42 protein-coding genes and 7 pseudogenes are annotated in these 46,659 nt (G+C 70.7%); 31 read left to right on the top strand and 18 right to left on the bottom strand.

The window, feature by feature from the left end; all coding sequences use genetic code 11:
- Positions 1 to 121: 121 nt before the first annotated feature.
- Both AB0F82_RS35360 and AB0F82_RS35355 read left to right on the top strand, forming a co-directional pair.
- Entirely contained in the window at positions 122 to 565 is a 444-nt protein-coding gene (locus tag AB0F82_RS35360; RefSeq protein ID WP_362635136.1) for a DUF2267 domain-containing protein, read from the top strand.
- Positions 566 to 684: 119 nt separating this feature from the next.
- Positions 685 to 1,128 (top strand): STAS domain-containing protein, encoded by a 444-nt coding sequence (locus AB0F82_RS35355; protein ID WP_362635133.1) that lies wholly within the window; start codon positions 685 to 687, stop codon positions 1,126 to 1,128.
- A 244-nt stretch (positions 1,129 to 1,372) separates the two neighbouring features.
- Here the strand turns inward: AB0F82_RS35355 and AB0F82_RS35350 are convergent, their stop codons facing one another.
- The gene (locus AB0F82_RS35350) at positions 1,373 to 2,917 is read right to left on the bottom strand and encodes an FAD-dependent oxidoreductase (protein WP_436842246.1); all 1,545 of its coding nucleotides are present in this window, start codon (positions 2,915 to 2,917) and stop codon (positions 1,373 to 1,375) included.
- 223 nt (positions 2,918 to 3,140) lie between these two features.
- Between AB0F82_RS35350 and AB0F82_RS35345 the strand changes: the two genes are divergently transcribed.
- The 5 genes and pseudogenes from AB0F82_RS35345 to AB0F82_RS35325 all read left to right on the top strand — a co-directional run bounded on the left by AB0F82_RS35345 (position 3,141) and on the right by AB0F82_RS35325 (position 5,918).
- Positions 3,141 to 3,356 carry a hypothetical protein gene (locus tag AB0F82_RS35345; protein WP_362635130.1) on the top strand — a complete coding sequence of 72 codons (216 nt, stop codon included), beginning with the start codon at positions 3,141 to 3,143 and terminating at the stop codon, positions 3,354 to 3,356.
- Positions 3,335 to 3,476, top strand: a pseudogene (locus AB0F82_RS35340) (DUF6766 family protein); the annotation flags it as partial. The gene AB0F82_RS35345 and the pseudogene AB0F82_RS35340, both read left to right, overlap by 22 nt.
- Positions 3,477 to 3,721: 245 nt before the next feature.
- The gene (locus AB0F82_RS35335; protein WP_362635127.1) at positions 3,722 to 4,174 is read left to right on the top strand and encodes a DUF6098 family protein; all 453 of its coding nucleotides are present in this window, start codon (positions 3,722 to 3,724) and stop codon (positions 4,172 to 4,174) included.
- Positions 4,175 to 4,284: 110 nt separating this feature from the next.
- On the top strand, positions 4,285 to 5,328 hold the full coding sequence (locus AB0F82_RS35330) for a YihY/virulence factor BrkB family protein (RefSeq protein ID WP_362635125.1): 1,044 nt from the start codon (positions 4,285 to 4,287) through the stop codon (positions 5,326 to 5,328).
- Between the two features lie 41 nt (positions 5,329 to 5,369).
- A complete protein-coding gene (locus tag AB0F82_RS35325; protein ID WP_362635123.1) occupies positions 5,370 to 5,918 on the top strand; it encodes a phosphatase PAP2 family protein in 549 nt (182 codons plus the stop codon).
- Positions 5,919 to 6,022: 104 nt separating this feature from the next.
- Here AB0F82_RS35325 and AB0F82_RS35320 read toward each other — a convergent pair whose 3' ends face one another.
- Together AB0F82_RS35320 and AB0F82_RS35315 are read right to left on the bottom strand one after the other, a co-directional pair.
- Entirely contained in the window at positions 6,023 to 6,868 is an 846-nt protein-coding gene (locus AB0F82_RS35320; protein WP_362635139.1) for a PaaX family transcriptional regulator C-terminal domain-containing protein, read from the bottom strand.
- A gap of 35 nt (positions 6,869 to 6,903) precedes the next feature.
- Positions 6,904 to 7,539 (bottom strand): GNAT family N-acetyltransferase, encoded by a 636-nt coding sequence (locus tag AB0F82_RS35315; RefSeq protein ID WP_362635122.1) that lies wholly within the window; start codon positions 7,537 to 7,539, stop codon positions 6,904 to 6,906.
- A 109-nt stretch (positions 7,540 to 7,648) separates the two neighbouring features.
- Here AB0F82_RS35315 and AB0F82_RS35310 point away from each other — a divergent pair, with 109 nt between their 5' ends.
- Together AB0F82_RS35310 and AB0F82_RS35305 are read left to right on the top strand one after the other, a co-directional pair.
- Complete coding sequence (locus AB0F82_RS35310) at positions 7,649 to 8,716, top strand: alpha/beta hydrolase family protein (protein ID WP_362635120.1); 1,068 nt, start codon at positions 7,649 to 7,651, stop codon at positions 8,714 to 8,716.
- A 505-nt stretch (positions 8,717 to 9,221) separates the two neighbouring features.
- A pseudogene (locus AB0F82_RS35305) lies at positions 9,222 to 9,347 on the top strand (tRNA (adenosine(37)-N6)-threonylcarbamoyltransferase complex transferase subunit TsaD); the annotation flags it as partial.
- A 52-nt stretch (positions 9,348 to 9,399) separates the two neighbouring features.
- On the opposite strand, the gene AB0F82_RS35300 reads toward AB0F82_RS35305, so the two are convergent.
- On the bottom strand, positions 9,400 to 10,368 hold the full coding sequence (locus AB0F82_RS35300; protein ID WP_362635118.1) for a GlxA family transcriptional regulator: 969 nt from the start codon (positions 10,366 to 10,368) through the stop codon (positions 9,400 to 9,402).
- A gap of 127 nt (positions 10,369 to 10,495) precedes the next feature.
- Here AB0F82_RS35300 and AB0F82_RS35295 point away from each other — a divergent pair, with 127 nt between their 5' ends.
- From AB0F82_RS35295 to AB0F82_RS35280, 4 genes and pseudogenes are all read left to right on the top strand, one after another.
- Positions 10,496 to 10,927: a hypothetical protein gene (locus AB0F82_RS35295; protein WP_362635115.1), complete on the top strand. Its 432-nt coding sequence runs from the start codon at positions 10,496 to 10,498 to the stop codon at positions 10,925 to 10,927.
- Between the two features lie 485 nt (positions 10,928 to 11,412).
- Entirely contained in the window at positions 11,413 to 11,934 is a 522-nt protein-coding gene (locus AB0F82_RS35290) for a DUF4396 domain-containing protein (protein ID WP_362635113.1), read from the top strand.
- Between the two features lie 98 nt (positions 11,935 to 12,032).
- A pseudogene (locus tag AB0F82_RS35285) lies at positions 12,033 to 12,347 on the top strand (four-helix bundle copper-binding protein); the annotation flags it as partial.
- Between the two features lie 800 nt (positions 12,348 to 13,147).
- Positions 13,148 to 13,591 carry an RICIN domain-containing protein gene (locus tag AB0F82_RS35280; protein ID WP_362635110.1) on the top strand — a complete coding sequence of 148 codons (444 nt, stop codon included), beginning with the start codon at positions 13,148 to 13,150 and terminating at the stop codon, positions 13,589 to 13,591.
- Between the two features lie 216 nt (positions 13,592 to 13,807).
- Here AB0F82_RS35280 and AB0F82_RS35275 read toward each other — a convergent pair.
- Positions 13,808 to 14,089 (bottom strand): annotated as a pseudogene (locus AB0F82_RS35275) (telomere-associated protein Tap); the annotation flags it as partial.
- 348 nt (positions 14,090 to 14,437) lie between these two features.
- Positions 14,438 to 15,409: a cation diffusion facilitator family transporter gene (locus tag AB0F82_RS35270; RefSeq protein WP_436842247.1), complete on the bottom strand. Its 972-nt coding sequence runs from the start codon at positions 15,407 to 15,409 to the stop codon at positions 14,438 to 14,440.
- A gap of 236 nt (positions 15,410 to 15,645) precedes the next feature.
- On the opposite strand from AB0F82_RS35270, the gene AB0F82_RS35265 reads away from it, so the two are divergent.
- Positions 15,646 to 16,035, top strand: a complete 390-nt coding sequence (locus AB0F82_RS35265) for an ArsR/SmtB family transcription factor (protein WP_362635105.1) — start codon at positions 15,646 to 15,648, stop codon at positions 16,033 to 16,035.
- Positions 16,036 to 16,059: 24 nt separating this feature from the next.
- On the opposite strand, the gene chrA is transcribed toward AB0F82_RS35265, so the two are convergent.
- Positions 16,060 to 17,469, bottom strand: a complete 1,410-nt coding sequence (gene chrA, locus AB0F82_RS35260) for a chromate efflux transporter (protein ID WP_362635102.1) — start codon at positions 17,467 to 17,469, stop codon at positions 16,060 to 16,062.
- A 212-nt stretch (positions 17,470 to 17,681) separates the two neighbouring features.
- Between chrA and AB0F82_RS35255 the strand changes: the two genes are divergently transcribed.
- Together AB0F82_RS35255 and AB0F82_RS35250 are read left to right on the top strand one after the other, a co-directional pair.
- Complete coding sequence (locus AB0F82_RS35255) at positions 17,682 to 18,173, top strand: Chromate resistance protein ChrB (protein WP_356814819.1); 492 nt, start codon at positions 17,682 to 17,684, stop codon at positions 18,171 to 18,173.
- Positions 18,170 to 18,604, top strand: coding sequence for a chromate resistance protein ChrB domain-containing protein (locus AB0F82_RS35250; protein WP_362635099.1), 435 nt, complete (start codon positions 18,170 to 18,172; stop codon positions 18,602 to 18,604). Before AB0F82_RS35255 ends, AB0F82_RS35250 begins: the two co-directional genes overlap by 4 nt.
- A 695-nt stretch (positions 18,605 to 19,299) precedes the next feature.
- Here AB0F82_RS35250 and AB0F82_RS35245 read toward each other — a convergent pair.
- Positions 19,300 to 19,878, bottom strand: a complete 579-nt coding sequence (locus AB0F82_RS35245; protein WP_362635096.1) for a TetR/AcrR family transcriptional regulator — start codon at positions 19,876 to 19,878, stop codon at positions 19,300 to 19,302.
- Positions 19,879 to 19,969: 91 nt separating this feature from the next.
- Here AB0F82_RS35245 and AB0F82_RS35240 point away from each other — a divergent pair, with 91 nt between their 5' ends.
- Complete coding sequence (locus AB0F82_RS35240; protein ID WP_362635094.1) at positions 19,970 to 20,416, top strand: DUF1772 domain-containing protein; 447 nt, start codon at positions 19,970 to 19,972, stop codon at positions 20,414 to 20,416.
- 91 nt (positions 20,417 to 20,507) lie between these two features.
- Positions 20,508 to 20,877 (top strand): annotated as a pseudogene (locus AB0F82_RS35235) (DUF4267 domain-containing protein); the annotation flags it as partial.
- 396 nt (positions 20,878 to 21,273) lie between these two features.
- Here AB0F82_RS35235 and AB0F82_RS35230 read toward each other — a convergent pair.
- Both AB0F82_RS35230 and AB0F82_RS35225 read right to left on the bottom strand, forming a co-directional pair.
- Positions 21,274 to 22,134 (bottom strand): hypothetical protein, encoded by an 861-nt coding sequence (locus AB0F82_RS35230; RefSeq protein WP_362635092.1) that lies wholly within the window; start codon positions 22,132 to 22,134, stop codon positions 21,274 to 21,276.
- A complete protein-coding gene (locus tag AB0F82_RS35225) occupies positions 22,131 to 22,697 on the bottom strand; it encodes a SigE family RNA polymerase sigma factor (RefSeq protein WP_362635089.1) in 567 nt (188 codons plus the stop codon). Before AB0F82_RS35225 ends, AB0F82_RS35230 begins: the two co-directional genes overlap by 4 nt.
- Before the next feature lie 460 nt (positions 22,698 to 23,157).
- Between AB0F82_RS35225 and AB0F82_RS35220 the strand changes: the two genes are divergently transcribed.
- On the top strand, positions 23,158 to 24,501 hold the full coding sequence (locus tag AB0F82_RS35220; protein WP_362635086.1) for a pectate lyase family protein: 1,344 nt from the start codon (positions 23,158 to 23,160) through the stop codon (positions 24,499 to 24,501).
- A 614-nt stretch (positions 24,502 to 25,115) separates the two neighbouring features.
- The gene (locus AB0F82_RS35215) at positions 25,116 to 25,250 is read left to right on the top strand and encodes a hypothetical protein (protein ID WP_356814810.1); all 135 of its coding nucleotides are present in this window, start codon (positions 25,116 to 25,118) and stop codon (positions 25,248 to 25,250) included.
- A 144-nt stretch (positions 25,251 to 25,394) separates the two neighbouring features.
- Here the strand turns inward: AB0F82_RS35215 and AB0F82_RS35210 are convergent, their stop codons facing one another.
- A complete protein-coding gene (locus tag AB0F82_RS35210; protein ID WP_362635082.1) occupies positions 25,395 to 26,630 on the bottom strand; it encodes a serine hydrolase domain-containing protein in 1,236 nt (411 codons plus the stop codon).
- Between the two features lie 71 nt (positions 26,631 to 26,701).
- Positions 26,702 to 27,598 (bottom strand): alpha/beta hydrolase, encoded by an 897-nt coding sequence (locus AB0F82_RS35205; RefSeq protein ID WP_362635080.1) that lies wholly within the window; start codon positions 27,596 to 27,598, stop codon positions 26,702 to 26,704.
- A gap of 107 nt (positions 27,599 to 27,705) precedes the next feature.
- Between AB0F82_RS35205 and AB0F82_RS35200 the strand changes: the two genes are divergently transcribed.
- The 5 genes and pseudogenes from AB0F82_RS35200 to AB0F82_RS35185 all read left to right on the top strand — a co-directional run bounded on the left by AB0F82_RS35200 (position 27,706) and on the right by AB0F82_RS35185 (position 32,352).
- Positions 27,706 to 28,746 carry a helix-turn-helix domain-containing protein gene (locus AB0F82_RS35200; protein WP_362635078.1) on the top strand — a complete coding sequence of 347 codons (1,041 nt, stop codon included), beginning with the start codon at positions 27,706 to 27,708 and terminating at the stop codon, positions 28,744 to 28,746.
- 57 nt (positions 28,747 to 28,803) lie between these two features.
- A pseudogene (locus tag AB0F82_RS38850) lies at positions 28,804 to 28,926 on the top strand (transposase); the annotation flags it as partial.
- Between the two features lie 261 nt (positions 28,927 to 29,187).
- Positions 29,188 to 29,916, top strand: coding sequence for a GNAT family N-acetyltransferase (locus tag AB0F82_RS35195; protein ID WP_362635075.1), 729 nt, complete (start codon positions 29,188 to 29,190; stop codon positions 29,914 to 29,916).
- Positions 29,917 to 30,514: 598 nt separating this feature from the next.
- A pseudogene (locus tag AB0F82_RS35190) lies at positions 30,515 to 30,670 on the top strand (DUF6766 family protein); the annotation flags it as partial.
- Positions 30,671 to 31,026: 356 nt separating this feature from the next.
- Positions 31,027 to 32,352 carry a serine/threonine-protein kinase gene (locus tag AB0F82_RS35185; RefSeq protein ID WP_362635072.1) on the top strand — a complete coding sequence of 442 codons (1,326 nt, stop codon included), beginning with the start codon at positions 31,027 to 31,029 and terminating at the stop codon, positions 32,350 to 32,352.
- Positions 32,353 to 33,277: 925 nt separating this feature from the next.
- Here the strand turns inward: AB0F82_RS35185 and AB0F82_RS35180 are convergent.
- From AB0F82_RS35180 to AB0F82_RS35170, 3 genes are all read right to left on the bottom strand, one after another.
- The gene (locus AB0F82_RS35180) at positions 33,278 to 33,586 is read right to left on the bottom strand and encodes a hypothetical protein (RefSeq protein ID WP_362635069.1); all 309 of its coding nucleotides are present in this window, start codon (positions 33,584 to 33,586) and stop codon (positions 33,278 to 33,280) included.
- A 494-nt stretch (positions 33,587 to 34,080) separates the two neighbouring features.
- Positions 34,081 to 34,440: a hypothetical protein gene (locus AB0F82_RS35175; RefSeq protein ID WP_362635066.1), complete on the bottom strand. Its 360-nt coding sequence runs from the start codon at positions 34,438 to 34,440 to the stop codon at positions 34,081 to 34,083.
- 214 nt (positions 34,441 to 34,654) lie between these two features.
- Complete coding sequence (locus tag AB0F82_RS35170) at positions 34,655 to 35,296, bottom strand: hypothetical protein (RefSeq protein WP_362635064.1); 642 nt, start codon at positions 35,294 to 35,296, stop codon at positions 34,655 to 34,657.
- A gap of 555 nt (positions 35,297 to 35,851) precedes the next feature.
- On the opposite strand from AB0F82_RS35170, the gene AB0F82_RS35165 reads away from it, so the two are divergent.
- From AB0F82_RS35165 to AB0F82_RS35155, 3 genes are all read left to right on the top strand, one after another.
- A complete protein-coding gene (locus AB0F82_RS35165; RefSeq protein WP_362635062.1) occupies positions 35,852 to 36,307 on the top strand; it encodes a hypothetical protein in 456 nt (151 codons plus the stop codon).
- A gap of 1,041 nt (positions 36,308 to 37,348) precedes the next feature.
- Positions 37,349 to 37,744, top strand: a complete 396-nt coding sequence (locus AB0F82_RS35160) for a MerR family transcriptional regulator (RefSeq protein ID WP_362635060.1) — start codon at positions 37,349 to 37,351, stop codon at positions 37,742 to 37,744.
- 106 nt (positions 37,745 to 37,850) lie between these two features.
- Positions 37,851 to 38,774, top strand: coding sequence for an NADP-dependent oxidoreductase (locus AB0F82_RS35155; RefSeq protein WP_362635057.1), 924 nt, complete (start codon positions 37,851 to 37,853; stop codon positions 38,772 to 38,774).
- Positions 38,775 to 39,852: 1,078 nt separating this feature from the next.
- Here AB0F82_RS35155 and AB0F82_RS35150 read toward each other — a convergent pair.
- From AB0F82_RS35150 to AB0F82_RS35140, 3 genes are all read right to left on the bottom strand, one after another.
- Positions 39,853 to 40,224 carry an STAS domain-containing protein gene (locus AB0F82_RS35150; protein ID WP_362635054.1) on the bottom strand — a complete coding sequence of 124 codons (372 nt, stop codon included), beginning with the start codon at positions 40,222 to 40,224 and terminating at the stop codon, positions 39,853 to 39,855.
- Positions 40,221 to 41,570 (bottom strand): PP2C family protein-serine/threonine phosphatase, encoded by a 1,350-nt coding sequence (locus AB0F82_RS35145; RefSeq protein WP_362635052.1) that lies wholly within the window; start codon positions 41,568 to 41,570, stop codon positions 40,221 to 40,223. Before AB0F82_RS35145 ends, AB0F82_RS35150 begins: the two co-directional genes overlap by 4 nt.
- 461 nt (positions 41,571 to 42,031) lie before the next feature.
- Complete coding sequence (locus tag AB0F82_RS35140) at positions 42,032 to 43,129, bottom strand: alpha/beta hydrolase (protein ID WP_362635050.1); 1,098 nt, start codon at positions 43,127 to 43,129, stop codon at positions 42,032 to 42,034.
- A 767-nt stretch (positions 43,130 to 43,896) separates the two neighbouring features.
- On the opposite strand from AB0F82_RS35140, the gene AB0F82_RS35135 reads away from it, so the two are divergent.
- From AB0F82_RS35135 to AB0F82_RS35125, 3 genes are all read left to right on the top strand, one after another.
- Complete coding sequence (locus AB0F82_RS35135) at positions 43,897 to 44,142, top strand: hypothetical protein (RefSeq protein ID WP_362635047.1); 246 nt, start codon at positions 43,897 to 43,899, stop codon at positions 44,140 to 44,142.
- A gap of 1,107 nt (positions 44,143 to 45,249) precedes the next feature.
- On the top strand, positions 45,250 to 45,978 hold the full coding sequence (locus AB0F82_RS35130; RefSeq protein ID WP_362635045.1) for a peptidylprolyl isomerase: 729 nt from the start codon (positions 45,250 to 45,252) through the stop codon (positions 45,976 to 45,978).
- A 125-nt stretch (positions 45,979 to 46,103) separates the two neighbouring features.
- On the top strand, positions 46,104 to 46,373 hold the full coding sequence (locus tag AB0F82_RS35125; RefSeq protein WP_362635042.1) for a hypothetical protein: 270 nt from the start codon (positions 46,104 to 46,106) through the stop codon (positions 46,371 to 46,373).
- The last annotated feature ends 286 nt before the right edge of the window (positions 46,374 to 46,659 follow it).

Raw genomic sequence — 46,659 nt, 5'->3', positions numbered from 1 at the left:
AGGACCTCACCCGCGAGGTCCTGCTCCAGCTCCCACCCGGCTACGACCTCCTCTTCGGCCACCCCCGGCCCACCTGACGCCGCCCGCCCGAACGGGCCCTGCATGAGAGAGCCGCAGCACCATGTACGACCAGCCTCGACCGAACCAGGCCCCGCCCGCCACGACGTTCGACCGGATGCTGGAACGCGTGCGCTACGAAGGCGCCTACCCCACCCGCGAACGCGCCGAGGAAGCCGTCCGCACCGTCCTGGCCGCCCTCGGCCGGCAGATCACCGGAGACGAACGCGTCGACCTCGCACAGGCCCTGCCCGTCGAGGCCGCCCTCACCCTGACCGCCCAGATCCCCGACACCGAACACCCCACCGGCTGGGGCTTCGTCAAAGACATCGCCGCACGATCCGGCACCACCCCCGCCGTCGCCCGCTGGGACACCGGAGCCGTCCTCGCCGTCGCCGCCCGCCTCGCCGGACCCGACCTCCTCGCCCGCATCCTCCACCAACTCCCCGACGGCTACGCCCTCCTCTTCGGGCAAGCAGACCTGCGCCCGCAGCAGCACGCTGCCTGACCGACCCGAGCGTCCCGGGCTGCCCGGCTCCGGGCACCCCGGGACCGGCGCGGGTCGCTCCCGCCCGAAAATCGGGCGGGAGCGCATCGAACCAGCCGATCATGGCGAGGTGAGACGACATGGACTTCCGCATGCCGATGAGGCGCTACGGGCCGACCGTGCACCTCACCCCTGCCGGTGAGCTCGACCTGCACACCCGATCCGCTCTCGACGAGACGTTGGCCGACCTCGACGACGGCGTCACCGTCGTGGCCTGCGACATGCGGCGCCTGAGCTTCATCGACGTCACCGGCCTGGACGGCCTCCTCGAATTCGCCCGCCGTCTCAACGGACGCGGCATCGCGTTCTTCGCCTACAACTGGCAGCCACAGCCCCGCCGCCTCCTCGACCTCATCGACGGCCTGTACCCGCCCCCCGACATCAACGGGAAACCGCGCTGCACATCCACCAGCCTGCTGCGCCGCAGCAGCCTGCAGGATCGGGCCGCAGCCCGCCGAACCGCCGGGGCACGGGCCGGGGGAAGCCCCGTGGGCCGGACAGCCGCCGCATCACGATCGCGGTAGACCCGCGGCAGCCGTCCGGCACACCTGTGAACGATGCGCTCGGCTCGGTCCTGAGCTGCTGGAGCTGGCCGACGAGTTCCGTCCGGTCTACTGGCGGCCGACGCTACTTCGACGACACTCCCTGGCCAGGAGCTCGGTGGCGGTCGTGACGGCGAGGTTCTGGGCCAGCCTCCGCGAGCTGCCGGGCGACATCATCGCTGGGGCCGAACGCACCACCTCGCCGGGCGTTCGTCCCGGTCGAGGGTCAGAGCCCGTCTGTGTCCTGCTGTTCCAGCGGGTGGAGTGCGGGACCCTGGAGGACCTCGCCGTCGAGGGCGAACCGGGACCCGTGGCAGGGGCACTCCCACGTCCGCTCTGCATTGTTGAAGGCGACGATGCAGCCGAGGTGCGTGCAGACGGCGGAGACCGCGTGCAGTTCGCCCTGCTCGTCGCGGTGGACGGCACAGGGCCTGCCGTGGGCGCGTACTACGGTGCCCTCGCCGGGGCGCAGGGCGGCACACGGGCCGTTCGTGCCGTCTCCCAGGGAGTCGAGGCGGCCTTTCACGAAGTGCTTGCCGGTGTCCCACTGTGCTTTGAGGAATGCGGGGGCGGTCCGGGCGGCCGATCCCAGGCGGCGGGGATCGTAGAACTCGGCCCATGCCGGGCGGGGGGCTGCGGTGATCAAGGAGGCGAGGAGCCGGCCGGCCAGCACGCCTCCGGTCATGCCCCATCCCGCGAACCCGGTGGCGGTGTAGACGTTCTGGTTTCCGGGGCGCATGGGCCCGATCAGGGGGATGGTGTCGGTGGCACTGTTGTCCTGGGCCGCCCACCGATGAGTGGTCTTGAAGCTGGGGAACCGCTGCTCGGCCCAGGACTGGAGACGGGCGTACCGGGCCTCGGTGTCTTCGCCGGCGCCCGGCGTGAAGGCTTCCCCGGTGACGATCAGCAGCCTCTCACCGTCGGGTCCGGGCGCGGTGCGTACGGATCGCTTGCCGTCCTCGCTCGTGATGTACATGCCGGCCGGGTCGAGGCCTGCGGGGATGGGGCCGGCGATGACGAGGTCGCGGTGCTGCGTGAGGCGTGTCGACAGCAGGGCGTGGTCGAAGACGGGGTGGTGCGTTGCGACGACCACGTGCCGGGCAGTGACGGTTTCTCCCGACTCCGTGGTGAGCCGGCAGGGCTCGCCCTCGTCGAGCTCGGTGACACGGGTGCCCTCGTAGATCTGCCCGCCGCGCGCGGTGAGGTCGTCGGCGAGGGCGCGCAGGTACTTCAGAGGGTGGAACTGAGCCTGGCCGTCGACCCTGACGGCACCCGCCACCGGATAGGGCAGGCCGGTAGCGGTGACGAAGTCTGCGCTCAGCCCCGCCTCCCGGGCTGCCTGCGCCTCCGTACGCAGTGCCTGCACTCCCTCGGGGTCCTCGCAATAGGTGAAGGCGGGACGCCGTTCGAGCTCGCAGTCGACATCGAGTTCCGCTGCCACCTCCAGGAGGTGGTGGAGCGCGGCGCTCTGGGAGGTGGCGTAGAGGCCGGCGGCCTCCTCCCCGTGCTGTGAGCGCAGCTGACTGTAGATGCTCGTGTGCAGAGCGGTGACCTTGCCTGTCGTATGACCGGTCACACCGGCCGCGATCCGGCCCGCTTCGAGGACGATGACGTGGCGGCCCGCGCGGGAAAGTTCCCAGGCGGTGCTGAGACCTGCGATACCTGCGCCGATCACGACTACGTCCGCCTGCGCCGGCGCCGCGAGGGACCGAAAGGCGGGCATCTCGACCGTCTGCATCCAGTAGCTGCTCGCATCGGGGAATCGCTTCATGCCCTGCGACTGCCCGCGGAGCAGCCGCGTGATGCACACCGCCGGCTTCCCGCCGTCCTGGCGAGCTTCACCGGCCACAGACCTCTGACGACGCGGTTCTGCCCTCGGATCGGCGAATTGCCGCCGGCCCGGACGACTCCGCCCACGGCCCCCGGCATGCCGGCGAAGTCGCAGATGTACGGGGAGGGCAGGCGAGCTCGCGTCCGGGTGTGGGGCGTTCGCCGTGCGCGTGGACGGCGCCCGGGATGCGGGGCTCCTCTTCGAACGGGCCGTGGCGGAAAGGGATTTCGCGAAGGCGTGCGACCTGCCGGCGCCGGAGACCCGGGCGGCTGTGGAGCAGGACGAGAAGCAGAGCTGCGCGAAGGCATTGGAAACCCATGAGCTCCCGGCGTCGGACGCGGTGGACGGTGTCGAAGTGTCGGCCTGGGCGAGTACCTGATGTCATCGGACTTCGCCGTGGACGTCACCGAGAACTGGCAGTCGGAGTTCCTCCAGTTCTTCCTGTTCATCTTCGGCACCGTGGGGCTGGTCCAGCGCGGCTCTCCTGAGTCCAAACCGGTCGGCACCGACCCACAGCTCCACGGGCGTCGAAGGCTGACATCCGCCCCGCAGCGGGAACGCGCTCGCTTGTACGCGTCGGTGTTGTGCCCGAGGGCGCAGAACTGCTCCGCCCGTCGGCGCCCGCACGCTCCGCCGGGATGGCGCCGCCGTGCGCCTTCCGCCCGCGCCGTGATCCTCAAAGCGGACCAGGCGGTCCGGAAAGGCTCTGCCGCTATCCGGCGCAGAGCTGGGTAGCCGCCGCGTATGGACGGGGTTCGGGACTGGTCGATGGCGGTCATCGGGTCGCTGGACGAACTGACGGCGCTGCTCACCGGCCGACGGGGACTGTATGTGCGCTGGTCGATGGGCCCGCAGCTCGATCTCTCGTGTGAGCCGTCGAGCCGGGACGCGCTCACCGGCATCGAACTGCCGGGCCTGTCGGCGAACCCCATGGACGTCGAGGACTGGTGGGGAGAGCGGCCGCTGCGCACATGGGCCGCGCGACGCCTGTACGACTACTCGCACTTGCCGCGTGTCAAGGACACCCGGGTCAGGCCCTGGCTGCTTGTGGGCACCGAGGCCGGGCGCGGACCCGACAACGAGCCTCTCGTGCGGGACGTGGAGCCCCTCGGGTGGGTCGATCAGAAGGTGATCACGGAGGCGGAGGAGGAGATCCACCAGCAGCAGGGCGTATGGGGGCCGCTCAACCGCAGGTGAGAGGCCGCTTTCGGTCGCCCGGCGCACCGCGGACTGCCCCGCCGGCCACCCGGAACCGGCTGGACCGGCGGTTGGTGCATGAGACGCGCGGGAGAGGAAAGCCGCCGGGTATGACACATACACCGAAACGAGAGCCCGGCGGCACCCCCCGGCCGCGGGGGACGGATCGGACCGAGGGCGCGGGACCGGACGGGCAGGTGGAAGAGCGGGCTCCGGACCGGTTGTCGGACATGCCCAAACACTCGTGGACGGCGACGCTGCGCGGCACGCTGAAGGAGTTCAAGGACGACGAGCTGGCCGACCGGGCCGCCGCCTTGACCTACTACGGGGTGCTTGCCCTCTTCCCGGCTCTGCTGGTGCTGGTATCGCTGCTGGGTATCGCCGGAGAGTCGGCGACCAAGCAGGTGCTGGACAACCTGCAGAAGCTGACGCCCGGCTCCGCACGCGATGTGATCAGCAATGCGGTCCAGCAGCTGCAGGGGAACGCCGGTATCGGCTCGCTCGTGGCGATCGTCGGCCTGGCCGTGGCGATCTGGTCGGCCTCCGGTTACGTCGCCGCGTTCATCCGCACCTCGAACGCCGTCTACGACATGCCCGAGGGCCGGCCGGTGTGGAAGGTCCTGCCGCTACGGCTGGCGCTGACGATCACACTGATGATCCTCGCGGTGGCCAGTGCACTGATCGTGATCTTCACCGGCAGTCTGGCCCGGCAGGCGGGAGCCGCTCTCGGGGTCGGTGACACGGCGATGACGGTGTGGTCGATCGCGAAGTGGCCGGTCCTGGTCCTGCTGGTCACGATCATGATTGCGATCCTGTACTGGGCGGCGCCGAACGCCAAGGGCCGCGGCTTCAAGTGGATCACCCCCGGGAGCTTCCTGGCACTGGTGATCTGGATGATCGCCTCCGCGGGCTTCGCGTTCTACGTGGCGAACTTCGGCTCGTACAACAAGACGTACGGCACCCTCGCCGGAGTGATCGTCTTCTTGATCTGGCTGTGGATCACCAACCTGGCCATCCTCCTCGGCCTGGAGTTCGACGCCGAGATGGTCCGCCAGCGCGCCATCGCCGGCGGCCACCCCGAGGACGAGGAGCCCTACGTCGAGCCCCGGGACACCCGTAAGTGGAGTGACGAGGACCGCCGCCGCCTGGCATGAGCAGGGCATGCGGCGCCGCAGGTGGGGGAAGCCTGGGGAACATGGACATCCTGGCGTCGCTGCGCGGCGCCGATCATCGCCTGACCCAGCGGATGGCCGCATGGGACTCCGCCTGGGCGCGCCGGCTCCTGCCTCCGGTCGAGGAGGCGGTCGAGCACACGAAGCTGTGGTGGGCGGCCGCGGGGGTGATGGCGGCCGGCGGGGGCCGGCGCGGCCGCAAGGCGGCCGCCGCCGGGATCACGGCCATGGCGTTGGCGGAGCTGCTGTCCAACGGAGTGGTGAAACAGCTCATCGAGCGGCGCCGCCCACCCAAGGAGTGGATCCCGCACTCGGACGTCCAGGACCGCCCTGACAGCTCCTCCTTCCCCTCCGGCCACACCGCCGCCGCCGTGGCGTTCACCGCGGCCATCGCGCCCACATGGCCGTGGGCGGGCGCCGCATGCTGCGTACCGACCGTGATGGTGGCGGTCGAGAGGGTGCACAGCGGCGCGCACTACCCCACCGACGTCGCGGCCGGCGCGGCCATCGGGCTGGCCGCGGCCGCGCTCCTGCGGGCAATGCCCCGCCTGCTCCTCCACGGCCTGCGCTGACCCCGGGTGGCCGGGCGGGTGACCGGTCGGTCTCGGAGGCATCGGCGTACCCCCGGCGAATGCACCGGCCGGTGCGAATGGAAGTGCACGCCCTCTGTCCTTCTTCAGCGACGGGCCCGGGCTGCAGCTTCCCGGGTGATGTCGGCGTAGAGGCGGAAGAGGGCTGGGCGGGCCTCGCCGCCTTCTCGTTCGTGCAGGACCGCCCAGCACCGGGCCACGAGCTCCCGGGCCTGGGTGCCGGGCCAGGGCCGGGGCAGGAGCTGAGGCGGCAACAGCGGGTCGGGCTCCATGGCGCGGGTCAGTTCAGCGGCAAGCTCGACCGCGATGGTGAGGAGTGCGGGCGGGGAGAGTGGGGCACGGCCGGTGAGCCGGGCCAGGCGGGGCCGGGTGATGCGGCTGAGACGGTGGTAGCGGTCGGCGATCTCCTGCAGGGGCCACAGGCGGCGGGCGAGTTCGACGGGCTCTCGGGCGTCGCCCTTGCGCAGGTCGGTCGTGGTGAGAAGGGTGAGCGCGCCATGGGCGCCGAGGCGGTGGGCCGCTTCTTCGACGTACGGCTCCCAGGCGTTGGCGCAGACGTACAGTCCGCCCTGGAGCGGGGCGCCGCCGAGGTGGACGAGCGTCTCACGCAGTGCGTCCCGGGCCGTGCGCGCCGATTCGGGCACCGCGAAGGCGGCCAGGTGCCAGACACCGTCCCAGGGCGCGAGCCCGGCGTCCTGCCGGAAAGCGTGCCGGAGGAAGTCCGCACGGGGAGCCAGGGCACGTGTGGTGTCCGCGGTCGCGTGCAACTCCGCCTTGCGGCCGCGGCCCTCGTGGGTGAACCGGCCCTCGGCCACGAGGCGTTTGACGCACAGCCGCACCTGCTGGTCGCTCATGCCCAGGGTGTTGGCGACGGTGTAGAGCTCGTCCGCGCCGACGGTGCCGTCCTCGCGGATCAGCGCGTGGACGAGCATGCGGGTGGGGACCTCGACGGGGTCCGCCTCGGCGCTCACAGTTCTCTCGCCCTTCCCGTTCCCACGGCGCGACGCATGGTGGTCACCGCGCCGAACCCCAGCAGCCCGCGCAGGTACGGCGTGCGTTCGGTCCGCGTGGCCGTGAAGCCGCGTCGCTCGTACAGGGCCCGGGCGCGCGGATTGGTGTCGATCACATCCAGTCTGATCTCCCGGCAGTGCTGCTCCGCCGCGACGGCGGCCACTTCCTCGATGAGCAGACTGCCGACGCCACGCCCGCGCATGCCCGGGTCCACGGCGATGCCGTCCATGACGAGCTGGCCGGGGGCCGCGTGGCGTTCGAACAGGGCGAGCAGCAGAAGTCTGGGCAGCCCCCGCAGGTGTCCGTATGCGCGCAGTACGGCGCAGGCCGACCCCCCGGTGAGGGCACGGCCGCCGAGCTGGTAGCCGGCGAGGCCGACGAGCTGCCCGTCCAGGAGCGCGCACACCGCGCGGTCGGCGTTCAGGTGGGCGGCGATGAAGGGCACCGCCTTGTCCGGCGGATTCAGCGCAGGGCCGAGCTTGCGGCCGAAGGCGTCCCAGTACATCTCGGCCGCCCGCCGCTCGGCGCCGGCCGGAAGGCCCCGCCTGACCACCACCGGTCCGGCGCCGGTGTCCGTCGTGTCCACTCCCATGCCGTGCCCTCCTTCGTCACTGCAACCCGAGCTCAAAACTATCATTCTTCCAACGACCGTGCTTGTGCTGATAGTTTCTTGGCTCATCCGAACAGAGGCGGTCAGTCCCATGCATCCACAGCTCCAGCCCCGACGGCGCGGGCTCCGCACAGCCGTGTGGTCACTGGTCACCACCCTGGTCGTGGCCACCGGTCTCGTCGGTGTGGTGCTGTGGCAGCACTCCTACGCCATGGACGAGCAGCGGGTGTCGATCCGCCACGGCGGCCACACCCTCAACGCAGTACTGGCCACCCCCAAGGACGGCCGCAAGCACCACGGCCTGGTCGTGTACGTCCACGGCGACGGCCCCGTCGACGCCACCCATGACGACGGGTACAAACCCCTGTGGGAAGCGAACGCCAAAGCCGGCTACGCCTCCCTGTCCTGGGACAAGCCCGGCGTCGCGGGCGCGCCGGGGAACTGGCTCGGCCAGTCCATGGACGACCGGGCCGACGAGGTGGCCGCCGCCATCGCCTGGGCGCGCGCCCGCCCCGACATCGACGGCGACCGGATCGGGCTCTGGGGCGCCAGCCAGGCAGGCTGGGTCCTGCCGAAGGTCGCAGCCAAGACGCCCGTGAGCTTCGTCATCGCCGTCTCGCCCGCGATCAACTGGCTCCGGCAGGGCCGCTACCACCTCCTCGCCGAACTGCGCGCCGACGGAGCGTCAGCGAGCCGTACCAGCGCGGCGATCGCCAAGAGCGACACCACCCGACGGCTGCTGGAACGCCACGCGACCTTCGAGGAGTACGTCAGGGCCATGGACGGCGACGCGGACGGCATGACCGCCGATCGCTGGGACTTCATCTCCAAGAACTACACCGCGGACGCCACGCAAGACCTCCGCGCCCTGCGCGGCGTACCGGTGCTGCTGGCCCTCGCGGGTCATGACATGAACGTGGACACCGCCGACACGGAGCGCGTCTACCGCGAGGTGCTGGACCCGGGCGGTGTATTGACCGCCGAGCGCTACCCGGACGCGACCCATTCATTTCTCAAGCAGTCCATCGAGCGGTCGGACCTCAAGATCACGCTCACTGCGCTCTTCACGCCCCGCTCGCTCTTCGCGGACGGATTCCTGGACGGCCAACGACAGTTCCTCAAGGATCTCGGCTCGGGCGGTGTGGTGCGTTCACGGTGAGTGCGCGAGCCGCTGCCGCATCGGATGTGCTCGGAGCCGGGGTGAGGTGAGCTCCAGAGCCCGGTTGTCCTGTCCGGCAGCCATGTGGTCGAGCCATCGTTCATACCAGGCGAGGAAGTCCGGGGCCGAAGAGACGTTCGGGCCCCAGAAGCCGTCGGCGCTGCATGCGTCCCGTGAGAGGGCCGGTGATGCCCATGAGGACGAGGTCGCTGCACCCGCGTTCGATGACGTGCAGGAACAGGTCGCCACGGCGGGTGGGGCGACAGGCCCGGCTGAATCCTCTCGGGCCGGTGCCGGCACCTCTGGAATCCATCGTGAAGAGCGTGCAGTCCTGCAACGGGATCAGCCCGTAGTACGCCGACGCACCACTGCCGCCCATGGTGGTGAGGAAGTCTCGATAACTCCCTCGTCCGCCTACGTCGCCGTCCTCCCACTGCTGCGCCTGACCAGGCAGGTGCGGCCCGGCCGAGGCCGCGGTCTGCGCCTACGGCGCGGGGATCGCTTCGCCGGCGGCGACCTCCTCAGATACGCGCCGGGGCGGTCCGCCCCGGCGCAGCTGGATCTGTCGATCGACCCGTCGGCGCCGCGGGAATTCGCCGCCCTGCACCCACCCGCCGCCCGAGTGGCGTGAACGGCGTCACCGGGCGTACGGCGGCGTGAGGGTGCGGGGCCGCCGAGCCGCGTCACTCCGCCTTCCGCGCTGCGTTCCGGTAGCGCGAGGGCGAGATCCCAAACCGGCGTGTGAACGCCTGCCGCATCGCCTCCGCGCTGCCGAACCCGCATCGGTCCGCCACGGCCTCCAGCGGCAGGGCGGTGGAAGTGAGCAACTGCGCCGCGACCTCCGCCCGGGCGAGACGGACGTAGCGGGCCGGTGCCTGCCCCAGGTGATGCGTGAACAGCCGGGTGAGATGCCGTGGTGTCACCCCTGCCCGCGCGGCGAGCGCCTTCGTACTCAAATCGGCGCCCGGGTGCGCCGCGATGTGCTCCACAATTCCCCTGGTCACCTCGTCACGCGGAACGGGGGCGGACGTGAACAGGCTCATCTGCGCTTGACTGCCGGGCCGTTGCAGGTAGACGACCAGGTCCCGGGCCACCTGTCGGGCCAGGTCCGGTCCGTGGTCCTCCTCGATGAAGGCCAGCGTGAGGTCCAGGGCGCTGGTGACTCCCGCCGCCGTGTAGACGTTGCCGTCGCGAACGTAGATCGGCGCGGGGTCGAACGTGACCTGCGGGTTCTCGTCGGCGAGTGCACGCGCATACCGCCAGTGCGTGGTCGCCCGTCGCCCGTCGAGCAGCCCGGCGGCGGCCAGGACCGCCGCCCCGGTGCACACCGATGCCACGCGGCGGCTCTCCTTCGCCAGCCGGCGCACGTGTGCCACGAGCCGCGAGTCGGCCGCCGCCCGCTCGAAACCGACGCCACCGGAGACGATCAGGGTGTCCAGTGGGCCGACAAGCCGTTCGAGGGCCTCGTCGGCACCCAGCGTGAGCCCCGTACCGCAGACGAGAGGAGTGCCGCCCGGCCCGGCCAGGCGCACCCGGTACGGCACAGTCGGCGTACCGATCCCGTTGGCCATGCCCAACGGCGTCGTCACGCAGGCGATGTCCAGCAATTCGGCTGCCTCGTATCCGACCACCACCATCAGCCGCTCCGCCATGCGGTGACCCTATGCCGGAAGGACGGGTACCCCAAGAAGCCGGACCTCGTTCCTTCCGGCTCTTCCGCGACGTTCGATCTGCCTGGACGGTGGAGCCGTTGGTGCACCCCCCGCCGAGAGGAACGCGATGAACTCCGCACCTGAGAACACCACGGGGACCCTGCCGCGCCGGCTGGTGCACCGCTGGCCCACCGTCGCCGCGGTCGCAGTAGTGATCGCAACCTTCGTGGACGGCGTTCCGCCCCTCGCAATGCTCGCCGCTCTGCTCGCGATCATGCCGGTCTGCTATCTGCTCTTCGGGGCGTTCCGCGGAGAACTGCGCGACCTCCGCATTCTGGCCCTTCAGTTGGCAGGCCTTGTCGGCCTGGCCGCCGTGGCCGCGCTGGCCCTTGCACTGGGAGAGACCGTGGGCCTGCACGTGGTGGCCGCAGGCTGGCTGGCTCACGGCGTCTGGGACATCGCCCACCACCGCACGGGCCGGGTTGTCCCAAGGGCCTGGTCCGAATGGTGCGCGGTCGTCGACGTGGGCGGAGCGCTCGCGATCCTGGCTCTCCTGTGACGGCCGGCGGCCAGTGGAAGAACGCTGTCGATGCCTCCGACCGGCGACGGCTGATCGCAGGCGCTGCCCTGCTGGTCGTGTTCGTCCTCGGTCCGCGAAGTCGCCGCTGATGCCGCTCGTCATCCGGCGCACCCGGTCTCGGCGTCTCCAACCTGGCGATGGCACTGCTGGGAGCGGCCTGGATTGCCATGCGGTACTTCCTCAACCTCTACCTCCCAGCAGGTCCTGGGCCGTGACAGCCCTGGGTGTGGCGGTGGCCTCATCCCGACCCCGATGGCGGCCGTGTCCTTGCGTGGCCTGAGTCGACGCCCCCCTCCCATGCACGCGCTCCTGGGCTGCCCGCACCTGCGTACCGGTCCGTAGGTCACCGCGCGAGCAGGATCCGGGAACACCGCCGCCTCTTGCACATACCCCTGGGGGGTATATGGTGGTGGTGTGAGTCCGCGGGGGCGGGGTCACACTGGACGGGATTGGGGATGACGGTCATGGACCACAGCGCACACCACACCAGCACCGCGCACGACCACGCCGCGCACCAGGCGCACGCCGGTCACGCCGGGCATCAGAGGGGCGGGGTGACGTGGGGGGCCGCGGCGAAGGCGACGCTGCACTGCCTGACCGGCTGTGCGATCGGTGAGATCCTCGGCATGGTCATCGGCACCGCCCTGATGTGGGGCAACGCCCAGACGATGATCCTGGCGATCACCCTGGCGTTCGTCTTCGGCTACTCGTTCACCTTGTTCGCGGTCCGCAAGGCCGGCCTGGACTTCAAGACGGCCGTGAAGGTGGCGCTGGCCGCTGACACCGTCTCGATCGCGGTGATGGAGCTCGTCGACAACGGGATCATCGCCCTGGTCCCCGGGGCGATGGACGCCCACCTGTCGGACGCGCTGTTCTGGACGGCGCTGCTGGGCGGCTTCGCCGTGGCCTTCGTGGTCACGACGCCGGTGAACAAGTGGATGATCGGCCGCGGCAAGGGCCACGCCGTCGTCCACGCCTACCACTGACCGCAGCCGTGCGGCCCCGCGTCCGGAGGTTGGCTGGAGGTACCGGGGGCTTCCATGGCGGCCGCCCCGGATCGCCGGCCCCGCAGGGGTGCGGAGGCATCGAGGAGTGCATCGCCTGCGCACAGGCGTGTACGGCGTGCGCCGACGCCTGCCTGTCCGAAGGCATGGTCGGCGATCTCGCCAAGTGCATCCGCACCGACATGGACTGCGCCGACATCTGCACCGCCACCGCCGCGGTCCTCTCCCGCCACACCGGCTACGACGCCAACATCACCGCCGCGATCCTCAAGGCGTGCTCCATGGTCTGCAAGGCGTGCGGCGACGAATGCGGACGCCACGCGGACATGCACGAGCACTGCCGCCTCTGCGCCGAAGCCTGCCGCTCCTGCGAACAGGCGTGCAACGAACTCCTCGACGCATCGGCTGAGACAGGCCGACCGCGGGTCAGCGCGCCGGCGGGACCTGCCCCCGCCGGCGCCGCCGCCCGTAGCGGGTTGTCCCGTGCGCCTTGAGCGCGGCCGCGTCCGCTGTCAGCCGGACGCGCAGGCCCTCCGTCCCACCGCCCGTGAGCGCCGCCCGGGCAGCCGGCTGCATGCGGCACCGTGCCCTCCGGCCCCGGCAGCGCCAAGGCGATCTCCTCATCGACAGCCTCTACCCACCCGCCGACCGCAACGGCAACCACGACGGCCCCACCCAACTGCTGCGCCGCCCCCTCCAGGGCTCCGTTGATGCCGCCCGTGCGGGCGGAGCAGCAAGAGCCCGACAGGACACTCCGCGCCGGGCCGAGCCCCCGTCCCGTCAGGCGCCGGGCAGCCGACCGGCAGCTGAGGCAACCCCCGCGCCGGACAGGTACGCCGGTGGCGGTCACCGGCACGGTGAGCGCCGCTGCCGACGCACGGTAGGTGTCACCAGCGGCAGCTGCCGACCTGCGTTGTGGCGTTGGTGAGGCGCCGTAGTTGTCACCGGATGGGCACGCTGCTAGTCGCCGGCAACGGGATCTCGCGCAGAGCAACTGCCCCCGGACACACCATGGAAGGCACGGAGGACGCCTCCACCGAGCCGGTCGAACACCGGGACGCATTCGCTGTACTCCTGAAGGGTGACGCAGAGCCTTTCCGACCCTCTGTCGCACGTTGGCAGGGAAGGGATCCGCCTGGCCCAACAGATCAGTGGCGACCCGCACGGGCGCCGCACGTCAGAAGTGGAGTCGGCCATGACACCCGTACCGAACGGCACGTACACGATCACCCGCCCTTCCGAGCAGCTGCTCACGCTGCTGGACGGGGCATCGGAGCCCAAGACCCCCGTTGTCCTGCTGCCTCCCACCGGCAACCCCGGCGAGCAGGAGTGGCAGCTGGAGAGACTCAGCAACGGCAACTACACGATCCGCAATCTCCGCAGTGAAACCTATGTCTCCTACGACGGCGAGCCGGAGACGAACAAGCCGGTCGTCGGATACCCCGAGCCGCGCGAGTGGGCGCTCTACCAGTGCGACCAGCCCCACACCTTCCACGTCGTCGTCCCCGGAGGCCCCGTCGACGGCGAGGAGCTGGCCCTGGACCTCAGCGTGCTGCGGATCTTCCCGCCCCGTATCGCCCTGAGGCCACTCGACGTCAACAACCGACGCCAGGCGTGGACCTTCCAGTTCACGGAGTAGAGACGTGAACCGGGTGCCCGGGCCGGCAGCCGACCCGGGCACCGCCCCGAGAACGCGGCCACTGTCGTGCTTCGGCTCACTGAAGGGGTATGCCTCCTGCTGCGGGCGGACGCTGGCCGCCTGGAACGACACGTCGATGGAGGCGAGGTCGGTGAATTCGGCTTCGAGCTGGTCGGCGCGGGTGCCGCCGTCTTCGAAGTGGATGTCCTGGAGTCAATCGACGGCCCACGCCATCTGCTGGACGCAGTCGACCTTCGCGAGGCCGGGCGTGGTGCCGAGGCGGAAAGCCCGGGGGAGGGGCTTGCCGGAGGTGGTGTAACGGCAGGAAGTCGAGCGGGGAGGGCCCCGGGCTCGGGTAGACGACTCGGACAGAACACCGAGCGGGTATTGCCCGGTGGCCTTCGCGGTGTTGGCCGTCTTGCGGTGCATGGTGACCCGCGCCGTGGAGATGACCGCGGCCCGGATGTCGGGCCGCCAGGTCGGCCGCTCCAGCACCGGCCGCTTCAGCGCGGCTGGATCGCCGCCCGGGTGCCCGGAGGCCGCCTGGCGTGCTGTGCGACGACGGCATGCGGGCCGAAGCGGGGGCCACCGCGCTCGGCACCACCCGCTCCAAGGCCCTGCACCTGCTCGGTGGCCGCGCCGGGCGGACAGGGGCACGCACCACAGCGTCCGCCTTGCCGGTTTTCGGGTTCGCCGGAGCGGATCTCGGTCCGCGGGCTGTGCTGCTGCATGGCGCGGCGGTCGGGTGATGGGCCGCAGAAGGGCGCCTTCGTGCACGAGACCGGGGGAGCCGGCGGCCGGGCCGTTCTGGGCTCTTGGGTGGGGTCAGGGCGGGGTCAGGGTGGGTCAGCCCGCCCCGTGATGCGCGAGCACGGCGTGCTGGCCGGCACTGTGCGTGTGGTCGGTGTGAACGGTCGCGGCGGTCAGCCGGGGCACCGCGTGGATCAGCGCGTGCTCGGCCGCGACCGCGAGCTCGTGGGCCTGCACGACCGTCAGCTGCGGATCGACGACGATGTCGGCCTCCGCGCGCAGGGTGTGTCCGATCCACCGCATCCGCACCTGCCCCAGACCGCGGACGCCGTCCACACTGCGCAGGGCGTGCTCGGCGTTGTCGACGAGGGCGGGGTCGACGGAGTCCATCAGCCGCCGGCAGACCTCCCGGGCCGCGCCGCGCAGCACCGCGAGGATCGCGAGGGTGATGAGCAGGCCGACGAGGGGGTCGGCGTACCTCCAGCCGATGGCAGCGCCACCCGCGCCGAACAGTACGGCGAGCGAGGTGAAGCCGTCGGTGCGGGCGTGCAGTCCGTCGGCGACCAGTGCGGCCGAGCCGATTTTCCGGCCGGTGCGGATCCGGTAGCGGGCCACCCATTCGTTGCCGATGAACCCGACGAGTGCGGCGGCCGCCACCGCCCACAGGTGGGTGATCTCCCGCGGGTTCAGCAGCCGGTCGACGGCCGTGTAGGCGGCCAGGGCGGAGGACGCGGCGATGGTCAGCACGATGGCGACGCCGGCGAGGTCCTCGGCGCGGCCGTAGCCGTAGGTGTAGCGGCGGTTCGCCGCCCGCCGTCCCAGTACGAACGCGATGCCCAGCGGGACGGCGGTCAGCGCGTCGGCCGCGTTGTGGACGGTGTCGCCCAGCAGCGCCACGGATCCCGACAGGGCGACCACCGCCGCCTGGACGACGGTGGTCAGACCCAGGATGCCCAGTGACAGCCACAGGGTGCGCATGCCCTCCTTCGAGGTCTCCATCGCGGAGTCGACCTTGTCGCCCGCCTCGTGGCTGTGCGGGGCCACCAGATGCGCGACGTGATGACGCAGATGACGCAGACGCGACCACCGCGAACCCGCACCGCCATGGCCATGGCCATGGCCGTCGTGATGCCCGTCGGCAGGGCCGTGGTTGTGATCGTGTTCGTGGTGGGTGCTCACGGCAAAAGCGCCTTCCAGGAGACGAAGGGAGGGCCGGGCCCAGGACCTTGGCGGCTCTGTGCGACACCACCACCATACAAGAACACCTGAACAGGTCTTCATGTGTTGCCGGTAGGATGGGCGCCATGGGCCACGAAACCGACGGCGGACACCGCGCCACCACCCGCGAACGCCTCGACGCCGTGGGGACCGCCGACGTCGCAGCCACCCTCCAGGCCCTGGCCACCCCCTCCCGGCTGCGTATCCTCGCCCGCCTCCAGGAAGGCCCGTGCGCGGTGGCCGTACTCGCCGAAGCCGTCGAGATGGAACCCTCCGCCTGCTCCCACCAGCTGCGCCTCCTGCGCAACCTCGGCCTGGTCGCCGGAGAGCGCCAGGGGCGCTCGATCATCTACGCCCTCTACGACCACCACGTCGCCCAGCTCCTGGACCAAGCCCTCTTCCACGTCGAGCACCTGCGCATGGGCCTGCGCGACACCCCACCCGCCGCCGCGGCCCCCGCCGACGCCGCCCTGTAGCGGATCCTCGGCCGGCCCGACGGCTCAGACGCCGGGAAGGCCTACCACGGCTGCGCCCAGTCCGAGGGCCGCGCAGACGCCGAGGGTGCGCAGGACGCTCCAGCGGAGCTTGAAGATCAGCAGCGCCGCGATCACGGCGGTCGCGAGGGCGGCAGGGCGCAGTGTGGCCAGGTCGGGCAGGGTGATGTGCGCAGGGCCGAAGCTCTTGTCGGCCACGTCTGTGAAGAGGGTGTGTTCGGCGAAGTACAGGGCGAGGTTGGCGATGACGCCGACGACGGCGGCGGTGATGCCGGTCAGGGCGGCGGAGATCCTGCGGTTGCCGCGAAGGCGCTCGATGTAGGGGGCGCCGAGGAAGATGAACAGGAAACACGGCACGAAGGTGACCCAGGTGGTGAGCAGGGCGCCGAGCAGGGCCGCGGCCCACGGGTCGAGGCTGCCGGGGTCGCGGTAGGCGCCGAGGAACGCGACGAACTGCACCACCATGATCAGCGGACCCGGCGTCGTCTCGGCCAGAGCGAGGCCGCTGACCATCTCCTTGGCGCTGAGCCAGCCGTAGGTCTGCACGGCCTGCTGCGCGACGAAGGCCAGGACGGCGTAGGCGCCGCCGAAGGTCACCAGCGCGGTGCCGGAGAAGAACAGGCCTTGGGTGGTGAACACGCTGTCGGCGCCGGTCAGGAGAGCGACGGCGGCCACCGGGACGGCCCACAGCAGCAGGCCCGCGGTGAGGATGCGCCAGGTGCGCCGACGGCCGGCCTGCTCGTGGTGCAGGGCGTCATCGGGGATCAGCGGCGGCGGCCCGTCACCGGACCCGTGCCCGGCCGCGGGCTTCAGGGCGCCGGGCCTGAAGTGGCCGATGAGCCATCCGGCGAGAGCGGCGGCGGCGATCACGGCGGGGAACGGCACCGAGAACAACGCCAGCGCCGCGAAGGAGACGGCGGCGAGGGCGACCAGGAGTGGGTGGGTCAGGGAGCGCTTGGCAACCCGGGAGACGGCCTGGACGACGATGGCGGCCACCGCGGGCGCCAGGCCGGCGAACACGCCGGTGACGGCTGCCGTCGAGCCGAAGGAGACGTAGAGCGCGGACAGCGCGAGCAGCGCGAGGACCCCGGGCAGGACGAAGAGGGTGCCGGCGATCAGCCCGCCGCGGGTGCCGTTGAGAAGCCACCCGGTGTAGATCGCCAGCTGCTGGGCCTCCGGTCCCGGCAGGAGCATGCAGTAGCTCAGGGCGTGGTTGAACCGCTGCTGGCCGATCCAGCGCTTGTCCTCCACCAGGGCACGCTGCATCACCGCGATCTGCCCCGCCGGACCGCCGAACGTCTGCCAGGAGATCGCGAACCATGCGCGGATCGCCTGCCGCAGCGCAATGACATCGCCACCCGCCAGGGCTTGATCGGCTTTGTCCGGGGTGCTCGGGGGCTGGTCGGTGGCGGTCACCGGCACGGTCTCCGTCCTGATGGAGCCGCACGAGACGGCCGGGGGTCCGGACGGCCCGGGCGTGCGCGACCGCGCATCCCCACCCGCCCCTGCTGTGCAACCATGGTTACATCAGTCCTCGGGTCGTCGGAAGGGAGATCTCGGGGGATGGACATGAACAGCTCGTTGCAGCCTCTGGACGCGGCCGGAACAGACCCCTCAGGGCACCCGGCGTGAGCAGCCCGGGCATTGAGCAGCAATGGGTGCTGCTCTCCTACCGTCTGCCCCGCGAGCCCTCCACCCCGCGGATCACCGTGTGGCGCAAGCTCAAGCGCCTGGGCGTCGCGCAGATCAGCGACGGCCTCATCGCGCTGCCCGCCGACGCCCGCACCCAGGAGCAGCTGGAGTGGATCGCCGAGGAGGTCACCGACTTCGGCGGCCACGCCACGGTGTGGATCGCCCACCCGGCCGCCGCCGGCCACGAACAGCAGCTCGTCCACGCCATGACCCAGGCCCGGGCCACCGAGTACCAGCAGGTCCTCGCCCGGGCCGAGGCCGCCCACGACACCGGCGACGCCGAACGGCTGCGCACGCTGACCAGACTCCGCGCCGAACTCCGGCGCATCCAGCGCCGCGACTACTACCCCCCACCCGACCGGCTCGCCGCCGAAGCCGCCGTCAACGCCCTGCACCCCGCCAACGCCACCGAGGAGAGCACCCCATGAAGTGGGCCACCCGCGCCGGCATCCACATCGACCGCGCCGCCTGCGCCTGGCTGATCGGCCGCTTCATCGACCCCGCAGCCGAGTTCGTCTTCGTCACCGACCCCGCCCAGGTCCCGAAGGACGCCACCCCCTTCGACATGCGCGGCGCCGAACTCGGCCACCACCACGGCGACTGCAGCTTCGAGACCATCCTGCGCGTCCACCGCCTCACCGACGACCCTGCCCTGCGACGCATCGCGCAGATCGTCCACGAAGCCGACATCGACGACGAACGCTTCCACGCCCCCGAGGCCCCCGGCCTCGACGTCGTCCTGCGGGGCCTGTCCATGAGCGGCGACGACACCCGCACCATGGCCGTCGCCAACCCCCTCTTCGACGGCCTCCACGAGTACTACCGGCGGGCCGACGCCCTGGGCCGCGAACCCGCCTGACGCCCCCGAAGCCCGCCTCGGCCCCTGCCCGCTCCCGGCCGTACGCGAGACCAGCCCCGCACCGGGAACGACACCTTCACACCCCGTCCTGTGACAGATCGACCTGATGGCCCCCCATCCCGCGCGCGGACGGCCCTGGATCTGCCGAGGGGGCGTCGCAGGCCGTGCACGGCGCCTCCTCACCGCCCCCTGGGGAGCGCCATGTCCCGTGCCCAAGCCCGCCCCGCCGTGCTCGCCGCCGCGCTGATCGCGGTCCTCGCGGCCTCGGCCGCACCACGTCGGCGCATGTGGAGGTCGAGGGGGGCGATGCCCGCGCTCTGGCCCGCAACGTCCCCTGGCCTTCGTCGCGGAGTCCGAGTCCGCCTCGGCCGGCATCACGAAGCGACGACGGCCGCGCCGACCGCTGGATCGAACCGGAGGAGTCCACCGGCGGCGGACACGGCGCCTCGGCTCCCGTCCTCACTCTGCAGCCGGCCGCGCCCGGAGCCGCGCCGGTCACCCCCAGCTCCAACCCCGCGGCCGAACCCGCCACCGCGGCCATCGCGACCATGGCTTCCCACACGGCCTCCTCGTCGCGGTCCGGCACGGGGGTCTCCTCGTGCTGACGACTATGGGGGCTTGAGGAGAAGGGGGCAGCGTCCCACCGCTGCCCCCTCCGGAGCGAGGTGGGCCGACGCGGCCGGCGCGATGGTGTGTCAGGCCACGGAGAGCCGGTCCACCAGCAGTTCCACCCTCTGCTCGGTGTCCTGCGGCGGCAGTCGTCCGGCTCGGGTCAGGGTGGCCAGCCCGTGCAGGGCCGCCCAGAACGTCTCGGTGAACAGCCCCGGGGCGACGCCGTCCCCGGCGACCTCGCCCAGGCACTCCAGCAGCGCGGCGAAAGCGTCCTTGAGAGGTTCCGGGGTGTCCTCCTGCGCGTACGCCAGGCCACCGTCGAGCTGGAAGATGGCGTCGTAGACCGCCGGGTTGCGTGCGGCGAAGTCGAGGTAGGCGCGGGCGAGGGCGGACACCCGCTCGCGCGGGCCGCCTGCGGCGGCGGTCGCGGCACGCACCGCCGCGGCCAGCTCGGCGGCGCCCTCCAGGGCGACGGCGCCGATGATCTCCCGTTTGCCGCGGAAGTGGCTGTAGAGGACGGGCTGGCTGTATTCGATGCGCTCGGCGAGCCGGCGGGTGGTGACCGCGTCCCAGCCCTGCTGCTCGGCGAGTTCGCGGGCCGTCGCCACGATGAGGCGCTCGCGCTTCGCCCGTTCGCGCTCCTTGCGTTCCTGTACCGACATGATTCGATCCTAGCACCGCTAGACAATCAAGCGGCAGCAGTACTAGCGTTGGCCCATCAGCTAGCAACGCTAGATACGAGAGAGGGTCGTCATGCTCAACGCACTCGAGGTCATCACCACCGTGGTCGTCGGCGTGATGGTGGGGGTGGAGTTCTCCGTCGCCTTCGTCATCAACCCGATCCTCGGCGCCCTCCCGGAGGACAGCGGCCAACTCGGCCGCGCCCACGGGGGCCGGATGCTCGGCGCCGTGATGCCCGTCTGGTACATCACCTCGCTCGTCCTCGTCGCGGTCTGGGCCATCGCCGGACGGCACCACCACCCCACCGGCCTCGTCGTCACCGCCGGCGCACTGCTGCTCCTCAGCGTGGTCATGTCGATTCTGCTGCTCGTCCCGATCAACAACCGGACCAAGACGTGGACCCCCGAGAACCGGCCCGCCGACTGGAAGGAGCAGATGAACCGCTGGGACCGCTTCCACTACGTCCGCGTCGCCGTCATCATCGCCGCCTTCGCCCTGCTCGTCACAGCCCTCGCCTGAGCCCGCATGCCGGCCCCGCGCCGGGGCGCACGATCCCCGCTCCCCGCCCGGCAGCGGACCCCCCGAACTCCCGACATCCGGGAACCTCTTCATCCTCTGGTTCGGGACGGAATTCATCCTGAGCCCGGAGACGACGACACCGGGCTTCGGCCCGCCGAGCCGGCCGTCCGGCGACGGCGGCGGCTTCCTGATCACCAAGGGAATCCGCGACGTCGTCCTGGCCCTGGTCCTCGGCATCCTGCTGGTGACGGGCCACCGCCGGGCCTGGGCCGGGAGCCGCTGGTGGAGGCCTCGCCGCCTACGGCGACATGACCACCGTGCTGGCACACCACGGCTCCGTGGCCACCGCGCTCGGCGTCCCCGGCCTGACCGCGACGCCGATGGTGCTCAACGGCCTGCTGATCATGCGAGAGACCCGCAAGACCGGGGCCGCTCCGGCAACGCCCGCCCCACAGCCCGCCCAACGCCACCCCGGCGCGTGTCGGTATTCGCCTGCCAGTGCCCGCCGGGAGGGCGAGCCGCACGACCTCCTTCCAGGGGAGGGCGGCGGCCCGGTCTCGATTCTCCAGGACGGCGCAGCGCGCCCCTGCGGCGTTTCTGCCCGGCGACATGGCCAGGCCCGACCCTGGCCGCCCGGCCCACTCATGCTCGCCCAGGTAGCCGCACCCAGGCGGAACTCGCGGTCCGCCGCCCGGCCTTCGGTTCATGAGTTGCGTACAGCAGATCGATTCGCCCGAAGAAGAGGCTCTCCCGCCCCGGCCGCGCACCTGACCCTCGACCTCCGCCGGCACTTCCGGAGCAAGGCCGACCGGGATCCGGCGCAGTGGCTGCCGCCGGTCGCGGACGCGTTGTGCCGGTCAGTCGTCGTGCCGGGCGAAGTCGCCCGACACGGCGAGCGGTTCGCTCCGCGTCCGGGCAGTGGCCGCGTAGCGGTCGTCCCGGGCGTCCCGACCGCCCCGGGCGTGGTGGTACTGCCCGGCGAACATCCACTGGCCGGCCGGCACCGTACGACCCTGCTTGAGCACCCAGGTGTGGACGAGGTAACCGTCCTTCTCGGCGACCGTCAGCGTGAAGTCGGCCTCGGGCAGCGACCGCCACGCACCGGCGGAGGTGACCCCGCCGGTCTGGGCGATCCGCAACTCGACGGTCAGCGCGGTCAGTACCTCGCGCGTCTTGAGGGTGACGTTGCTCTGCGCCCAGAAGTCGTTGCTGTGCGGGTCCACCGAGCCGTCCGACCACAGCGGCCCGTCCTGCTCGCCGGCGGCGGGCGCGCCGGCATCGGGCGTACGCGGCGGGGAGACGCTCGGCTCGCGGGGCTCGCGGGAGGCGCTCGGTGTCGGACCCGCGGGCGCCGGGTCCGAGGGGGTCGGGTCCACCGGCGAGGGAGTCCGGCGCGTCGCGTCCGTCGACGGGGCGGGCGTGGAGGTGGGGGCGGGCGTCGGCGGGACCGCGACCGTCTGCTGCGCAGGCTCGTCGTTCACCACGGAGGCCACGCCGTAGCCGCCGGCGGCGAGGATCCCCGCGACCGCCGCGGTGACGCCCGCCACGCGCACCCAGCCGAACCGGGGAGGGCGGGCCGTACGGGAGCGGGGCAGGTCCTCCTGCGCCATGCCGCGTTCGAGCCGGGCCAGGATCCGCGCGCGGTCGGGCCGGTGCGCCCCGGCCGCCTCGTGCAGCCGGGTGCGCAGCTCGTCGTGCACGTCCCGCCGCATGCTCATCGGTTCCTTCCTCCGGCATTCCCGGTACGCGCCATCGCCGCGTGCACCTTACGCGGAGCGTCCTGCGTGCCGAGCAGCCGCTGCAGCTCGGCCATCCCCTTCGACGTCTGGCTCTTCACCGTACCGACCGACACGCCCAGGGCCATCGCGGTGTCCTTCTCGGACAGGTCGAACGCATGGCGCAGCACGACACACGCCCGCTTCCGGAACGGCAGCCTGCGCAGCGCCCCTTGTACGTCGACCACCCCGGCCACGTCCGGATTCTCTGTCTTCTCCTCCCGCTGCGCCCAGAACAGCGCGATACGCCGCCGCTCGCGCACCGCTCTGCGTATCCGCGTCCGGGCCAGATTGGCGACCACGCCCCGCGCGTACGCCACCGGCTGCTCGCTCGCCCGCACCCGGTCCCAGCGGTGCCACAGCGCGAGCAGCGCATCCGCGGCCAGGTCGTCGGCGGCATCCGCCTCGCCGGTCAACAGGTGGGCGAGCCGGGCCAATTCGGCGTGGTGCCGCTCGAAGAAGGCATGGAACTCCACGGAGGCGGCGTCATCGACGACTGCGGCCACGGGCGATGCCTCCTCGCAGCGACCTCGGGGCCCGGAAACCGGGCGCCTGCCTGTCATGTGTGCGACATGTGAATGTCCGGACGGGATTCGCAAGAGTAGCAGTGAGCAAGCGCTTGGTCAGCCACGCCTGTCACTTGACGGCACTCCCGGTCTTGACCGGCGGGGCGCAGGTCCCGGCCCGGACGGGCCGGGGTGCCCGCAGCCGTCAAGGCGATCGGCTGAATCGATGCGCGATCGGACCGGGACCGTGGACGGCGTCTTGGACGCGCATGCAAAGACAGAGGTAGCCACCTCCGACAGCTGTCTGGGGGTGGCGCGATGGGTACCCACGACCTCTTCGCCCGAATGAGGTTCGGTTGCTGACCCGGCCTGCAAAAAAGATCCCCGTACGCGGCAACCTTTCACGGGGCGGCGGCCACTGACAGGGCGTAACCCGTTCCTCCCCCGCAAAGGAAGCCCCGTGGCTGCTCGCTCCCACCGCCGGTCCCTCCGATCCCGTCGTGCCGCCGTCATCTGCACGGCCGTCGTGGCCGCATGCGTCGGCTCTGGTGCTGTCGTGATGAACGCCAACGCCGGGACCGTCGACCTGTACCACCAGACGCTCACCGCGAAGGACGGCTGGGCGGCCTCCGGTACGGGGACCACCGGTGGCACGAAGGCCGACGCCGCCCACACCGTCACCGTCTCCACCCGTGCGCAGCTCGTGAAGGCGCTGGGATCGGCCTCCGACACCACGCCCCGCATCATCAAGATCAACGGCATGATCGACGCCAACACCGACGACAGCGGAAAGAAGCTGACCTGCGCCGACTACGCCCTCGGGACCGGCTACTCCCTGCCGGCCTACCTCAAGGCCTATGACCCGGCCACCTACGGCCGCTCCAAGCTGCCCTCCGGCACCCAGGAGACGGCACGCGCCGCCGCCCAGGCCAAGCAGGGCAAGAACATTGTCTTCAAGGTCCCCGCCAACACGACAATCGTGGGCGTCCCCGGCACGAACGCGGGCCTCACCGGGGCCATGCTCCAGATTCAGAACGTGGACAACGTCATCGTCCGCAACCTGACCTTCGCCGCCACCGAGGACTGCTTCCCGCAGTGGGACCCGACCGACGGCGACGACGGCAACTGGAACTCCAACTACGACTCGGTGTCCCTGCGCGGCGCGACCCACGTGTGGGCGGACCACAACACGTTCACCGACGCGCCGCACTTCGACAGCGCCAACCCGAAGTACTTCGGCCGCGAGTACCAGATCCACGACGGCGCCCTCGACATCACCAAGGGATCCGACCTGGTGACCGTCTCGCGCAACCAGTTCACCAACCACGACAAGACGATGCTGATCGGCAGCAGCGACACCGACAGCGTCGGCAAGCTGCGCGTCTCCATCCACCACAACGTGTGGAAGGGCATCATGCAGCGCGCCCCGCTGGCCCGCATCGGCCAGATCCACATCTACAACAACTACTACGACGTCACACCCCTGAACGGGTACACGCCGCAGTACACCATCAACTCCCGCGCCAAGGCCCAGGTCGTCGCGGAGAACAACTACTGGAAGCTGCCGTCCGGCGCGAAGGCCGCCAAGCTCCTCAGCGGTGACGGCACCGGCTCGGTCAAGGGCTCCGGCAACCTCGTCAACGGCACGGTGACCGACCTCGTCGCCGCCTACAACGCCGCCTCGTCCAAGGACCTGAAGACCACGGTCAACTGGACCCCGACCCTCACGACGGGCCTGGAGGCCTCGGCGAGCAACCTTCCGACGTCGCTGGCGACGACGACGGGGGCGGGCGCGCTCAAGTAGCACCCCAGACACGCGAGGGCCGGGACACCACGAGCCCCCGGCCCTCGCGCCCCGCCCCGCGCGGTCCGCCACCACGGACCTGTGAGGGCCCCGCCGATGCGTTCCCGGGCTCCTCACGGCGTCTGGCGGGCCGGTTCGCTCAGGCCGCACGACCTTGTTCTCGGTAGCCAGAAGCCGGCGAAAACGGGTCCACGAGATCGAGCACCTCATCAGCTTGGCCACCGGAGTTGACGGAGCGCCCGGCCACCTCAATTGCGCCGACGTGATCGAGTCTCTCGCTCGGCCCGCGCCCTCCTCCAGGGCACGGGCCGAGCCCGACGGACGACGCAGCGCCATGCCTGTCCCCGGCGCCGGCCGCTGCGCTGTCCCTTCTTGAGAGCAGCCGCCTCACCCAGCTGGACCTTGCGCATGGCGCGCCGGTCCAGGTATCGCAGCGCAGCCGGACACGCTCACCCAGCTTCGGGAATCCCGGTCTCCCTTCCGTCACACGCCGCCTTCTCGGGCAGCCTTTGGCCGTATACCGCCTTCGGTGGCCCGGATTCCGGCCCTAGCCTCCCTTCCGGGACGGACTCCGAGTCCCGTCCGGCACACGCCAGCCATAGGGGGACAACTCGATGACCGCACTGCGCAGGACCCTGACCGCACTCGCCCTCACCGTCCTGGTCGCCATGGGCTCGGCAGGCACCAGCCACGCCTGCGACGGCACCCCGCCCACCGGCGCCGGCGACTTCTACTGCCAGCCCGCCTGATAAGGCCTCGGGGAACGTCGCGAAAGCCACGTTCGCCATGAGCACCGGGTCCGGCTCGCCGGCGCGGACGAACTCCCGCGCGGCGGGCCCCCTCCGTGGCCTCGAACGCCTCAGCGGCCGCCGCCTCGATCTCGCCCCGGACGGCTACTGCCGCACGGCCTGACCGTCGCCGCACATCGCCTGCCCGTACAGCGTCTCCAGCGCGTCGTCGATGGGGTGGTGCTGCGGCTTCCCCGAGGAGTCGGGCGCGTTCCACCTCTGGAGGTTGACCGCGACCGACATCTGACGCTTGCCGTCGGCTCGGGTCAGGGAGATCGTTCCGGCCCCCCAGACCGTGCCGTCGTGGCCCCAGAAGGTGCCGCAATCCGTGACGTCGACCTTGTGCAGACCGAGGCCGTACTGGATCGTCGATCCGTCCAGGGCGATGACCGGGACCGTGCGCTGCATCTGCTCCAGTGACGACCGGTTCACGATCTCGCCGTCGAGCAGCTTGCGGTAGAAACGGTTGAGATCATCCGTGGTCGACACCAGGGCGGCCCCCGTCCCCGTCCAGGACATGTTGTAGACGCTGTAGTCGCGGGGCGGGTCGAGCAGTCCCCACAGGGCCTCGTACATCCGTGAGTGCGGCCCCCGGATCCGCGTCCCGGTCGGGAACCCTGTGTGCCGCAGGCCCGCCCGCTGGATGACGTTCCGGGTGATGTACTCCTCGGCCGGGGTACCGGTCACGTGCTCCAGGAGCTGGCCGAGGAGGAGGTAGTTGGTATTGGAGTACACACCGGTGGGGCCTCCGGGCTCGCCGGCGGGAGGCGCGTTCAGGCCCAACTCGATCAGCTCGGCCGGGCGGAACTGCCTGAACCGGTTGTCGTCCAGGCTCTGGGGCGAGCCGGTCTGGAGGGACGGGAAGGCGTACCGGATGTAATCGGGGATGCCGCTGGTGTTGTTGAGCAGCATCCGCACCGTGATCCTCCGGCCCCGCTCTCCCGGCACCAGCTGCGGCAGGTAGTCGCCGATCGGCGCATCGAGTTCGATCCGGCCCTGCTCGACCTGCTGCATGACCGCGGCGGCCGTGAAGGTCTTGGTGATGCTGCCGACGCGCTGCCGCATGTCGGGCGTGACGGGACGGCCAGTGGTGACATCGGCGACCCCGGAAGCGCCCCGCCATGTCCGGCCGCCGTCGCGCACCTCGGCGTACACCCCTGGCACACCCGCGCGGTGGACACCGTCCAGAGCGGACTTCAGCTCGGCGGGGCGGAAGGGGGACGACGGGCTCGCGCCGGCCGTCACGGTATGCGTCCCGCCGGGCGCGGGAGCTGCCGCCACCGTGCCCGCGCAGACGCTCAGCGCGGCCACAGTTCCACACATCGCCAGTCGGATCTTCAAGACGGTCGTCCTTTCGTGATCAATGAGTGCAGGCGGCGGGGACGCTCCCCGTGCCTTGCGACGTGCACGGCTCAAGAGGCCAGGGCGCGGCGCAGAGCGGCGCCGAGTTCGGCGTTCTGGCGCTGCGACACCTCGGCGGACAGAAGCGCCTGCGATCCGTGGAAGGTGCCGGGCCACTGGTGGAGCTCGACCGACACGCCCGCCTGCATCAGGCGCAGCGCGTAGGCGATGCCCTCGTCGCGGTTCGGACAGAACTCCGCGGTGGCGATGTAGGCCGGTGGCAGCCCGGACAGATCGGCGGCCCGGGCGGGGGCGGCGTACGGTGTGGCGGGCCGGGAGCCCAGGTAGTGCCGCCACGCTGCGGAAAGCTTGTCGCGGTCGAACCAGGGCGTGTCGGTGAAGTTCCGCGCCGACCACGTCTCCTGCCGGTCGTCGAGCCCCGGCTGGTTGAGCAGTTGGAAGCGGATGGCCGGTCCCTGCTCGTCACGCGCCCGCAACGTCACCGCGGCCGCGAGGTTCGCGCCCACGCTGTGACCGCCGACCGCGATCCGCGCCGGGTCGATACCGAGTTCGCCGGCGTGCTCGGCCGTCCAGGCCAGTGCGGCGTAGGCGTCGTCGAAGGCGGCCGGGAACGGGTCCTCGGGCGCCAGGCGGTAGCCCACCGAGACCACCACCGCCCCGGAAAGGGACGCGACCCGGGCGGCCCACGGATGCTCGGTGTCCAGGTCACCGAAGACTCCGCCGCCGCCGTGCAGCCAGACGACGGCGCCCTGTGCCCGGTGCGGGCGGTAGACCCGGACCGCCACGTCCGGATCGGCGGACACCGTGCGGTCCTCGACCTCCATGTCCGAGGTGTCCGGTGCCGGCGCCGCAGCCGCACGCTCGGCGAAGTCCTTGCGCGCGGTGACCGGTTCGTTCATGTCGAGTTGCGGGAGAAACGGGATGAATGCTTCGAGTTCGGCGTCCATGGCGACCATCCTCACGGTCCTCACCCGGGGGGTCACCCGCCATCCGTCGCGCATCCCGCCCCGATCACGCACCGGTCGGCGCACCCCCGCCCTTCTATCCTTCTGCCATGGAGGCACTGGCGGTTCGGCTGTCGGGACTGGATCCCTATGTCGACGGGGCGATGCGCATCGTCGCGTTCTACGACACCCTGATGCGCCGACGGGTGGATCTCCCGGCGCTCGCCCGGGCCTCGGCGGGACTGGCCGAGTGCGTGGCCGGCATACGGCTCCACGGCGCGGGGCGGGCGACCCGCGTCGCACCCGACGGCAGGCCCGCCTCCGCCCCGCCGGCGCCCGCGTCCACCACGGCGCCGATAACGCTCGACGAGGAGGAGATCGGCAGGGTGTGGCTGGAACGCCCCGGCCGGCCCAACCCGCTCGACGAAGTGCTCCTCGACAGGCTCGCCATCGCCGCGGCGGCCGTCGCCGAGCGGTACGGCCCGGCCCGCACCACCATGGCCGACCCCGCCCTCGTCGAACTGGCGATCAGCTCGGACGGCGACGACGCGGCCCGAGCCCGGGCCCTTCGGCTCCTGGGCTTCGCTGCCGAACTGCCCCTCCACGTCGTCGCCGTGCGTTCGCAGCTGCCGCTCGACCGGATCGGCGGCCTGATCTGCCCGGCCCGTGCCGTGAAGGCAGCGCCGCTCGCCGACGTCGGCGTCATCCTGGCCACCTTCGTGGACCCGGCCCGGTTCCCGGCAGACGTGCGCGCGGGCATCGGCGCCGCCGACAGCCCCGACCGGTCCTGGCGGCAGGCGCGCACCGCCCTCCGCTTCACGACCCCGCGCGAACCCGTCATCCGCCACGCCGACCTGGGCGCGCTGGCGCTCCTGGCCGAGGTGCCCCCGCAGACCGCGCGGGAGAACGCCGACGTGGCCGCCATCGCACGCATCGCCGGCAACTCCGAGGATCTGGAGACGCTGGACACCTACTGCACCACCGGATCGCTGCGCCGGGCCGCCGACGTGCTCCACCTGCACCACAGCAGCATCGCTCGCCGCCTCGAACACATCGCGAAGACCCTGGACATCGAACTCACCGAACCTACGGGCCTGACACGGGCCAGGATCGCGCTCACCGCGTGGCGGCTCCTGGACCCCTGTTTCTGAACCCGGGCGGTTGAGGGGCTGGCGCGCGGCTCTTCGATGAGTTGGTCAGTTGATCGGATGTGTCTGCCCGATTTAGTGATCACTGATGCGGTGCGGGGCCGGATCGAGCCGCTGATGCCGGCCGATCCGGTCCCTGGACGGCGGTGGGCTGATCACCGCCGAAGACTCGAGGCCATCGCGAACCGATCACCGACCACACGGTCCGCACGGGAGCGGCTGGCACCCGCTCCACCTCTTGGGCACCGGGAACGCCGGCCGCCATGACACGCAGCCGCCGCACGGAAATCACGGTCGTCGGAAGACAGGACGTTTCCCTTGCCCGGTGCCACGTATGTCCGTTTCAGACCGCTCGGTGAATGGAGGGCGGCGTCGCCTGACGGGGGGCGGAAGACGGGGGAATGGTTCGCGGTCCACCGGTTGCGGTCATGCTCTAATCGCCGGATGGCGAAGATCGAATCAGAGCTGATACGACGTTGGCTGAACGGCTGGACCGTGGCTCGCGACCTGCCCGAGGCCGAGCCGGTCGAGTCCGCCGGGGACGGCCTGCGGTCCAAGTGCGACCAACCCGGCCGCGAGGTCGAGGTGTTCGCGCTGCGCGCGGACGAGGAGCCCGAGTCCGTGGCACGGCTGGCGGCAGCCGTCGCGGCCGCGAGGCAGACCACCTGGCTCACGGTCCCCACGCTGCGCCCAGGCACCGTCGAAGCCGTCGTCGGCGCCGCCGGACTGGAGTTGCTCCACCGGTCCGAGTGGTTCATGACGACCGATCTGACCGAGCACCCGCAGCACGCGCCCGCCGCGCCGTACGAGCGCGAGGTCCGCACGGAGGGGCCGGTCACGGTCGTCTCCCTCCATGACTCCTCCGGAGAGGTGGCGGCGCGCGGCACCATCGCCGTGGTCGGCTCCGATGCGATCGCCGATCGCATCGAGACGGACGCGGCGCACCGGCGACGCGGCCTGGGCCGCGCCATGATGAGCGCTCTGGCGGAGGCCGCCGTGGCCCAGGGCGCCCGTACCGGTCTCCTCATCGCCAGCGAGGAAGGCCAGCGCCTCTACTCCTTCCTCGGCTGGCGCCACGAAGCCGATGTGCTGATCGCCCGGGGGCCGGTGGCTCCCTCGGTAGGACTGCCGCCACCGGATGGTGGCGGCCTGCCTGCGGCGTCCGGTGCGTGAGGTGTTCGACGAGGGCCAGGTCGCGGGCCGGCTGCCGTGCCGGCCGCGGCGTGGCGGTGGACGACCGCTCGTCGGCGGTCCGCTCAAGGGGCTGGAACGCTGCAGTCGCTGTCCGACACGATTCACGGCCTGGTTGCCAGGCATGCATCCACCACGGTGCGCGCCCTTGACGCTGCCCCGGGTTCGGCCCCGGTGCCGTCTGACGCCCACCCGACCGTGGTGGCCGTGGCGGCCCTGCTCGCGGAGCAGCACGAGGGGGAGGCGACGCTGAACATCCGCCACGAGGAAGGCGACTACGACCCGGAGACCGATGGCGGGTTCCGATGCGGATGCGACACCACCATCCTCGACGCAGATGAGGAGTACAACTTCTCCCTCTCACTCCCACCAGGCATCGGCCGTGCACCAAGGCGACAGCGCCACCCCGCGCCTTGGGCGCGTGTGCGGCACTCCTGGCACTTGGCCCCGGGCCCGTACTCCTCGATGCGGCGCAGCAGGTGGGCGACGTTGTTGTGCAGGAAGGGCCGCACCGGGCCGCCGGCCGCCTGCGCCCCGGCCCACAGCGACATGTGGGCCAGCCTGTCCCGGGTAAACCGGAAGCGCCGACTTCTGGAACCGGTCCCTGCAGGGACTGGCAGTCCGAACTCCTGGCCGTGGCCTCCATGGCCATCCTCTCCGTGTACCTGCGCCAGCGGGGTTCCCGGAGTCCAAGCCTGGCGGAGCCCCGCGCACCTCCACAGGAGTCGAGGGCTGACCTCGGGGGTCAAAGCCGGCCTCCGGGCGGACTCGGCCTAGCGGGTCATGACGGCAGGGCGCCGGCCGTGGTCGGAGGCCAAGGCAAGCAGGTAAACAGGCTTCGCCGAGCGGCGTGCCCACGCGGGCCCGCCGATCTGGCGGTCCTGAGCCACGTCCTGGGGCGGCGGCCGAGAGCGAAGCGCTGCTCTCCGAGGGCTTGACATCTCACGCCCAGTCCACGCCCAGCTCTGCGAGGGCGGTGAACTGCTGGCGGCACTGTGTCCCGTGTACTGAGCAGGGGCTGCCGGAGCCCGGTGAGTAGCGCGACTTCCGAGGGGTAGGCGCGCGGCACTGCCAGCGATTAGAGGAGGACCCATGTCGGCCCTGTCCGTCCCAGAGTACGGAGTACCGCCTCTACGCGACACCGTCCTGGGCGGCCGTTATCGGCTCCAGGGCCCCCTAGGGTCGGGCGGTACGGCGGACGTGTTCCATGGTGTCGACGAGGTGCTGGGCCGTGAGGTGGCCGTCAAGGTATTCCGCGTGGGCACGGATACGGTCACTGCCGACCGCTTCTGCGACGAGGCCCGCACACTGGCCCGTCTTTCCCATCCCGCCCTTGTCACCGTTTATGACGCCGGCCGACACGGCCAAGGCGCTTTCATGGTCACGGAGTTGATCCGCGGCGTCACCTTGCGCACCCGAATGGACGCGGGCCCCCTGGGCCCCGTCCAGGTCATGCGGCTCGGCGCCGACATCTCCTCAGCCCTCGACCACGTGCACGCCCACGGCGTCATCCATCACGACGTGAAACCCTCCAACATCCTCCTCGGCGAAGAGGGCTCGCCCCACCTGGCCGACTTCGGGCTGTCACGGACCGTCCACGAGCGCTCCCACAGCGCGCCCGACACCCTCATCGGCACCGTCGCCTACATGGCCCCGGAACAGTTCCTGGGCGAAGGCGCGAGTACGGCCAGCGACATCTACGCCCTGGGAGTGACTCTCCTGGAGGCTCTCACCGGGCGGCGCGAGTACCAGGGAACTCCTATGGAGATCGGCACCGCCCACCTCCTGCGCCGGCCCCACATACCCGAAGGACTACCGGAAGACCTCGCCCGCCTGCTCGAGAAGATGACCGACCAGGCTCCTGCGGCACGCCCCGACGCCGCCGCAGTCCACCAATGCCTGCAGGACATGGCGCAAGCACCGCGGCCCCGCACCCCAGCCGGCGCCACGCTCAGCGGAACCAGCACACATCGCTCCCACTTCTTGCCCTCTGCCGCTGCTGCCGTGCGAACGCCCGATCCGTGTGGGGCCGCCCGAGGGCGCCGTCCGCTCCGGTGGAGCCTTGCGGCGGCGGGCGTCGCGGGCACCTGCGTGCTGGTGATGGGCGGCATCCAAGCGGGCAATAACCCACCCGTCACCGCTCCTACGCATGAGCAGCCCGCGGCATCGAAGAACACCGAGATGGCAGCCCCGGCAGGATCCTCACCAGCAGGGCCGCCCGCGCCGTCGCTCCCCGCAGCCGCGACGTCCACCCCGCATTCGTCGGCCGCAGCGCCCTCGACTCCACAAGACCTCCAGGCACTCACCAGTACCTCTTCGGCGCGGCAGGTCACAGAACGCCCGTCGAAGGCTCCTGGGGCGGCGAAGGCGGAGGAGATCCCCGGAAAGGCCAAGGGCAAGAAGGGTAAGGGGCGGTGATCGACCGCGGTGATCGACCGCCCTCCGGAGCGCGCCAACACGAGGAAGTGCTCGGCGGCCACGACTGCTCCTGTGAGGCAGGATTCGCTGACAATGCTCAATTCTTTTCTGCGAGACCGCTGCCCGCGAGCGGGGACCGCAACGCCCGGCGAGGTTAAATCCAGAGATAAGAAATGTGGAAATCCGAGGCTAAGACCTGCTGAGGGCTGTCCCGTAATCCCCGGTGGATCAGCGCGCGGCGTCAGACGCGGTGCATCGCAAGGCGGAGGAGCGTGCTGCTACTGGGCGTATCCGGGCGTTCCGACAACGCGGCGAGGTGCCGTGGCTGTCGTCGTGCCCGCCGGGGATCACGGGACAGCCTATGCGTCGGGCGGTGTCCATCGTTTGATGGTGTCGGGCAGCGAGTGCGGTGCAGGCCATGCCTGGATCCGGATCTCCTCCCTGTCTTCGGGCTCATCTTCGCAGTCGGGGTCGGGGCAGGACGCGGCTTCGAGATTCCGCCGAGACGCCCGGATGCGGGTCCATCCGGCGGGCATCTCGAAGCGTGCTGCGTCGGGGCCGTCAGGGTGGTCGAGACTCCTGGCCGTGCTGATGCAGGCGCGGGCTGGCCCCAGGTGGCGCGTCGACTCGGATGCGGTCCGGCGTATGCCGAGCCGGGAAACGGGTGCAGCAACGGCCGCCGGCGCGGCTGTGGCCACGCGGTGGGGAACCGATGGACGGTGATGCCGGGATCAGCCCGGCACGCCGTGAAGGAGGAGCCGCACGATGGAGCAGTCCGAACTGGAGAGCAAGGTTCACAGCCTGGAGACGGCCTTGGCCGTCCAGGAGGCGTCCATGGCCGGGGATCACCCGTTTTGCGGATCTCCACCTTCACGAGGAACCCCGGCCCGCCTTGTAGGCAGGCCCGGCGTCCGTCGGCCGCGGGTCAGGAGTGGTCGTCGTAGTGGTCACGGCTTCCCGACTTGGCCAGCCCGCGGCTGATCATGTAGCCGACGGTGAGGATCACGATGTAGAGCCAGGCCCTGTCGGCGCGGAAGTAGTCGAGGTGGCCCTCTTCGGTGCCCACCAGCATGGAGGCGATCAGGACCGCGATCACGCAGGCGATGTAGACGAAGAACTCTGTCGTCTTCAGGGCCGACTTCGTCTCGGTCGACAGACGGCGTGTTCCGTGTCCGGAAACGTCGGCAGTGGCGGGGCGGCCTGCAGGGGTACCGGCCGGGTTCGCAGTGGTCATGGTAGGTGTCCAATCCGTTGTGCGAAGCACGTCGTGCACTCCACGAGTCGGGATCACGCCAAGATCGACGCCGTCCCACCTGAGCGACTACCCCAAATGCGAAGAGTGAACATCACATAAATACGATCATGGTCCTTGAGGTCATCGCGCCTGTGAAGCTCGGCGGGCGCGCCGAAAGGCCGGGGCGTCGGCCAGCTGGGCAGCCACTCCCGCTGCTCCCTCCAGCCTCCCGTCCGCTCTTGCCCCCTTGCCCGGCCAGCGGGTCTGCCATGGCCAGGAGGTCAGGCACCAGCACCGATCTGATCCGTCGGCTCGGGTTCCCGAGGAGTGGCGGGAGCCCTCAGCCCTCCCAATCTGCTGCGCGCAAAGCCCTAGGCAAGTGTCGTGCTGGTCAGAGGCCGAGAGCAGGGTAGCCAGATCAAGATGGTCGCTAGGGCCCAGGCTGTTGGGGCTGCTGGGCAGGGTGTGGACACGAGATCGCAGGTGCCACTGGCCTACGGGCGATAGATCATCTCCGCCAGGAACGCCACGATCAGGGCCCACACGCCGATTCCGAGCAGCCCGGGAAGGCCCCTTTTCTGTGCCACTTCGTCAATGATTTTCGCGTGATAGATCTGCTGGGCGCGGATGGCGGCCGGGACCTTCCCGGGGTTCATATTGGGGAGGCCGGGAGATTCGCACCCGCCGCTGCCGCTGTTCTTTCCGTCGGCGGCCTTCTTCGCTGCGCCTGCAATCAGGGTGGTGGCGCCGAGGCCGAGCTTCAGCAGAAGGGCCACGCCGATGCAGCTGATCTTGGCGAAGAACGGCGCACTCGCGCGGGCGGCAGCGACCTCGGCGGCGTCGCGGACGTCCACTCAGACCCCCAGCACCCGGGACACCCGCCACCCAGCGGTCGTGCGCGTGAGCTCGACCTGAAGCGTGTCCGTGCGCCGGCTGTTCTCGTCCCCAGCCACGTCCCCTCGGCGGCGGCGAGCCGCCAGACCTGGGCCGCGTTGTCGGAAGCCCTCTTCGAGGTCTAACCCGTCCGCCGCCCGCGGACCATCGATCGACCTCGCAGGCATCGCCCGCTTACCCTCGCACGGCGCAAACGCAGCCACACGCTGACGTGCGTGCTGCCAATCCGCTGACCCGGCCGGAGGCCTCGCGGTGTATCCGCTCGCGCAGTGAGCGGCTGACCTGGGACGGTTCACGGTGCGCCCCGTCCACCCACATTCTGAGGAAGTGCTCCACGAACCGCTGCGCTCCGCCGTCGAGGTCGCCCCGCACGCCCAGGCGCACCGCGGCCTGGTCCGGGCCGAGGGGCACATGCCGGTCCAGGAGGGCGGGCAGGTCCCGGCGGCGGGCCAGCGCGGCGACCTGGTCCGGGTGGATGTCGGGGAACTGCGGGTCCCCGCCGAGGTAGACCAGGAGACCGGCCTTCACGAGGTGGCCGATCCCTGAGGCGGTCACCCTCGGCCGGAGGATCGGGAGCGGCGCCCCCAGGGCCTCCGTCAGCCGGTCCGCCGCCACCCCGGCACCGATCGGGCCCCGCAGCGCCGCCCGCACCGCCTCGGGGTCGGCCTCCACCACCGCGCGCCACCACCGGCCCGGCCCGACATCCGCGCCCGGGACCAGACCCGAACCCGTCGCCCACCGCCACGCCGCGACCGGCATCCGCAGCCGACCCGCCGCTTGCCCCTCGTCGAACACCTCACGCACCGAACGCACCATGAACCCCACTCCAATCCGCACACGAGCAGCCCGACGACCGGGGCTGCGCCCGAAACGTGCCGAAAGATCACATTTGCCGCCAATAGCCCCGTTTCAGGGCGAGTTGGAGGCGCACCGCACAAGTCGCCTACGCGTACGCGAGGACGAGAATCACCCCTGTGGGGGGTGCTGACCTGCTCTGGACAGACGGAAGCGGGGGCCACCATCGCGACTCAACTCATCCCGGTGACACCAGCTACACCGCATCAGACTGTCCCCGCGAGCCGTTCCTCGCTGGCCTGAGCAGACCAGAAACAGAACACGGCCCGGAAGGACACCGGGCTGCGGCTTGCTGGCCAACCACCTTCGTGTCGCAATGCGGAGAGCGAGGCGGGGCTTGCGCTGCTCGACACGGAACGTCGGGCCGACCGCTGCGCCGGAGAGTTTGGCCCTCTGACGAAAGGAGTTCAGGGCGCGATCATCTCGCCTTCTTGTATGATGTGCAATATCACATCACACAAGGCGGGTTGATGGCCCGTCACGCACCGACGAAAACACAAAGGAGAGCACGTCCCCATGAACCGCTTAGCCCTTCTCGCGGTCGGCGTTGCCGGCCTGACCGTTCTGGCCGCCGGCCCGGCCGCCGCGGCCCCCGAGGCCGCCGCCGACCAGACCGTGACCACCTGCGGGAACTCGGGGCTCCAGGCAGGCCTGCTCACCCGGCTGTGCGCGGAGGTCACCGGTAACGTGGTGCAGTTCTATGGCAGGGTCAGCCTCGCCGGGCCGCCCTCTCCCGGCAGCCCGACGCCGGCCACAAAGGAGCTCTCCACCAGGCTGTCCGCCGAGGTCGTGGGCGCCGGCGCCCCGCCCCTCACGCAGGACAAGCCTGTCGTCTTCACCACCACGACGCTCGAGGTGCGCGGCCCGGCGAGCACCGTCCCCTGTGGCACCACGGTCCGCGGCACGTTCGGCGTGGCCTCCTTCCCCTGGACACCCCAGCCGGTCGCGCACGAGGCCACCCTCACCTGCTGACGCCCCGCCACCCGGCGACTCGCCCAAGCGGGTCGCCGACGCGGCCTCCACCCGCGCTGCCGCCACGCAACCGGGGCCCGCTCCACACGGCAACCTGCCCCGCCCGGCTCTCACATGGGCTGCCACTTCTCACCGGACGGCAGCCCTCACCGCAAACGGCCCGCCGACCGGGGGGCGCGCCCCGCACCCACGACACAATTGCGAAGGCCGGCCTGGCGCCGCTGCGGGCGAGCCGCGCAGGTGAGCACAATGCCAGTCTGTAAACCCGGCCCGCACCTCTCCATGCGCACAGGTGGTTTCGCACTTGACCCACGTGCACCGAGGGCATGTACAAGGCGCCCGGCCACAGCGGTGATTCCTCTCCCCTACGGCACCGCTGTGGCCGCCACCCAAAGCCGGCGACCGGCCGACGACCGACCCCTACTTGACTCTGTCGGGGATCTTGGAGTTTCCCGGTGCGGCAGCAAGGCATGCTCGGGTAGTTCCGATGACCGATGCAGCTGTCGAGTCCCCGTTGTCCCTCCACCCGCGTTCCGGTGAGCAAGATCCCCCAGGTGCGGGGCAACGATCGAGTCCTCGGGTCCCCGCTGGATGCCTGTCGATGGGCGGCCGACTTCGTCAGACGCTGTGGCCGGGCTGGCTGCGCCGTTACTTTCTCGCCGGTGAATCGTTTCTCCGATTGTCGCGACGGAATGCATACCGCTCCCCCGCGGTGCCGCGACACCGGCCCGGGCGCCGCCCTTCCCCCCTTGGTTCCCGGGCCCTACCGCTGAGCTGGCCCCAGTCATACGACCGCCTCCGCCCCTGGCTTTGGGCGCGTCACCGCGGTGAACCCGGCGATTGTCGCGACGTGTGCATTGGCCGGGTCGGCGGGGACCAGGAGGGGTCCGCCGGCCGTGATGGTGAGCGCGTCCTGGACGGGGCGGGAGTCGGCGCACCACGGCGTGCGGGGCGCGGGAGGGCAGCGAGCGGCGCCGGCCGGGTGCCGTTACCTGTCCTTGGTCCGAGCCTGGGGCAACACGCGGGCGTAGGCTCTTCAGGATGCGGATAGGCGAGTTGTCAAAGCGCACGGGCGTGAGTCCGCGCTCACTGCGGTACTACGAAGAGCAGGGACTGCTGACCAGCTCACGCTCCGACGCGGGGCAGCGTCACTACTCCGACACTGCGGTCCAGCGCGTGTCGCTCATCCGGCAGTTGTTCGACGCGGGGATGTCCAGCCGGGTGATCGCGACTGTGCTGCCGTGTGTGGACGTCCCGGGTGACCTGGGCGTCGCCGAGGAGACGTTCGCAGCGATGATCCGCCAGCGCGACCGGATCGACGCCGACATCGCGCACCTGATCGAGACCCGGGATGCACTCGACGTACTGATCAGGGCCAACAGTCGGCACCGGGCGGAGCTGTCCACGGGCCCGGAGCCGGCGGCGCAGTCGACCTGATGCTGTGATCTGCATCTCAGCCTGTTGCCCCTGACATCAATGTCAGAGGTGAGGATGGCGACAGCGCCCGGAATCACCGGGCCGGTCGTACGAGAGGCGGCAGAAGATGGGGCAGGCATGGGGTTTCGACAGGTACGGCGGGCCCGAGGTGCAGGAGTTCTTCGATCGTCCCGATCCCGTCCCCGGTCGCGGTGAGGTGCTGATCCGGGTCGATATCGCCGGCGTGAATCCCCTCGACCACCTTCTGCGCTCAGGTCTGGTCGACGGGCTCGACGGCGGGCGTCCGTTTCCCCGCGTGCTCGGCATGGAGGCAGCCGGAACCGTTCTCACCCTGGGCGAGGACGTCAACGGGCTCGAGGTGGGCGACGCGGTCTTCGGCTTCGCACTCACCGGTGGCGGCACCTACGCCGAGACGACGGTGCTGTCCGCGCCGAACACCGCACGCATCCCGGACGGCCTCTCCGCGACCGTGGCGGCAACGCTGCCAGTGGCCGGGACGACCGCGGTGGACGTGCTCGACCAGCTCGGCCTCCCGGCAGGTGCCACGGTCCTGGTCAATGGAGTCGGGGGCGGGGTCGGCCTCGCCGTCGCCCGACTGGCCATCGGACGCGAGCTGCGCGTGATCGGCACCGGGAGTACCGCCAAACGCGAACACGCCGAGGGCTCCGGGGTGCGGTTCATCGACTACACCGCCGAGGATGTCGCCGCCGCGGCACGCGAGCTGGTTCCGGGCGGCTTCGACGCGATAGTCGACCTGGTCGGAGGCACCTCACTGCGGACGGTCGCTCCGCTGGCCCGGAATCCCCTCAACGTCATTGCTGTGGGTGACATGTCTGTGACCGCTCTCGGTGGGCGTTTCGTCGAACGTCGCGTCGACCGGGAGAACCTGGAGCGATCGGCCCAACTGGCCCTCGACGGAGTCCTCGCACCCGTAATCACCGCGGTCCATCCGCTCTCCGATGCGCCGGCCGCCCTCGCCGCCGTCGAGAACGGTCACATCTCGGGCAAGGTCGTCATCAAGGTGGCGTGAGAAGTGCCCGGCCGCCTGACGCCGTCGACCGTCCATTGCGGGCTGACGGGCACCCGTGGCCAGCGCCTCATCAACTGAGCACGCTCACCCAGGCGTGCGCCGACACCTGCCTCCTTTCGACACTGCAGTCGAACGGGGAGAGCCCCACCCCGGACTGCGATGACGGAGTTCGGTGAGCCCATGAGGAACGGCCCTCGTCACGGGCGCTCGACCGTACCGGCCTCCAGGCTCGGGCTTGGACCGCACCGGCCCACGCCAACTGGTCCGCCTCACCTACCAAGACGAGCTGAGCCTCTTGGAGAGAATCGAAAAGAACACGCTCCCCGGCAGCCCCCTGTGGTCGGCCGTCCTCGCCGCTGCCGGTACCGCTGAAGCGCTACGCCTTCACCGAGAGGTCTCACATCTGCTCCAGCGGGACGTCCCTGACGATGACAGCGACCTGGTCATCCAACTCACAGCGGACTGCGCCCTACTCCGCCGTCAGTGACGAGTTCGGGGTCGGTATATCCGGCACAGGGCAGAGCACCATGTCCCTGCTGCGTACCCGACCCCGTAGGCACCGCCCCCGGAGGTCGCTCCGCAGCGTGCTTGAATCACCGGATGATCGACTGGTCCACACTCCACGGCGCCTACGGCCCGGCACACGCGATACCCGGACTGCTGGACCCAGCCATCGGTCGTGACCAGGAGGCCATCGACTGGCTTTGGGGGCGCTTGTGCCACCAGGGGACGATCACCCCGGCGAGCATCGCCGCACTGCCGCAACTGGCGGACATCGCGAAGACCGAGGACGCCGGGGACTGGGCACTCGATCTGGCCGGAGCCATAGCGGGTGGCCTCCTTCAACCTCACGGCGCCGACGAAGAAGTCGCCCGCTGTGCGGCGACCTTGGCCGAGCTTCGCGCCATGGCCGCCACCCGGCTGCGGTCTGACATGGATGGGAAGATCTACCTGAGATCGGGCGCAAACCGGACACGGTCCGGCGGGGGCCGTGGCCTCTCAGAACTACTCACCTGGGCGCGCGCCGAGGCACGCGCCGTCGGAGCGGGGGCGGTGCATCACGGCCTGCCGCCGGAGGTTATGCGGTGGCCGTGTTTTGGCTGGGGGTGTGTGCGATGAGGGCGTGGGCGGCGGTGGGGTGGGCGGGCAGCAGGGCGCTCAGGCCGGTGAGGTTCAGCATCCGTTGAAGGCGGTCGGGGACGGCGGCGAGGACCAGGGTGCCGTCGGCGGCTTTGGCGCAGCGGAAGATGCCGACCAGGGCGTTGAAGCCGGAGGAGTCGCAGAAGGTGACGGCCTGGAGGTCCAGGATCAGGTGGCGGTGGCCTTGCTCGATCAGGGCCAGTGCCTGGGTGCGTAGATGGGGGGCGGTGTCGATGTCGAGTTCCCCGGCGACGTGGGCCAGGGCGAGGTCGCCGTCGGTGTGCTGTGCGGTGAGGCGGAAGTCGGTCACGGTCGGCTCTCCGTCTCGTCGGCGGGGGCGACGGTGTGGGTGGTGGCGGTGGCGGTGAGGCCGTCCGCAGTGTCGGTGAGGGGGACGGACAGGGCCAGCAGGGCGACGTCGTCCCCGGCCCCGTGGGGCATGGCGTCGAGGAGACCGATGGTGTCATCGATGACCGCCGCTGCGCTGACGGGTGCGGTGCGGGCAGCGAGGAAGCGGGTCAGGCCCTCTTCTCCGACCATTTCACCGCCCAGGGTGCGGGCCTCGGTCAGCCCGTCGGTATAGAGGAACAGTCCTTCACCCGGGGCGAGGTGGATGCTGCGGGAGGCGAAGTGCGCCTCGGCGAGCGCCCCGATGAGCATGCCTCCCTTGGGCTGCACCGCTTCCACCGCCCCGGAGCCGCGCAGGTGGTAGGCCGGGGGGTGCCCGCCGGTGGCCACCGTCACGGTGAACCCTTGCTTCTCGTGCGGTTCCAGGACGCCGAAGACGGCGGTGCAGAACCGGGTGGCGATCGCCGGGTCCAGCAGCAGCGCCGTGTTCAGCGAGGTAAGAACCACGTCGGGGTCAGGGTCGATCAGGGCCGCGGCGCGCAGGGTGTAGCGGGTCAGAGAGGTCAGGGCTGCGGCTTCAGGCCCCTTGCCGCACACGTCTCCCAGGAAGAACGCCCACCTCTTCCCGCCGAGGGGGAAGACATCGTAGAAGTCGCCGCCCACGTTCTGCGGGGAGGCGGTGGCGTAGTGACAGGCCAGCTCCAGCCCCGGCACCACCGGCAGCGCCGGCGGCAGCAGGGTCCGCTGGAGCGTGGAGGCGAACGCCTCGATGGCGCTCTTGTCCCGCTCCGCGCGCTGCCGCGCATCCTCCTGCTCCCGGCGCCGTTCCTGCTCGGCGCGCAGGGCGTCCAGAGCCGACAGGCGCACCTCCAGCTCGTCGAGCACGATCGAGGCCAAGTCCGCGAGGGTGGCGGTGTCGTCCTCGGTGATCAGGCGCGGTTTGGTGTCGAGGATGTTGACGGTGCCCAGCCGGTGCCCGTCACGGGTGGTGATCGGCGCGGCGGCGTAGAAGCGGACCCCCATCAGCCCGGTGACCAGGCCGTTGTTGAAGGCGACGGGGTCGGTGAGAGTGTCCGGGATCACCAATGTTTCGTCGGAGAGGATCGCCGAGCCGCACAGGCCCGGCTCCCGGCCTATCTCGCTCACGCCTTCCAGGCCGTGGGCGGCCTTGAACCAGATCCGGTCCTCGTCCACGATCGTTACGCTCGCCACCGGCACCTTGAACAACCGGGCCGCCATCGCCGCGATGCGGTCGAATGCGCCGTCCGGCGGGGTGTCGAGGATGTCGTAGCGGCGCACCGCTTCCATCCGAGCCGCCTCATCCACGGCACTGAGCGGCTCCCGCCCCGGCATGCCTGCCGGGCTGGTCGCGTGTCCGGCTTGCGGCATCGTCTACATCTCCTTGCCGCGCCGGCGTGGGTGCCGACGACTGCGGAAGCCTAGACCAGCCCCCGGGCGTCAAGAAACCAGCGCCCGATACGAACGGCTTGAGCTACGGACCACCGGCGCCGGCATACGAACGCCGCCGCCTCTGAAGGCGGCCAGCCCACCGCGTGTCTCTGGTGCAGAGAAGCCACGCCCTCACATGCAGGTACGGGCTCGGGGCGAGCCTCTTTTCTCTGGGGTCCCCCGGGCAGTGGCAATACTGGCGAGGGTGCTTTGGAGCCGGCGCGCCGCAGGGAGGCTCGCTGCAGAGCTTGGCGTAGCGTCCCCCTCGGGGGTCCGGCGGTGCGGCCCACCGCCCCGCCGAGATGCCCCGTCTGGTCTCCTCACTCGGCGCTGAGCCGGCCGCCGATCCATTCGAGAGCCGGCGGGATCTCGCGGTTCCAGGTGTTGAAGCTGTGTCCTCCACGGTCGAGTGTGATCGAGGAGACGCGGGCCGGATCCTTCACCGCCTTGATGAACTGCCGGGTGGCTTTGTAGTTCTCCTCCCCCTGCAGCGAGGTCGTCACGAGGAACGAGGAGGCGCCCTGCGGCCGGTTGGCGAGATGCCACAGCAGGTCGGATCGTTTCTCCTCGTCCTTGTCGCCGTGGAAGAGGTCGCCCGAGTACTGGTCGATCTCCGGCTTGTAGTCCGCCGAAAGGCCCACGCCGGCCGCGTAGGTCTCCGGGTGCTGCACCGTCATCTTCAGGGCGCAGTAGCCGCCGGTCGAGTCGCCGATGATGCCCCAGCTGCGCGCCGAGGTGCCGGCGCGGTAGGTGCTGGATATGGCCCGGGGGACGTCGGTACCGAAGAAGGTCTCGCTCTGCGGGCCGCCGGCGCGGACATCGACGCACTGGGTGTTCTCGGCCGAGACGGTGGGCCGCATCATCACCAGGATCATCGGCTGTGCCTTCTTCTCCTTGGCCAGGTTCCAGGCCGTCTTCGGGTAGCGCAGACCCTTCAGCAGGTTCTCCGCCGTGCCTGGGTAGCCCGTCAGGACCACCGCCGCGGGGAACTTCCGCTGCTCGTTGCCCTTCTGGAAGTACTCCGGCGGCAGGTACACGTAGGCCTGGGCGGCGCTCCTGGAACGCTCACCGTGCAGGGTCACCTTCTCGATCACGCCGCTCACCAGGGGATTGCCCCCGCCGGGCACGTCGGGAGCCTGCCGCCCAAGCACCTCCACGGCCACCCCGCCGCGCACGGCTTCCTGGCGTGCGTGTCCGGCCAGGTCCGCCCAGGAACCGTAGATCAGCAGGCTGCGGTTCGCCGCGAGCGCGACCGACGCGAACAGGAACACCTGCACGAGAAGGATCAGCCCCACGCGCCCCAGTACCAGTGTCCGGCTCCCCCGCGCCAGTCGCGGCCAGAGCAGCACGGTGGCCGCGAAGGCCAGTGCCGTGCACAGCACGGCGCACAGGAGGAGCTCACTGCTTGTCAGACCCATGGATCAGGGGAACCCTCTGCGGCGTCTCGGTCTGGACGCACCGGTCCAGGGCACCGCCAACCGGTGCGCACCAGGCTAGAGAGGTAACGGGGCGAAAGGGTTCCACCGAGCGGCGGGGCTTGCAAGGTTCCGTCGCCGAGGGTGGGTCGGCCCATCAGGCGCCTGCGGTCACAGCCGGGCGGGACGTCGAAGTAGTCGATTTCGGTGAACTCGACCCGGAGCGGGTCGGCTCGGGTGCTGGCGTCCTGGAAGTATTTCTCCGGCGGTCCCTCGGCGACGATTGAACACAACTGATCACCATGCCCAGCACCTGACAAACCTGCAGTTCACACCACAGCGATCACCAGCGCTCCATCCAGCGCAGCCAGCTCCACGCACCACCGCCCCACGCCCCGCCTGTACGTACCAACTGATCAGCCCAGATCAGCCAACCCGGCCCCTGATCACAAACACCGCTCACGTACAGCAACGCGTTCACCGAGGCAGGCGTCGACTGGGCCCGGTAGTGACGATGCACGACAGCGCCGCCGTTCCGGCCCGCCGCACTGCACACTGCGAGGGCCTGCCGCTGCGCCCGTCCGGGAGGGATCGGTGAGGTCGACGGAGTGCGCCAACCCCATCTTCACCTCACTGTGGAAGCAAGCGGATAGGGGAGAGCGGAGGCCCTGACATGGCTGACAACGCTTCTCAAGGCTGGGGAAGCAGGCCGGCCCCTCCCCCGAAGCGCCATTCCGGCGGTCGATGGCGCCCTCATTGGCGCTCTTCACATGGTGATCCTCGCGTTCAACCTGGTGATGCTGCTGTGGTTGATCTTCGGAATCGCAGAGGCCGACAACGACACTGGTGCCACGAAGCCTCCCGAGGTCCAGGATGCCTGCAGAGTGGGCAGCGATGTAGGCGCCGTCCTCGGCGTGGGGGCAATCGTGTTTCTGTGGCTGGCCGGAGCCGTGATCTTGGGCGTGCTGTGGCTTGTTACCAACTCACGGCAGAAACGGCGGGACGGCTACCACTGACGCAAATGATCTAGAACACCGCCCGACGAGAGGCCGGCCGTCCGTGGCTTGGCGGAGCAGGGTCCTCAGTCGTCCTCGGCGAGGATGAGATCGGCTGCATGGTGCGGGCAGGCCAGGGTGTGCCAGGTCACCGATAAGAACCCTCCGTCTGCGCTGAGAGTCCGCGCTCCCCCCGTAGCCGCAGTCGCCCGGCAAAAGCCACAGAATACGACCTTGACCGGGAACAGGGCCGCCGAAGGACGGGATCGTGTCGTCGGTTCCATCGTCTCCTCCTGCGGTGGCGGCACGGGCGAGACCTCTCACCTACCCGCCGATGCTCCCAGCAGCCGCAGACGCGCGGGGCGAAACCATGGGAACCCCGGCAATAGTGAGCCCGCACCTGCCCGTCAGACCAGATGGGCCCCGGGGGGCAGGGGCGGCGCCCCCGGGGCCAGTCGCGGCACCGCAAGGGGGAGCGGTCGTGCATCTGACGCGACGATATGAATAAACGATTCGGCAGCTCCCCAGTTACGGCCGTCGTCCCAGCGCGAGGCCTGCAACTGGAGTCCACGGGCCCCTGCCTCTGCTTCTCGCCGCCCTGCTCGCGGCCCCGGATGCGTCCCGCCCCTCACTCGCCCGCCGGATCCCACACCACGGCGACGGCAACACAAGCATCCTGCCGGCCCCCGGCCCGCACGAGCGGCGACCAGCGACTGCGGCGGCACTGCCGTTCCCCTCTTCCCCGAGCCCGCTACCCAGGCCGCTCCCGGCCTGACCGCGGTGTAATGCCTCCGTCGGAGTTGCTCTCCGTCGGGCTGCAAAAGGTCGAAGGAGATGAAAGTAGGTCGGCCACCGGGCGGCCAGGGCCGGGACGCTGCGGTGGGTGGCGGCCCGGCGCTGCAACGCCGCAATGACAGCCGGCCGGCGGCGGTGTCCTCGACGACCAGCTCGCTGTCGGGGACCAGGCCGCCGGGGCGCTGCCCCCGGCGGCCGCCACCAGGTCCGACGGTCGCAGTCCTGGCCCCACGCCCCTCGCCGGCCTCCTGTCGCTACCCATTCCCGCCGACCACACCACGTCCTAGACTGCGACCGCTCCAAAACCTGGCGATCATCAGGAGGGCGCGCAAGATGAACCGAGCACTGATCAGCGCATTTGCGGCCGTGACCTTAGTTGTGTCCGGGGGAAGTGCCGCCACCGCTTCCGACGGTGGTGTTCCGCCGCGCACCACGCACGGCCCTTGCCAGTACACACAAACCCCGGACGAGCCGCCCGCGCGCCCTGTTCCGCTGCCGCCCGACCCGCGGCACACCCCCAGCCGTGGCACGGTCGACATGGCTGTTCCGACCAGCCAGGGTCCGCTCCCGCTGCGTTTGGACCAGGCCAAGGCGCCGTGCACGGTCCAGAGTTTCCTGCACCTGGCACGGCACGGGTTCTACGACCGGACGGTGTGCCACCGTCTGACGGCGTATCCGACGCTGAAGGTTCTGCAGTGCGGCGACCCGACCGGTACCGGTGAGGGAGGGCCCGGGTACAAGTACAAGGACGAGCTGCCGGTGGACTTGCCACCCGCACCGACCGATCCGACCGGCGCACGCCGCCTGTACGGGCGCGGCCTGCTGGCGATGGCCAACGCCGGTCCGGACACGAACGGCTCACAGTTCTTCGTCGTCTACGGCGACTCCGCACTCCGACCGAACTACACGGTGTTCGGCACGGTCGGCCCCGACGGCCTGGCAACACTCGACACAACCGCCGCCGGAGGAATCGAGCCGACCGCGGAGGACCCGGCACCGGTCGACGGCACACCCGTGCTGCGGACCGAGCTGCTCCGCGTCCGACCGTCCTGCCGGCATTGACTCCCCGCGGCTGCCCGGCGACGGGCGCCCTCTGCGGAGGTCGGCGGGTTGCGCGGAGAGAGTTGAGCACCCATGGGGGGTGTCCGGGGCAACGGCGGCGCGTGGCAAGGGAAACAATGGCTGATATGCAGACATATTGGGTATATCAGTTTCGGGACGGCCCGGAGCGCAAGGTCATCGAGGTCCTGGCCGAGCAGGAGGGAAGGCCCCGGCAGATCCGGATACGGAAGTGCCCCGGTATGGACGGGCTGGTGGACGGGTACGTGCTGCAGCACGTCGATGCGACGGCCCGGGCTGCCGTCTACAGCTGGGTGCGGCGCGGTGAGCCCGAACCGGTCGCAGCCCATCTGCTGGAGCTCCTGGCCGAGGTCTGCCCGCAGGAAAACGCCTGGTGATGTTCGGACCTGGCCGCCTCCGCCCTGGGCCGGGAGGCCTGATGGCCTGACCTGGTGCATGACGCTTGGCTGGACCCTCGCCCTGCCCGTCATGGCGGTGCTCACCCACCCCTCGCCGTCACGGCCGGCACGGCGCATGGCGAGACCGTCGACCCGGCGTGACCGCGTGCCCTGATTCCGGCGGAGGCCGTTAGGGCCTGTGTGATGTCGTGATCAGCAGCTGGGTTCTGCCCTCTTCGCGGGGTGGAATCCGGTAGGACTGGGATTGTGACACGCAGGCAACTCA

The sequence above is a fragment of the Streptomyces virginiae genome (assembly GCF_040638905.1).
GTDB classification, from domain to species: domain Bacteria; phylum Actinomycetota; class Actinomycetes; order Streptomycetales; family Streptomycetaceae; genus Streptomyces; species Streptomyces virginiae_B.
This window is presented reverse-complemented; position numbering and strand designations above follow the sequence as displayed.

What these genes read in the sequence shown, in the direction of transcription:
- AB0F82_RS35240 (WP_362635094.1), top strand. Translation starts at nt 19,970, where the DNA reads ATGCTCAACGCACTCGAGGTCATCACCACCGTGGTCGTCGGCGTGATG.
- AB0F82_RS35330 (WP_362635125.1), top strand. Translation starts at nt 4,285, where the DNA reads ATGACACATACACCGAAACGAGAGCCCGGCGGCACCCCCCGGCCGCGG.
- AB0F82_RS35135 (WP_362635047.1), top strand. Translation starts at nt 43,897, where the DNA reads ATGGTGATCCTCGCGTTCAACCTGGTGATGCTGCTGTGGTTGATCTTC.
- AB0F82_RS35230 (WP_362635092.1), bottom strand. Translation starts at nt 22,134, where the DNA reads ATGAGCATGCGGCGGGACGTGCACGACGAGCTGCGCACCCGGCTGCAC.
- AB0F82_RS35185 (WP_362635072.1), top strand. Translation starts at nt 31,027, where the DNA reads ATGTCGGCCCTGTCCGTCCCAGAGTACGGAGTACCGCCTCTACGCGAC.
- AB0F82_RS35335 (WP_362635127.1), top strand. Translation starts at nt 3,722, where the DNA reads ATGGACGGGGTTCGGGACTGGTCGATGGCGGTCATCGGGTCGCTGGAC.
- AB0F82_RS35160 (WP_362635060.1), top strand. Translation starts at nt 37,349, where the DNA reads ATGCGGATAGGCGAGTTGTCAAAGCGCACGGGCGTGAGTCCGCGCTCA.
- AB0F82_RS35280 (WP_362635110.1), top strand. Translation starts at nt 13,148, where the DNA reads ATGACACCCGTACCGAACGGCACGTACACGATCACCCGCCCTTCCGAG.
- AB0F82_RS35350 (WP_436842246.1), bottom strand. Translation starts at nt 2,917, where the DNA reads ATGAAGCGATTCCCCGATGCGAGCAGCTACTGGATGCAGACGGTCGAG.
- AB0F82_RS35315 (WP_362635122.1), bottom strand. Translation starts at nt 7,539, where the DNA reads ATGGGAGTGGACACGACGGACACCGGCGCCGGACCGGTGGTGGTCAGG.
- AB0F82_RS35325 (WP_362635123.1), top strand. Translation starts at nt 5,370, where the DNA reads ATGGACATCCTGGCGTCGCTGCGCGGCGCCGATCATCGCCTGACCCAG.
- AB0F82_RS35140 (WP_362635050.1), bottom strand. Translation starts at nt 43,129, where the DNA reads ATGGGTCTGACAAGCAGTGAGCTCCTCCTGTGCGCCGTGCTGTGCACG.
- AB0F82_RS35295 (WP_362635115.1), top strand. Translation starts at nt 10,496, where the DNA reads ATGAACTCCGCACCTGAGAACACCACGGGGACCCTGCCGCGCCGGCTG.
- AB0F82_RS35245 (WP_362635096.1), bottom strand. Translation starts at nt 19,878, where the DNA reads ATGTCGGTACAGGAACGCAAGGAGCGCGAACGGGCGAAGCGCGAGCGC.
- AB0F82_RS35165 (WP_362635062.1), top strand. Translation starts at nt 35,852, where the DNA reads ATGAACCGCTTAGCCCTTCTCGCGGTCGGCGTTGCCGGCCTGACCGTT.
- AB0F82_RS35250 (WP_362635099.1), top strand. Translation starts at nt 18,170, where the DNA reads ATGAAGTGGGCCACCCGCGCCGGCATCCACATCGACCGCGCCGCCTGC.
- AB0F82_RS35180 (WP_362635069.1), bottom strand. Translation starts at nt 33,586, where the DNA reads ATGACCACTGCGAACCCGGCCGGTACCCCTGCAGGCCGCCCCGCCACT.
- AB0F82_RS35310 (WP_362635120.1), top strand. Translation starts at nt 7,649, where the DNA reads ATGCATCCACAGCTCCAGCCCCGACGGCGCGGGCTCCGCACAGCCGTG.
- AB0F82_RS35200 (WP_362635078.1), top strand. Translation starts at nt 27,706, where the DNA reads ATGGAGGCACTGGCGGTTCGGCTGTCGGGACTGGATCCCTATGTCGAC.
- AB0F82_RS35195 (WP_362635075.1), top strand. Translation starts at nt 29,188, where the DNA reads ATGGCGAAGATCGAATCAGAGCTGATACGACGTTGGCTGAACGGCTGG.
- AB0F82_RS35215 (WP_356814810.1), top strand. Translation starts at nt 25,116, where the DNA reads ATGACCGCACTGCGCAGGACCCTGACCGCACTCGCCCTCACCGTCCTG.
- AB0F82_RS35360 (WP_362635136.1), top strand. Translation starts at nt 122, where the DNA reads ATGTACGACCAGCCTCGACCGAACCAGGCCCCGCCCGCCACGACGTTC.
- AB0F82_RS35170 (WP_362635064.1), bottom strand. Translation starts at nt 35,296, where the DNA reads ATGGTGCGTTCGGTGCGTGAGGTGTTCGACGAGGGGCAAGCGGCGGGT.
- AB0F82_RS35320 (WP_362635139.1), bottom strand. Translation starts at nt 6,868, where the DNA reads ATGCTCGTCCACGCGCTGATCCGCGAGGACGGCACCGTCGGCGCGGAC.
- AB0F82_RS35145 (WP_362635052.1), bottom strand. Translation starts at nt 41,570, where the DNA reads ATGGAAGCGGTGCGCCGCTACGACATCCTCGACACCCCGCCGGACGGC.
- AB0F82_RS35125 (WP_362635042.1), top strand. Translation starts at nt 46,104, where the DNA reads ATGCAGACATATTGGGTATATCAGTTTCGGGACGGCCCGGAGCGCAAG.
- AB0F82_RS35290 (WP_362635113.1), top strand. Translation starts at nt 11,413, where the DNA reads ATGGACCACAGCGCACACCACACCAGCACCGCGCACGACCACGCCGCG.
- AB0F82_RS35265 (WP_362635105.1), top strand. Translation starts at nt 15,646, where the DNA reads ATGGGCCACGAAACCGACGGCGGACACCGCGCCACCACCCGCGAACGC.
- AB0F82_RS35205 (WP_362635080.1), bottom strand. Translation starts at nt 27,598, where the DNA reads ATGGACGCCGAACTCGAAGCATTCATCCCGTTTCTCCCGCAACTCGAC.
- AB0F82_RS35300 (WP_362635118.1), bottom strand. Translation starts at nt 10,368, where the DNA reads ATGGCGGAGCGGCTGATGGTGGTGGTCGGATACGAGGCAGCCGAATTG.
- AB0F82_RS35130 (WP_362635045.1), top strand. Translation starts at nt 45,250, where the DNA reads ATGAACCGAGCACTGATCAGCGCATTTGCGGCCGTGACCTTAGTTGTG.
- AB0F82_RS35155 (WP_362635057.1), top strand. Translation starts at nt 37,851, where the DNA reads ATGGGGCAGGCATGGGGTTTCGACAGGTACGGCGGGCCCGAGGTGCAG.
- AB0F82_RS35355 (WP_362635133.1), top strand. Translation starts at nt 685, where the DNA reads ATGGACTTCCGCATGCCGATGAGGCGCTACGGGCCGACCGTGCACCTC.